Genomic DNA, 57,671 nt, shown 5'->3' on the forward strand with positions numbered 1-57,671 from the left:
AAAAAGAATCTACCTTTTCAAATTGCGTCCCGTCTGGTAAAGTCACAACTTCTCAGATGGCATTCGGGAAAGCAGTCTCATTCCGACTTTTAAGATCAGCGAAATCTGTTGTAAAAAGGGGAACTTCTGAATCCTTCTTCTCTTTTGATATGATTTTTATAAGCGTATACTTGTGACTTGATTGATCTGGTCCTGGATCCTTAATTTTTTTTACGCTCACTTCAACTACATATTCGTACCCTCTTTCATGGTTGAAATTTGCAATCTGTGTATGCATCATTTTCCATGTGTCACTTCCATTTACTTTTACCCAATATGCAATTCCCTCATTTGTTTTAACTGTTTCAGATGCAATCACCAGTACTTCCTTGAAAGGTTCGTATTCACTATCTGTACAAGACGTGAGGAAAGCATATGCTACACATACACTTAAAAAAATTTCTAATAATAATTTAGTTGTTTTCATCGTTCAATGGTTTTAATTCATAACTTGGTTTCATTATGTGTTTAAAATACCAAAAAACTCAAATATACCTTATCAATCCCAATGAATATTGCATAACCTATGAAATGTGCCATAATTTCTTATCCCTTTTATAAGAAACTTCATGCTCCCGCATGACTACATCATAAATGTATTTACAAAGCAATATCAACAGGAATTATGACAAGAATGAATCCCTCTACTTCATGTGCTACCAAATTCCCGCTATACAGCATTTCCGTCAACCTACGGGCATGCTTTTCTTTATCAAAAACTTGCTGGGGGTTATGATAATCCGGGAAAATTTCCTCCATGGTATAAACGCGAATATCTTTCCCATTATACCGGCAGTTGTGCCACCCGCAGGGAAATCCGTGGTTTTCTTTGAGCGTGACCCTTAATTCTTCCACTGAATCTCCGGTAATAAGCGGGATTTTGTATTTAACGACATAACCGTATTCGCTTTTTCGCCCATCATTCATGCGAAATCTGAACAAATGACCTACCTGGTAATCTAATTTATATTCCACGGGGATACCCCTTTCATTCGTAAAGGATATGATCTCCATCGGGCAGGTCGTCAAAAAGTCTTCCTCGTTCAATTTCCGCGAAAAATAGTCAACCTTGTCAAAACAGGAGATATTCCCGTCCTTATCGAAATATAAAATATTCCCCTGTTTATCAACATATTGAATTTCTATTTCTTTTGAATAGGCATACACGCCTTCATTCTTGTCGCATCCGGACAGGAAAGGGAGCAGTCCGGCCAAAAATAAAATATGAATCCGTTTCATTGTCTCATTCTTTTAAGTTATCGGGATAGCACGGCATATTGCTTTTTATACCTATAATTATACGGTTCGGTTCCCGGGTCATCGTCGATCGGGTCTAAGAATGCGGGAGGCGCTTGCGTGTTAAAACTGCCGCTCACAAAGTATCCGTCGCATTTGCCGCCCCATCCCCAGTTGCAATGCACGTAGTCCGTCGACCCTATTATTCTTATTCCATCAATGATCCAGGCATGCCCGTCTTTGTACGTATATATCATACCTAAGAATTTATTCGTTCTATTGCCATTACCTCTTGCCCAGACAAGAGAGTTTGGATTATGTTGGAGTGCGACGCGAACGCCATCAGCATTATAGTCTCTTAAAGAGGTTGAAGATGAAAGGCCGCACCAATTTTTTAAATGTTTTATGGCATCACCTGAATCTGCGCTTGTGCTAGGGCCTTCTTTCTTATTCCCCTTGTTGTAAGTAGCTTTAAGGGTTACACCCAGATAGCGCATCAGGTGAGAAACCTGGTCTGCTGATTGAGCATGTTCTAGAGCTGTACGATGAAGCCTTCCATACCCTCCGAGATAATCCTCGCTGTCGGCAATAATTTGACTCCAATTCAATGGACTTGCACCGTATGTGTTCTGATATTGCCATTGGACATGCCCTATTGTTTGAAAATAGCTTAACGCCTGTGCCGCGGCTGTTATTACACACCCGGTAACACCATTAGGAGCAAATTTATTATAAGGTGCGCCCTGGCTCCATTTTGTTTGTAATCGCGGCGACACATCACCCGGAGTAGCCCTGGTCTCCGGAGAAACGGGTAAAGGACGGGCTCCTGTCTGCGAGTCATATTCGGCTATTTCATTCAATTGCATCACCACAACTTGATCCAAAAACATCAGAAATCCCGGATTATCAACTCTCGAAAGAGTATCCAAAGACAATCCTCCTTCATCGATAATAGCAAGGACAGGCGTGGTCCGTTTATCTCCGGACACAATCCCGAATCCCTGGTTATCATTGAAATTAATCAGGTAGAACAGTGTCTCCAGATCTTCAGGCAATTCATAGCCATCATCGGATGAAGCCCTTGTCATTGGATTGACATTGAAAGCCTGGATATCCTTGATTGTCCTTTGGGATGTGCTCCGAGCCCCGCCTGAAGAACTTGTATCAAACCTGTCCAAAAAAGACATTAACGTTTCCCTGGCTTCGTTTTCCGAAACTTTGAACGTGTTTACGACAGTGCCATCTTCTGTGAAGACACTCATTTCATCAACTGCATCATGGCTACACGCAATAAAGTGAGCAATAAAAAGGAGGATGCATAGCTTGTTGAATAGATTTTTCATACGTATCTTTTTTAAAGCGTTTACTATATAGATGCAATGAATGCCGCTTCCGTTGCATCAATACGCTTTAAATAACGTCAATTTATTATAAATACTGTAAATCATCGGTTACCTGACAACCACCCAGACCTCCTCGGGATAGGTCACTTCGTGAAGGAACAACGCATGTCCGGGAGCAGAATCACCGGCAACCTGACGGTTCCTGGCTTCTATAATCCGTCGAAACCCACGCTCGTCCAGTTTTCCCCGGCCGGCTTCGAGCAATGTTCCCACGATGGCGCGGACCATATTGCGCAGGAATCGGTCGGCGGTGATGGTAAAAGTAAAACGGGTGGTATCTTCCTGTTCCCAGTAAGCTTCGCTTATACGGCAGTTGTTGGTTTTCACATCGCTATGCAGCCGGCTGAAGCTGGTAAAGTCTTCGTATCCTTTCAACACCTCACACAAGGCATTCATGGTGTCTATATCGGGTTGGAAAAACACCCGGTAAGTAAGATCGTACAGAAACGGGTTCTTTTCCGTCGTGAGGTAATATTTATACGTCCGGGATATGGCTGAAAAGCGGGCATGTGCGTCGGGGCTCACTTCCCGGATTTCGCGAATGGATATATCGTGGGGCAGAAAGCTGTTGAGGTTTTTCACCAACCTCATTGAATCGAAACGCTCATCCGAAAAATCAACATGCGCCACCATCTTCCGGGCATGCACACCCGCATCGGTTCTGCCCGCTCCCACCACTTCCACCGGTTCACGTAAAACGGTAGAAAGGGCATCCTGTAGCACCTGCTGCACACTGACTCCGTTGGGTTGTATTTGCCAGCCCACATATTTTTTCCCGTTATACGAAAGTGTAATGAAAAAGCGCTTCATCATTTATCTGTTAATATGAGGTCTCTTCTACAATCTCCCCTCCCGTCAAAGCTGCCACACCCACCACCAACACGATGGCTGTTGTCCAGCCCAACACCTGTCCGGTAGTATTTGTCTCTGAAAAATAATAGATATCGCCCCGTTGTTTTGCATAGCTCATCAAAAAATTGTTGGCAGAATTTACTTTATAGGCGCGCGATATGAAAAACAGGTCTTCAAAAACGGTTTCCGATTGGTCATTACCATCAACAACAGTTAGATAGGTGCGAAACATAAGTGGTGAATTTTCGGGCGAGAAGACAATGCCTTTGACGGTACTTCCCCCGATACTGACTTTTTCATAGTGTTGCTTTGGCAGGCGCATATCGTACAGATCGTAAAGTAAAACCGGCGAAAAGCTTGTTCGTGAATGAGGGGGAACAAACAACTTTGTATCGGACTGATTGGCACTATCAGACGAACCGGCATCAGAAGCCCTTTTCCCGTGCTGAACAGCAAAATCCTCGGCAACAAGGGTTGATTTGCTTAAATCGATAAACAATTGATTATCTGACGTGTTATACACCTCATAATTTACAGTCCCTCCATATTCGTTGAACGAATAAGTAACCACGATACCGTTTTTCTCCGTTGTAAAATAACCGTTTTCGGTTGCAGGAATACGGTTGTGATACGACTCCACCGTTGAAAAATAATAGGTAGAACAACCAGATGTCAACAACCCGGCACCTATCAGTAGAAATAAAAATGGATTCTTCATAACCAAATTAATAACAGATTACGAATAAAATTTACTTTTCTTCCCTTGCCGTTATATGGAAACAAGCCTGCTTCCGCTCGTGTTTCACGTAACACCGTTGTTGATTTTTTAAGTCGAAAAGTACCTGCGCCAACACAAGCTTCAACCGTTCCGGCGGGACCTGGCGAATGGAATCTGGCATCACCGGGTCGAAACGTTTCCACGATATGTCGAAGGTAGTTCCGTAACGATGTGTGGAGTTTTCACTGGCGTTGATATTCCTTTTTGTCAATATTGAAAGGTCTTCATCGGTGCGGAGGATACTGGTCAGGTAAAGCCGGTAAAGAGGTAGATCTTTGCTGTAAAGCGAATCCCTGAAATTCCGCGTAATATCAACAAACAACTGCGCTGCTGAAGGAACCAGAAACGGAATAGAATGGGTTAAATCGTACATTTTGTAAAGTTCCAGTTCATCCGGCAATCGGACAAGCTCATCTTTCAGCTTCAACGTATCGTTGCGTAAAGCCATCGGTGAAATACCCAAGGCAGTAGCAGCCGACAAGTGAGCATCCTGTAAATCGTTGAACTCCATGTTGTAATTCCCCGAAAACCGTTGTTTCCGCTCCAACGGAATTCCACGTGCCGTCTTGACGGTTTCGGCAGTTTCGGTGGTCTCCGCTTTACCTTTTCCACAACACAAGATCAGAAAAGGAAGTGAAACCAAGAGCATCCATCGGAAATAAATCATAACAGCCGTTTTAACCGTTCATTTCCCGAAGCCTTATTTTCGTAAGCACCTGCTTGGTGTTTAATGGAAAGTCGCCATCCATCATCCACGAGTAATAACTGGGCTCGTTGCGTAAGACCTGTGCCACCGGCTTACCCTTGTGTTTACCGAAATTAAATACCTCAACTCCTTTATCATCGAAAATAATCCGTCCGGCAAAATCCACGTTATTGTTAAAGCTGGAATACTCTTTGGATAAGAATGCAACATCGTTTTCCAAGTCGGGATAACGGTCGAGTTGTGATTTCAATACCTCGTAAGTAGCAATGGTGTCTGCCTCTGCGGAGTGTGCGTTTTGCAACTCTTTGTCGCAATAAAATTTATAAGCTGCCTCCAGCGTTCGTTGTTCCTTTTTGTGGAAGATAATCTGAACATCCACAAACTTCCGTTTGCTCATGTCGAAATCCACTCCTGCCCGAAGAAATTCTTCAGAAAGCATCGGGACGTCGAAGCGGCTGGAATTGAAGCCCGCTAAATCGCAACCTTCCAACATATCGGCCAACGATTTTGCCACTTGTTTAAAGGTCGGACTATCTTTCACATCATCATCGGTGATACCGTGAATGGCTGTCGACTGGGCAGGAATAGGCATCTCGGGGTTGATAAGCCGGGATTTTATTTCTTCTTTCCCGTTCGGATGGACTTTCAGTAACGATATTTCTACAATCCTGTCTTTTGTAATATTTATCCCCGTGGTTTCCAAGTCAAAGAAAACCAGCGGGTTTTTGAGGTTTAGTTTCATTTATCAATCATTTAACATCATCGGCATCAGCAGTGTGAGCATGTCTTCGTTTTCTTCGTTTTCGGCAGGAAGAATAATTCCGGCACGCGAAGGATCAGAAAGTTCGAGCTTCACATCGGTGGATGGAATATTGTTCAGTATATCAATCAGGAAAACAGCTTTAAAACCAATATTCATTACGTTTCCGTTATACTGGCAAGGAATCATTTCTTCTGCTGAAGTCAGAAAATCAATATCCTGCGCCGAAACAACAATTTTGTCTTCCGACAGTTGCAGCTTTACCAGACTGCTTGCCGGATTTGAAAATACGCTCACGCGTTTTAAAGCATTCAGCAACGCAAGCCTGTCGAGCGTAACGTTGTTGGGATTATTTTGTGGAATTACCGAATTGTAATTGGGATAGCGTCCTTCCACGAAACGACAGATCATCACAAAGTTCGACATCGTTATGTACGCATTGTTTTCGTCAAATTTCACATCCACCGTTCCGTTTTCCTTCGGAAGGAGCGACCTCAGCAAGTTAGCCGGTTTTTTCGGCAGAATAAACGACGATCTTCCATCCCCTTTCACGTCTTTATGAATTACACGCACAAGCTTGTGTCCGTCTGAAGCAACGAAAGTCAGGTCATCTGTAGTGATATCGAAATAGATACCGTTCATCACCGGGCGCAATTCATCGTCAGCCGTAGCGAAAACAGTTCTGTTGATGCCGTTGAAAAGTGTTTCGGCAGGAATATTGAGTCCTATTGCCGATTCTTTCAACTCTTTGGGTCTTGGATATTCATCGCCTTTTAAACCTACAAAATTGTACTTCCCGTTGTGGTAGTATATGTAAATTTCAAGCGTTTCGTCGTTTACATCGAAAGTGAGCGGCTGGTCGGGAAGCTCTCTCAACGGGTCCAACAGGTTTTTGGAATTAATGGCCAAGCTGCCTGTTCCTTCCGAGCTGTTCACTTCGACTTTGGTTTCCAATCGGGTTTCGTTGTCGGCGGCTGTAATGGTCAACACATTTCCGTCCAGTTCCAAGAGAAAACAATCCAAAATAGGTAACGAATTTTTTGAATTGATAACTCTGCTGATCGCTTGCAGATGGCTCAACAATGTGGCGCTTGATACTACAAATTTCATAGGGAGTGAATTTATTTAATGTTTGATGTTTTGATATAATTTAGCAAATATACAAAATTATCCGTTTTGAAAAGATTTGTCTGTCCAATTTTTCCAAGATTTGTCGATAAGAGCATTTGGTCATTTCTTATTCCGGGGATGATGTTCAATAATCTCTTGCCTCAGAAAACTTCGGTCCATGTGAGTATATATTTCGGTAGTTGTGATTTTTTCATGCCCCAGCATTTCCTGAATTACACGGATGTTCGCTCCTCTTTCCAACAGGTGTGTAGCAAATGAATGACGAAAAACATGTGGACTGATCTCCTTGCTGATTCCAGCTGCCTCAGCGTATTGCCTGATATAATAAAAAACCGTGACACGCGAGATAGCTGTTCCTCTTGAACTTAAAAAAACAACATCTTCACTTCCTTTTTTCACCCTTTGTTGATTGCGGTGCAAGAGATAATTTTTTATTTTTTGGATAGCTGTTTCCGATATGGGAACCAGCCGTTGCTTGCTACCCTTCCCCTGTACGCGTATAAACCCTTCATCGAAGAACAAATCGGAGAACCTGAGGTTAGTCAGTTCAGACACACGCAGTCCACAACTGTATAGTGTTTCGATAATCGCATAGTTTCGGGCACCTTCGGCAGTGGAGACATCTATTCTGTCTAACAAGCAATCGATTTCCTCAACAGACAGCACTACCGGCAGCTTCAACCCAATTTTGGGAGCTTCCAACAACAGGCCGGGGTTTTCCTCGATAAATCCGTCAAGGACAAGATAATGAAAAAAAGACTTAATCCCCGATATTATCCGTGCCACCGAACGAGCTTTTATACCGTTGTCGTGCAATTCAGCAAGAAACTCCTCCAAGTGTTGAAGCTTCATTTCAGTGAAGGAAAGGTTCCGGGTCTCTGCAAAATCAATCAGTTTTTGCAGATCGGTCATATAAGCGTCAATGGTGTTTGACGATAGCCCTCTTTCCAAGAGCAGGTAGCGTTTGTATTTTTCGACAGGTGAGTTTCGTTGCATCGGTTAGCGTTTGTCCATTTCCGATATCCGATTTTTTGCTTCGTCAATATACCGGCATATTGCTTCGATTATCTTACTCTTCTCATCTTCCCGAACGTTTTTTTCATGGTCTAATTTCAGCAAAACATCCGATAATTCCTCGTCTCCCATCATCTTGAAAAGCGGCAATATTTTGTGCGCAACCTGTGCGGCGTTTTCCATGTCGTTTTTCTCAAAACAGGTCTTGAGGTCATTGTTGTTCTTCCCGGTATCGAGCACGAACGCCCTCAGTATTTCCAACGAACTTTCCCGGTCGTCTTTAACAACGTCAATCAATGCAGAAACTCCTTTACTGTTTTCAACCGCTCCCATCTCCTCAGCCAATGTGATCCTCACGTATTTATTAATCATCGTGAAAAGTTGTGCGGAAGTGAAAGGCTTGTTTAGAAAATCAGTAAAACCCAACTGTTTGAAATCAGCAGAAGACAAATCCGATTTCGCCGACAAGGCAATAACCGGCGTTGATTTCGATTGAAAGATGTCAGAGTCTAACATGCTTTTTACAAGTGTGAAACCATTTGTCCTTGGCATTTGAATATCCAGAAATATTAAATCGAAAATCTTGTTTTTTAAAATATTCAACACATTATCAGGATCGACTTCGGTAACAACATTTATCTTTTTCAATTTGAGCATTTCAGCCAGCATTGTCAGCTGAATCGGATCATCATCTACAGCTAGCACCGAAATATTTTCACAATCAAAATCGGGACAACCTTCACCTGAACTCCATGTTTCTGTCAACCGCGATGTTTCAAGCGGAAGATCAACAAAAAACTCGGAACCTTTGCCTCTCTCGGATCGCAGGTGAATTTTCCCACCCAACTCATCTACCAACCCTTTTGTTATAGCCAGTCCGAGACCGCTTCCTTCTTCCTGCTGCCCTATTTTGTCGGGTTTTATCTGGGTAAACTCCTGAAAAATATATTCCTGATATTCTTCACTGATTCCTAATCCGGTGTCTCTTACCGAGAATTTCAAAATCGTTTTACCTATATCATTTACCGGCTCAACAAAAACCTCAACCGTCCCTTGTAACGTGTACTTTATCGCGTTTGAAATCAAGTTGGAATAAATCTCCCGGATCATAAACGGATCCCCAAAAACAAGTAAATCTCCGGGGACTTTATTGACCACATTGTATTCCAGTTGTTTTTTTTCAGCAAGGGGTTTAAAGCTGTTCACTGTATTTTCGACCAGTTCATGCAAATTAAAATTCATCTCCTTGCGCAACCACGTACCTGATTCTATTTTCTGATAATCGAGAAGGTTTGTGACCAGTTGCAACACATGATTTCCCGATTTTTTCATGTTTTTCAAGTATGTTTTCCGGGTGTTTTCATCGGCTCCCGACTCCATCAATTCCACATATCCCAGAATTGAACTCATCGGCGCCTTTATATCGTGTGAAATGGATAACATCAGCTTTTCGCGTGACCGCAGCAATTGGTTGATGCGGACGTTGGATTCTTCCAATCTTCTTCGATACTTCTGGCTTCGGTTGATATCCATCAAAAACAACAATCCAAAAACAAGCGCTATCAATATGGCCAGAGAAGTGACACCCAACACCGTTTTTGAAGACCGGTTGAGTGTGGCCTCTTTTTCTTCAATAAGCCGGATTGACTTGTTGATTTCCTCCTGTTCGATAGATTTTAATAAATCATCGATTCGTGCGGTCAGCAAATGATTAGTGTTAGTCATTGAGGATTGTCTTAGAAGTAACGCGGCCTGAAATTTTCGCTGACTATCCAGATTCAACCTTTCGGAATACCTCACCATATTGACCACCGTGTCGATTGCCAGCCTGATGTTATCGCGGGAAATATCAGCAGCAGAAGGACGGTTTTGAATGATCAGGGTTGAGTCCTGCTTACCCCTTATGGCATCCCCGATTCTTTTAAAAAGTCCTTTTTGCTCACTTTTCACAACCGTGGTATCGCTCTCTTCGACCGATTTGCGGACAACGTTTTTCCGCTCAATGTATTGCTTAATTTGATCATTAAGGTTTCTGGGAACAAATGTACTGACTGTCTCACGGATTATCCCCGGAGTTTTGTTGATGGAGTCCAACAAGACAGCTATGGCACGAAGGTTTTCTTCTTTTTCATCCAGCAACACTTCAATACTGTCGAGTTTAATTACCCGCAACGTATCTTTTGAAAGTTGTTTCAACGAGTTAATCTTAGCATTAATTTCTGGCCTTAGTGAATGGTATCGGGCAAAGTAATCTGCCGCACTTTCGGGAGTGTACAGGTTTTGTGTGCTTTCAATTTCGTATAATTGATTGATAACATTACCTACAATAATCAGTTCAGACATATCTTCGTTCCGGACCCTTGTCTCTGAAAATCTGACAAGATTCTGGTAAACGGCCAACAACCCCACAATCATGATTGCTACGACCAGGACATACCCGATAATTACCTCATATTTTATGGAAGAACGTGATCCGGATGATTCCATTCAATTGATTCAGGTGATTAATTTAATTCTACGTTGTAAAGTTTTATCTTGTTGTACAAGGTTTTTCTGTCAATATTAAGTATTGATGCCGCCACGGTTTTATTTCCTTTGGCAATTCCAAGTGCTTCGATTATTTTTTCCTTTTCGTAATTTTCTTTCTTCAATCCTTCAATGACTTGCTTCTGCGGCTGAACAGACTCCGTTCCTTCCCCTGCAAGGTTTTTAAAAAGAACAGGCAGAATCGTTTCGGGAACTGTATTTCCTTCTGTCAACAGGCAAGCTTTAAAAATTAAGTTTTTCAGCTCTTTAATGTTCTCCTCCCAAGAGTGCTTAAAAAACGCTTCAAGAACTTCGGGGGCAATATTTTTCACCTTCCTGTCCAACTGTCTGTTTGCCACACCCAAAAAATGTTCAGCGTAAAACAAAATGGCCTCCTCGTTTCCCCGCAAAGTGGGGAGTTCAATGTATGACCTCAGGAGTGAGTCGACTAGTTTCGGGAGCAATACCGAAGTTAGCTGTTCCTTTTTTTCTCCAGTCGTTATGATAATTTGGACAAAATTATCATCTTTCTTCTGAGAGGAGAGGGCTTTCAACAACAATGTCTGAAAATTGATACCGGTCTTCTGAAGATTTTTAACAAGCAGTAAGCCCCCTTTTGCTTTATCAAGCGCCTGCAAAAACAACTCTTCATAATCTCTCCGCTCACCGTTCCTGTTCAGTACTTGCGAATCCAGATCGAAAGTTACAAACGGACCCGAATCTATTCTGCTCCTGCTGTAAATATAGTGCGCAACGGAAGTTTTTCCGGTTCCCTTATCCCCGATAACCAACAGGTGGGAATCGTCGTGTACAACTTCACTCAGCTTATCGAAAACCCTCGTGTAAATCTCCCCTCCCGGCCGAATCAATGGATCCCGAAACTGTTCCGTAATTTTTTGATTCTCCTGGTATTTTAGGGCATCGTCAATCTTTTTGTACAAGACTTCCGCTTCAATGGGCTTTGCGATATAATCCACCGCTCCCAGTTTCATAGACTCTACTGCCGTTTCAATATCAGCATAGCCGGTCATCATAATTACCAAAATATCTGAGTCGAACTTTTTAATCCATGACAGGAAAGAAAAGCCATCAGCTTCGGGCATCCTGATATCTGAAAGGATCAAATCGTAAGCTTCATTTTTTACTTTTTGTTGGGCCTCCTGAACACTTATGGCCGTATCTGCCTGGTAGTGCTGCTTCACCAACCAGGATTTCAGCATCAGGCAAATAGTCAAATTATCGTCTAGGATTAGGATTCTTTTCATGTTATAAGCTGAAGGTTATTCATTTCCTCCCATTGATCTCTCTTTATGAAGTTCCCTGGAAATCATGACTCCCGAATAAAGCAAGAAAACGGCCCCGATCATCATCGACAACGCCCACAAATTGTTCTTCCTAAACATCAGGTAGGTGCCAACAATCATCAACACACACGCAATCACCTGAAAATTGAATAATCGCTTTCCTCGAACACTCTTACCCGGATAAGGTGAAAGAGCCGTAACCCCACTGAATATCAGTACTGAAACTGCCATAATCCACGGGGCAACCAATGGGGCAAAAAGATACAATACAGCAGATATTAAGATGACAATGCCGGAAATCTGATAAATGGTTTCTTTTGATTTATGCATTAATTTTCACTTTAAACTTCAGAACAATGATCTCTAATGTATTTAACATAAAATGTCCAATTCAACGGTACTACAAATTTAATAAAATAAACTTATCAGGTACTTCCTTTTCAGAAAACTTTCGCCACCTCCAGGGTTTACTATTCAATCACGAAGATCTCTTCGTTTTCTTTCTTCATCAAATAGTTTTCCCGGGCATATTTTTCGAGATTCTCCAGACTTGACTGGAGTTCATTTAACTTGGCCTTATCTGTTTCTGTTTGTTTGCGGTAGTATTCGATTTGTGTTTTCAGGTCACGGATTTCATTCTCGTATTTGATTCGCTTCAGCAGGCTACTATCACTGAAAAAGAACAACATAGCTATAAGAGCTACCAAAATTATCAATTGATAGACCGATAAGCTTAATACCCTTTTTTTCATAATTTTTCTGAAATCCATAAAGTTCAGCTAATCTTGAGAAACTGTTTGAATTTTATACTACAAAATTAAACGAAATTTCATACTAATTCAAACGATTTCGTGGAATTAAGTGAAATATAACAGAGACAGCGCGGGTTTTTACCGGTTTTTGAAGTATCTTTACGCTTTGTAAACTTTAAAATTCACTATAAAATATGAAAAGATTCTTCTCCATCACCGTTGTTTTTTTCTTTGCAGTATATGCAACTTATCCCTGCACAAATCTACTCGTAGGCAAAAAAGCATCGGTTGACGGTTCAACCCTTATTTCCTATTCTGCCGATTCTTACAATCTTTACGGTGAACTTTATCATTGGGAAGCTGCACAATACAATCCCGGTACGATGCTGAAAGTATATGAATGGGATACGGGAAAATACCTGGGTGAAATACCGCAGGCACTCAAGACCTACAACGTTATCGGCAACATGAACGAACATCAGGTAGCCATCGGGGAAACCACCTTTGGCGGACGTCCCGAGTTAAGCGACTCCACCGGAATCATGGATTACGGAAGCTTGATTTATATTACCCTGCAACGGGCAAAAACTGCACGTGAAGCCATAAAAGTCATGACCGGCCTGGTAGCTGAACACGGGTATTACAGTTCCGGCGAATCTTTCTCCATTGCTGATCCAAACGAAGTTTGGGTAATGGAAATGATTAGCAAAGGCGTTGGCAACAAAGGGGCTGTATGGGTGGCTGTCCGCATTCCCGATGATTGTGTATCGGCACATGCCAACCAGGCACGTATCCAGCAGTTTCCTTTAAACGATCCCGAAAACTGCCTCTACTCTCCCGATGTTATTTCTTTTGCCAGACAACAAGGATATTTCTCGGGCAAAGATGCCGATTTTAGTTTTGCTCAGGCTTATGCACCCCTCGATTTTGGAGCGCTACGTTTTTGTGAGGCGCGTGTATGGTCGTTTTTTAATCGCGTAAATAAAGATATGGGAAAATATGTAACGTATGCACAGGGTAAAACTATCGATCCGATGCCGTTATATATCAAGCCGGATAAAAAACTCAGTGTCCACGATATCCAGGGTATGATGCGCGACCATTATGAAGGAACCGAACTCGACTGGCGTTTTGATGTCGGTGCCGGCCCGTTCAACTCTCCCTATCGCTGGTCTCCACTCACCTTCCAAGTAGATTCAGTTGAGTACTGCAACGAGCGTCCAATTGCTACTCAACAGACCGGATTCTCTTTTGTCGCTCAAATGCGTTCCTGGCTGCCTGAAACGATTGGAGGTATTCTGTGGTTCGGTGTTGACGACGCTGCTCAAACAGTTTATTATCCGGTTTACTGCGGACATACCCATGTACCGGAAGAGATGGCGGTTGGCAACGGCGATTTACTCACCTACTCCGAAACATCGGCTTTCTGGACGCACAATTGGGTGTCGAACATGGTTTACACACGATACAGCGATATGAACATAGACATGCAAAAAGTGCAGCAGAAACTGGAAAACAATTTCAGGGAAACACAGCCCGAAATTGAAAAGAAAGCATTAAATTTGTACAGGAAATCCCCGCCAGAAGCTGTTCGTTTTCTCACCAACCACACCAATTCTTTGATTAGAGATGGTCTACAGGAGTGGAAGAAGCTCGGACAATACTTAATGGTGAAATATGTGGATGGTGTGGTAAAGAAAGAAGAAAACGGGAAATTCAAAAGAAACCCGCACGGACAACCCGCGTCACCGGAACGTCCTGGTTATTCAAATGAATTTTATAAAAAGGTTATCGACCAAACCGGAGAAAAATATAAGGTTCAAAAAGTAGAACCAACGGTGGATTAATTATATATTTTGTTATTCTATGGACAACGAAACATTATTAGCTCAAGTAACCGATAAGGCTCAATTATGGCTTAGCGGCAACTACGACGAAGAAACAAAAAAAGAAGTAAGGCAGATGCTGCAAAACGAAGACAAGCGTCAACTGATTGATGCGTTCTACAGAGATCTAGAGTTTGGCACAGGAGGTCTTCGTGGCATTATGGGGGCAGGCAGCAACCGAATGAATATTTACACCGTTGGTGCGGCTACGCAAGGATTATCCAACTACTTGTTACAGGAGTTTGCCGAGTTGGAACAGATCAAAGTAGTCATCGGGCACGATTGCCGGAACAACAGTCGTAAATTTGCCGAGATATCTGCCGATATTTTCACCGCAAACGGAATTAAAGTGTTTCTTTTCGAAGACTTACGTCCGACACCGGAAGTTTCATACGCCATTAGAAAACTCGGTTGTCAGAGTGGAATTATGCTTACAGCATCACACAATCCCAAGGAATACAACGGATATAAGGCCTATTGGGAGGATGGAGCACAAGTACTTGGGCCGCACGACAAAAACATCATTGCTGAAGTAAACAGAATCTCATCGATAGAAGAAATTAAGTTCAACGGCAACAAGGAATTGATCGAGATTATCGGGAAAGACATGGACAAGGCCTTTATCGACAAGGTTAAAAGTTTTGTTCTTTCTCCCCAAGCTATTGAAAATCAAAAAGAATTAAAGATTGTTTATACACCCATCCATGGAACCGGCATCAAGCTTATCCCCGATGCGCTGAAAGCCATTGGATTCACGAATGTTATCAACGTACCCGAGCAGGACGTAATAAGTGGAGATTTTCCGACAGTCATCTCTCCCAATCCCGAGGAGCCGGCAGCATTGGACTTAGCTATAAAAAGAGGTATCGAAACAGAAGCTGATGTTGTTTTAGCCACTGATCCCGATGCCGACAGAATCGGAGCAGCCATCCGTGACGACGAAGGCAGTTTTAGGCTGGTCAATGGTAACCAGATCATGCTTATCCTTATTTATTACCTGATGACACGCCGCAAAGAGTATGGGCTGCTAAAGGGTAAGGAATTTATCGTAAAAACGATTGTCACCTCCGAGTTGGTGAAAAAAATCGCAGACAAGATGGGCATCGAAATGTTCGACTGTTACACCGGATTCAAATGGATTGCCGACGTTATCCGCAAGAACGAAGGGGTAAAAAAATACATCGGTGGAGGAGAAGAAAGCTACGGATTCCTCGCCGACGATTTTGTGCGCGACAAAGATTCGGTATCAGCCTGCACGCTGTTTGCAGAAGTTGCAGCCTGGGCAAAAGATAATGGAAAGACGCTTTACCAACTGCTTCAAGATATCTATGTAGAATATGGGTATTCCAAAGAGGTAGGTATTTCATTGGTGCGCAAAGGGAAAGAGGGTGCCGACGAAATTGAAGCCATGATGAAAAACTTCAGGGCGAACCCCATGAAAGAATTAGCAGGCTCACCCGTTATTTTATCGAAGGATTTTGTGAAACTGGAAAGTGTGGATTATGTCAAAGAAGAGGTGACCACACTCGAGATGCCCACAACATCTAACGTGTTACAATACTTTACAGAAGATGGCACAAAAGTATCTATTCGCCCTTCCGGAACTGAACCCAAGATAAAATTCTATATCGAGGTGCAAGGCTCTCCCATATCTTCGCGCGAAGAAATTCTACAAGCGGAGGCTCAGGCAGATGAAAAAATTAATGCTGTCAAAGAGTTCTTCGGAATTTAACTATCGAATAACTATTAAAATGAGAAAAAAACTGACCATTGCCTTGGTGGCCCACGATCATCGAAAAGCCGACATGGTCGACTGGGTTATCTTTAATTCCGATTTCCTATCCCACCATCATCTGGTCTGCACGGGCACAACCGGCGGACTGGTTCGTGATGCACTGAACGAAGAAGGAGTATTTCCCGAAATTACCTGCATGAATTCCGGCCCTATGGGTGGGGATGCTGAGATCGCAGCCATGGTGGTACGCAAAGAAATCGATCTCGCCGTGTTCCTGATCGACGACCTGAACGCACAGCCGCACGAGGCAGACATCATGATGCTGCTGCGCCAGTGCCGTATACATAACGTACCTATAGCCTGTAACCGTTACAGCGCCGACCTGATGATTACCAGCAGTCTGTGGGACGACCTGTCTTATGTCCCCATGCCGCCGCGATACGAAAAATTTGAACGAAATTAATGAGACGGGAAACAAGAGACTGTCTCAAAATAAAAAACAACCCTACTGATACAATGAATATTCGGATTTGTTCCCGGACAGGTGAATAAAAAGAAGAAAGAGGGTGAAATCACACATTGAGATTCACCCTCTTTCTTGTATGTTTTTTAATAACAAAGATTATTTTACAATCTTTAGCTCACTGACGATATGGGGTGCGTTCATGATTTTATCGATTGTGTAAAGCACGTAACGGACATCCACACTGATCGTACGTTGCATCTCGGGTTCAAAGACAATGTCTCCGCTCAACGCCTCCCAGTTTCCGTCGAACGCCAATCCGATAAGTTCCGCTTTCCCGTTAAAAACAGGGCTTCCCGAATTACCTCCGGTAATGTCGTTATCGGAAAGGAAATTTACCCGCATAGTCCCATCCTTAGCTGCATATCTTCCAAAATCTCTTTTTTGGAGAGCATCAACGATGTAAGGTTGTAAATGAAATTCCGGATCGTTTTCCTTATATTTTTCCAACACTCCTTTTTCGGTCGTATAATAATCATACCAGACCCCGTCGCGCGGCTTATATCCTTTCACCGATCCATAACTCATTCTTTGGGTAAACGTTGCATCGGGATAAAAATTCTTTCGCGAGTCCATCTCCATCAATGCAGCCATCAGTTCTCGCTCACCCCTCATCATGTTTTCATATGCCGACATCATTTGCCCCGAGAGTTCGTATCCCATATCTTTAGTCGATAATGCCAGCTCCATAGCCGGGTCTTTGGTCAGCATTTCCGTATTCGCATCTTTCAACAAATTCATCAAATCAGTCAGGTTGGTAAATTGAGAATTGGCAAACAACCAATCGGCATACTTGTCGTAATCCCCATCAAATTCGGTTTTGATTTTTTTGTAAATATCGGGAAGGTACTTTTCCGGAACTCGCTGTTCGTATAGCCGCATTAATACAGGAAGGACTTTCCGGTCAAGTGTTGGTTCATAATTTTTATACGACTCAATGATCCTGTCGTTGATAAATTCAGCCTTGTCTTCTTCCGTCCCATCCATATCAAACTGAAGGATGGTATTGGCAAAACGGATCAATTCGATTCCGTTGTTAAACGTTTCGAGAAAATAGGTCGTGTAACGAGCCATATCAGTAGAACCGGCATACGCTTCTTCCAGTGTTTTTAGCAGATGACCGTATTTTGCCTTGTTTCTTTCGCTATTGTTGATCCAGCTTGTCAATCGGCTTTCCAGCAGGCGCTTTTCCGCCAATACGTCAAGCTTAACAAGGGCTTCGTTCATACCCATGGAGTTTTTCCAGTAGTTTGAGCTTCCGGCATACTTGTTGGCATATTTCAACCGGATAGTATCGTTTTTAGTCATGGCATCCCACCAGATATCCTGTTTGGCTCCACGCACCTCAACACGCGGTTTGTTCTCCGATTCCATTTGCTGTGCAATTCCAAACGACGAAAGATAGCGTTGTGTGCTTCCCGGATAACCGATGGTCATGGCATAGTCGCCGTCTCTCACTCCTCCCAAGGAAACCGGAACCACATATTTAGGCTTGTACGGCACATTATCGGCGTTGTGTTTAGCCGGTTTGTTGTTCCTGTCCGCATACACGCGGAAAACCGAAAAATCACCCGTGTGGCGGGGCCACATCCAGTTATCCGTATCGCCTCCGTATTTTCCTATCGACGATGGTGGGGTTACCACCAAACGGATATCACGAAAAACATCATAAACTACTTTGTAGTATTTGTTCCCTGAATAAAAAGGAATAATCCGTACCGAGGTAAAGGGATCGTCGTCGTATTGCTTGAGCAGTTCATCCGAGATAGAGTCGATGGCCAATTCGCGTTGTACTTCGCTTAACACGGAAGGCACCTTAGGCAAAATCTGCTGGGTAACTTCCTCCATACTGCGGAGAAAAGAAATAGTCAACCCATCAGCATATAATTCCTGTTGCAAATTATCGGCTTTGAAGCCATTTTTCAGGTAATCCGCTTCAACCGAACTTAGTTTTTGAATAGCACCGTACCCGCAATGGTGGTTGGTAAAAATCAACCCTTTGTCGGATACGGCAACACCGGAACAACCGCCGCCGAAAATGACCACTGCATCTTTCAGCGAAGCGTTTTTCTCATCGTATAGTTTGTTTACCGGAAAGGTGAATCCCAGTTCTTTCATTCGCTCCACACTCTCCCGATTAAGTTCTTTCAAAAGCCACATTCCTTCGTCGGCTTTGGTTGCAAGTGCCACAAGCAATATGGCAGTAATCAATAGTATCTTTCTCATTTATTTCAAATTAAGTACTCATGTTTCGCACTTCCCTCAAACCATTGACAAAGAAATAGAAGGGAAATGCATTATTATCTATATCTCTGTACTATAACATTTTATATTTTACAATTTCTCAATCGTCCTTAACCATCACCGAACAACACAGTGCAATGATCATGGATTCTGCTTTTGGATTGGCCAACATTTTTTCAAGTAAATCATCGGCATCCATCTCCAATACCTCGCATACTGAGCAGACTAACTCGATGAACAGCCCCCATAGCCGTCTGTCGAGTGTTTCCCTGAGCACATCGGCGTTCATTGACCGATAAAGTGCCCCTTTCGACTCGTAGTTATCGTACCGGAAACGCAGTGTCAATAACAGATAGGCTATCATGCTGATGGTCGTTTCTGCTACCTGGGCGTCAAAGTTACTGGATTGACATCTTCCCAGGTTCAACAATTGCTTCGATTCTCGATTGAACACCTCCACAACCCATCTTACCTGGTAATGCCCGATCAATCCCTTGAACGTCAGTTTCGTGTCCGTCGTCAACAAAACCTTCCATTTGTCATTTTTGCCCCGACGACTAAAGAAAAGGCAGATCTCAACACCTTGGTACAGCACCCTGGCCTGTTTGTACTGGTAACCCAGGGAACGGCAGCGCCTGGGTTTGCCCAGCATGTTATTGATCTGGGCGTGAGTCAGGCTCTTACCCTGATACTCAAACTTAGTCTTTGCAAACTTGTACATCCCGATCAGGTGAACTTCCTTGTCCTTCACACTCCGGATAGCCTGTATCAACGCATCGCAAGTAAACCAGCTGTCCACCAGGACGTAATCAACACGAAGCCCGCGATAGATGGCCGTGAAAAACATCCGCAGGACCATCTGAATCTTGTTCGTGTCCAGTTCTTCCACACGTTTAGCGGTGTACGAGTCCTTGATACGCTTGCAACTGTATTGCTTGCGGATCTGCTTTTTGGTCATCCCAAACGGGCGTTCCTGCTTTTTCCCTTTTTCCCGGTGAAGACTGAAATCCAGTGGTATGGAGGACTTACCGTCCCAGTACATCATCACCAACAGCTTGAATCCAAGCACGTAGCTGTTGGTTACATGATCCCATACCTTCCCGATCTTCTCTATACGCTTCCCGGTTTTAGACAGGGTGGTGTCATCGAAGATCAGGTAACGGGATGAGGTATCATCTACATCACTATCTTTGGACGTCACCGTCAGAAAACGATGCACAAGATGCCACATAAGCATCCGCCAGCATATGATGGAACTGTTCTTCAAGCGATAGAACACATCCTTGCCCATGGTGGAACCTTCACCTGTGGGGCTGTTCAGATAGGAGTTGACCGTCTTGTCTGAACTGACCACCATGGAGACCAGCAGGGCCAGGACCATTTTAAAATCATATCCCCGGGTCTTGAACCATTTGAACTCAGAAAGACCTTCGCTTAGCTTCAACGCCTTGAAGCGGCTAAAAATATCTTCAGCGGAAACCCTGCCGGGGGTAAAGTCCGCTTTCAACTCTTGAATCTTTTTAATATCTTTGTCCTGCAGCATATTTTAATGGTTTGGTTTCCATCGCTAAGATAATCATTTTCAATGATATATTAGCTAAAATATGCTGCTTTTTTTATCTCTTATCCTCTGATTATCAACTTCATTTTTAACTGCGAAACATCAGTTAAGTATATTATTTCCTGAAATATTTATTTATAATGGGTATCTGCTGCAAAGGTAAGTCCTTTTTTAAAACTATAAGCAGGTAAATTCCTATTAAAACAGTGTTTACAAGTAACCTTAATCCGGCATGGCCAATATTTCCGTGAGTAAACATTATTCCCGCAAACAGGAACGAGGCTATGACAACATAAAATCCTGCCGATTTTAAATCGTATTGAATGGGATAGTTTTTCTGACCGAGAAAATAAGAAACCACCATCATGACAAGGTTAGCAAAAAATGCTGTCCAGGCACAAGCCATGTAACCGTATTCCGGGACAAATAAGATATTTCCCAACACCGTTACAACGAGTCCGATTAAGGATAAATAAGCGCCCCACCGGGTCTGATCGGTCAGTTTATACCACAACGACAGATTGAAGTAGATACCAAAAAACAACTCTGCTGCCATCACGATTGGAACTATAGCAAGCCCCTCCTGATAGTTAACCTCCAGCAAATATTTTACGATATCGAGATACCCCATGACAGCCAGGAAAATAAACAGCCCAAAAATGATGAAATACTTGGTTGCCTGGGAATAGGCCAACTTATTGTCACCTGATTCTTTATTTTTAGCAAAGATAAACGGTTCGAAAGCGTATCGGAAAGCTTGAGTGAACATGACCATAATCACCGCAACCTTAAACGAAGCCGTGTAAATGCCCAACTGCCCCATCTTATCTACTTCGGTAGAAAGGTGCGGATAAAGCATTTTATCCAGGTTCTGATTCATTATTCCGGCAACACCCAGCACAAGCAACGGCAGGGAATAGACCAACATTTTCTTCAGCAAAACTCCGTCGAAAGTATATTTCACCCTCAATTGCGGTGAAAGCAGCAGTAACCGGATAAACGACGCCATCAGGTTGGATATCAAAATATAGTCGACTCCCTTGCCTATATCGAACCAGAAAAAAGCTCCGGGGAATTTTACGGCAAGCCAAGGACAGGCCAGGAAGAAAAAAAGATTGAACGCGATGGTTATCAAAACATTCAGGACCTGTATGGTTGCAAACCGGATGGGACGTTTTTGATACCTCAAAAAAGCGAAGGGAATTGCACTGAGCGTATCTAATCCGAGTATGATAATCAGCAGCAGAACATAGTGTGGTTTTATAGCCTCACTTCCAAAAATGGTTGTTATAGGATTTAAAAATAAGATTGCTAGGAGAATGAACAAAAACGTCGTAAAAGCAATACTGATAAGCGTTGTTGTATAAACCTTGAGTGGATCTTCATCGCTTTTATTCGCAAACCGGAACAATCCGGTTTCCATCCCATACGTAAGAATTACAACGGTGAGTGCAGTCCAGCTGTACAGATTGCCCACCACTCCCATTTGGGCAGTATTCATCAAAACATAAGTCCAAAAGGGGGTAAGCAACCAGTTTAGAAATCTGCCCAAAATACTGCTTACTCCATAAATTGCTGTTTCCTTTGCAAGGGTTTTCATTCCTCCTGCCATACATCCAAATCTTTGAAATTAACGGCAAAAGTACATAAAATAGGCTTTTGTTTGCCAATTTGAGGCATAATTATACATCTTTTAAATAGCGTTAGGATGGAACTTTCGAAAAAAACCGTTTACTTTGTAGCTTTATTGAGGAATCGTGATTTATGGCACAAGAAGACGTTTTTAAAAAGATTGTATCGCACTGTAAAGAGTACGGATTTGTTTTTCCATCGAGCGAGATTTACGATGGGTTAGGCGCCGTTTACGACTACGGGCAAATGGGTGTTGAACTGAAAAACAACATCAAAAAATATTGGTGGGACAGCATGACCTTACTGCACGAGAACGTGGTGGGGATTGATTCTGCCATTTTTATGCATCCAACTATATGGAAAGCTTCGGGGCACGTGGATGCTTTTAACGATCCGCTGATAGACAATAAAGACAGCAAAAAACGTTATCGGGCCGATGTATTGATTGAAGAATACCTGGCAAAGATTGACGAGAAAATAGAGAAGGAAGTTGAAAAGGCAGCCAAACGGTTCGGGGACAGCTTTGATGAAAAGATGTATCGCGAAACCAATCCGCGCGTATTGGAGAATCAACAAAAACGCGACGAGGTCCATGCCCGGTTTGCAAAAGCATTGAATGACAGTAATCTTGATGACCTGCGTCAACTCATTGTTGATTGTGAAATAGCCTGTCCGGTAAGCGGATCCAGGAACTGGACAGAAGTACGCCAGTTCAACCTGATGTTTGCCACGGAAATGGGCTCTACTGCTGAGGGTGCCATGAAGGTATACCTCCGGCCAGAAACGGCGCAGGGCATTTTCGTCAACTTCCTTAATGTGCAAAAAACCGGTCGGATGAAAGTTCCTTTCGGCATCGCACAGATTGGCAAGGCTTTTCGAAACGAAATCGTTGCCCGTCAGTTTATTTTCCGCATGCGCGAGTTCGAACAGATGGAGATGCAGTTTTTTGTAGCGCCGGGCACAGAACTCGACTGGTTTGAATATTGGAAAAAGGAGCGATTAAAATGGCATCAGGCTCTCGGTTTCGGCAATGAAAATTATCAATTTCACGACCACGACAAGTTGGCCCATTACGCCAATGCCGCTACAGACATTGAGTTTCGCATGCCTTTCGGCTTTAAGGAAGTGGAAGGAATTCACTCCCGCACCGATTTTGATTTGTCCCAACACGAAAAATACTCGGGCAAGAAGATGCAGTATTTCGATCCGGAACTCAACAGTTCCTACGTTCCTTACGTAGTGGAAACTTCTATCGGGGTAGATCGGATGTTTCTTTCAGTCCTCACCAGCTCCTATTGCGAAGAGAAACTGGAAGGCGGGGAAATTCGCGTAGTGCTGAAAATTCCTGCAGCCATAGCTCCCGTGAAACTAGCTGTCCTTCCCTTGGTAAAAAAAGACGGATTGCCCGAAAAAGCAACTGAAATAATGGATGCATTAAAATTCAGTTTTGCTTGTCAGTACGACGAAAAAGACAGCATTGGCAGGCGCTATCGCCGCCAGGATGCTATTGGCACGCCTTACTGCGTCACCGTTGACCACCAGACATTAAAAGACAACACCGTGACGGTTCGTGACCGGGACACGATGGAGCAAAAACGGGTTACCATCAACGAAATTGAGAAAGAAATTTCATTCAACACCGACATAAAACAGTTGCTTAAAAAACTTAATAAATAAAAAGACATCAGAAGTCAGAACACAATCTTTGCAATTGGGTCCTGGTTCTAAAAATCTTTAAAGAATATGAAAACAACATTATACTCCTTCGTCGTTGCCTGCTTGTCCCTGTTTCTTGTTTCCTGCGAGAAGACAGTCAGTTTTGATGATGAGTTCAAGATGGATAACGAGAAGCAATTTGCGAAAATTACTGCAAGCTCAGAATACACAAAAATTGAATCCCAATCGGGAAACGGACACATCATGTACAAAGAGATCACCGACGGTGATACCGGGGAAACGCCTTATTTTACGGATCAAGTCAGTGTGTTGTACACCGGTTGGTTCAAAAGGTATTGGACCAAGGAGGATACATTTACCGGCGATGACGGGAATCTTTTTAAGAACAAAGTGATTTTTGACTCAACCGCCGACAGGAATAATGTTCCCAGTAAATTTACCGTGGGCAGCGAATCAATTGACGGATTCAGCACTGCCTTACAACACATGGAGGTAGGAGATAGATGGGAGGTATGGATTCCCTGGCAATTGGGTTATGGAGCCACAGGTAGAGGTGATATAAAAGGCTACTCCACCCTGGTTTTCGAAATTGAGTTGTTGGAAATTGTGAAATAAAAACCTCCATAGTACTACAACGTCGATAAAAATTTCTCAATGGCACTCCTCACTTGTGAGCGGGTGCCATTGAATTTATTAATCATCACCGTGAAGGCATATTGCTTGTTTCCATCAATAAGATAGCCTGAATAGCACTGCACTCCGCCAATACTTCCGCTTTTTGCTGATATTTTGCCCTCGTATTTCGTGTTGCGCATAAAACTGCGTAATGTACCGTCTTTTCCGGCTTTGGGTAGCGAATCGAAAAAAACTTTCGAATTTTTGCTTTTCGTGTACATATATGCCAGAATTTCGGTCAGGAATGCCGGGCTGAACGCATTCTGAGGTGCAAGTCCGGACCCGTCATGCAACGTAAGCGACGAGGTAGAAATCCCTTGTTGTTCCCAAAATTTCTTTACATAATCGATCCCTGCCTGAAGCGCATCGCTGTATATATCGGTATTTTGTGTTCTTCCGATTATCCTGAGCAAATGCTCTGCGTAATGGTTATTGCTCTTTACATTCACCTCCTGCACGATATCTTTCATCGGCCGTGAAGTTTGCGTGTGAACGATCTTTCCCGGTTTATACTGTACCTGTTTTTTTGCCAGATAATCTGTCCTTGCAGTTTCTACTTGACTTATTTTTATCCCCGAACGGACAAGATAATCAGCCAGCGTTTCACCTAAAAAAAGACCCGGATCAGGGATATCGCCCTTGATGCTGAACTCGGCCTTTCCAGCAGGAATATTCCCTTTCACTGTTCTCTCGTATGAAAACGGAATACCATAGATGTAACCATTATCACTTCCCGTCGTATTTAGTGTAAGAAAATTGGTGAACCGGATCTTTTTCATATCCGGCTCCGTCCGAAGAATCCGGGGCGGGGCGATCTTGGCAGAAGTATTAAAAAAAAGTTTATATGTATTATCAAAAATACTTATCCCGTAACTTCCCGAGGCGTAGTAATTTCCGATATCAATCCAAGTCCATTCGGGCGAAATACCGTCGTATCCGAACAGGTTATCGACTACGTAAATGCTGTATTCTCGATCCGGCTGCAATTCTTTCTTGAGCGCATCGGTGATATTGATGAAAAATGCGGTCGTGTTGTCGCCAAAGACATCACTGCCAAGCGTGGGATCACCCGAGCCAAGCACCAGGATCCTTGTAGGATCACTCTCATCCAAAGTCACCTGTGTAACGTATCTATACTCGCTACCCAACAGCTCCAGGGCCGTTGCGGAAGTAATAACCTTTGTTATCGATGCCGGCGTAAGCGATTTTTGCGGATCGTGCGAAACAATTGTTTTCCCGGTATTCAGGTCCGTGACCTGAATACCTACCGAGGCATGCTTCAAGGCGGCATTATTGAGGAGTTGTTGCAGCCCAACCTGCGAATAGGATAACCAAACGGAACACAGTGAAAGATATAAAAGAAGAAATCGTTTCATTCGTTTTTTTTAGTACGGACAAAAATAAGAAAAAAAAGACAAACTGGTTTATCTCTACAACAATTCATCCTTAATCGTCAAAAATAATTAATTGTCGTGCACAGCGCAAAAAAGACACCGCCTTACTGAAAGCGGTGTCTTTGTAATCACTATTTAAACAGGTCTTCTTAAAATTTGAAACCTACTGCAAGGTGCGCATTTTGACTTTTTACGTTAACTTCTTTATTTCTAGAAATATTGAGCAAGCCCATATCCCATCCCAAATCGACAAGGAAAGAACCGAATTCGGCACCAACACCTATACCGACACCAGCGTCGAAAGGCTTATACCCCATTCTCTTATCAAAAGTATTAACACTGTTTGTAGAAGCATTTATCTGTTTAAGGGCAGCGTCGACTGCTGCTTTTTGATCTGCCGGCACATTGCCTGAAACTTTTACAGTTGACTTACCGCTTATTTTGCCTCCAACTCCATAGGCCGCATAGGGACCGGCATGCAACACAACACGCGCCCCGGGGGTTACATCTATTTTATAGGCAAGGTGCAGAGGGATCTGCAAATACATGGCATTGGCTGTTTTATCCACCGTACCCGAAAGCTTAATGTCTCCTACTTTCTGGTCTATTTTTGTGGAAGATAGTTTTGCTCCTTTCGTAATAAAATAAAATCCGGACTGAATAGCCACATTGGATTCAAATTCATAATCAGCTGCTATACCCACGTTAAAACCTAATTTCATCTTGGTGTCTTTTACCTCTTTTCCGTAAAAATTCGACATGTTTACTCCGCCTTTAATTCCTAGAGACAATCCCTGAGCGCTCACAGCTCCAACCATGGCCACCATGGCCAATGCCAATACAATCTTTTTCATAACTTTTTTAAATTAATAGTTAGTTTGTTTAAAAATTCAACGAAGTGATGTTGTTTCTCACTTCCGATAATAAGACGCAGGGAAACAAAAAACCCTCACTATTCGGTTGAAAAAATTCACAAAAGATTACTGCTTACAATAAAAAAACACCGCCCAAAAAGCGGTGTTTCCAACGTTTATAATTCTGAAAAATTAGAATTTGTAACCTACGGAGAGGTAGGCGTTTTGATTTTTTACGTTTCCACTACTTGAATTGGATATATTAACCAGACCCATATCCCATCCGACATCAACCAGAAAGCGACTGAATTCTGCACCAACGCCAAGTCCTAAACCGGCATCAAACGGTTTAAGCATTTTGTTTTCTCCAAAAACATTAACGCCCTCACTTTCTGTTGAACTACTACCGGACGATACTTTAAGTTTCGATTTTCCCCCAACCCCGTATGCGACATAAGGACCTGCGTGAAATACAATACGGGTACCCGGAGTCACCTCCTGTTTATAAGCGAAGTGAACGGGGAGTTGTAAGTACATCGGATTTACAGTAATGTCTCCTGAAACGGTTCCCAGAGAGCCACTGTATTTAGCCCCTTTCGTCGTGAAAAATAATCCGGTTTGAATAGCCATGCTCGGGGCAAAGTCATAATCTGCAGCTAGACCGACATGAAAACCAATTTTCATATTTTTGTCGGTCAATTCATCACCGTAAAAATTCGACATATTAACGCCGCCTTTAATCCCCAGATTCAATTGTGCACTTGCTGCCGTTACTATAGCCAGCATGGCAACCACTAACGATAATCTTAATTTTTTCATAATTTAATTGTTTAATTAATAAATATAGCCTGTTCAAAAACAATGTTCATTACACTTCTGATACGCTTAATAAACAACCGTTTTGTTTTTTTTGTTCGGTTTTGAATTTTTCAACGGATGCTTAACAAAAAGCATGCATCAAATGTAATCCAGATTAAAACAGCCACAAAATGAGAATGGGAACTGTGTGGAATTTCTCAACAGGTTTTTAACAAAAATTCTGCCTATTGATGCTTTTTTGATGTTTGTTAGGGATAAAGACTACTTAAATCACACGTATTTCAACTGATACAGTTGTTCCGGGAAGAACAATTTCTCTGCCAATTCCTGCAGTTGCACTGCACTTATGGCATCTATTTGGGAAAAAACCTCTTCCAAAGGAAGGTAATGATTAAAATGAAGATAGCTTTTAGCCATTCTCAGGGAGATACTTTCATTGTTTTCAGAAGCGATGCCCAGCTGTCCTTTATATTGTCTTTTTGCAGTTGCCAGTTGACCTGAGGACAAAGGAATCTCTATAATCCTTCTTAACTCTTTATTGATAAGCTTTAAACACCGTTCCACTTGTCTTTTATCGCAGGCAAAATAGACGGAAAACAGCCCCGTATCGGTGTACAACGTTACGTTCGATTCCACGTTATAGACCAATCCGTTTTTTTCACGCAACGAATTGTTAAGCCGGCTGTTGGTAGCTCCCCCGGCAACAATATGATTCAACAAATAAAGAGCGTACCTGTCCGGTTGAAACATATCAAAAGTGCGGGCTCCGAGGATAACATGCGTTTGGGCGGTACCTTTTCCAATCCGGCTCTTTTTTGCTGTTTCGCTCAGGGGACGTTCGCGCTTTTTGGATAATAAATACCGGGTATCGGGGAAACCGAAGTATTGTTCAGTCAAGCGTACCACTTTGGAAAAAGGAGTTTTTCCGAATGAAAACAAAACCATATTCGCAGGGGAGTACTGCCTGTTTACAAAATCGTCCACTTTTTTCTTATCCAAAGCAAGTAACGACTCAGATGTTCCCAGTATGTAATGCCCTATCTCGTGATTAGGAAACAAGAGATTTTCAAAATCATCAAATATCAACTCAGACGGTGAGTCGGCATAACTATTCATTTCATCTAAAATAACGTCTCTTTCTTTTTCTATCTGATGTTCGGGAAAAGTGGAATGAAAAACCATATCGCTTAACAACTCCACTGCTCTCTCAAAATATTCGGATAAAAACGTAGCGTAAATAAACGTTTCTTCCTTTGTGGTATAAGCGTTAAGTTCGCCGCCCACGTTCTCCATGCGGTTAATGACATGATGTGCCTGGCGCTTTTCAGTTCCTTTAAACAACATATGCTCCACAAAATGTGCCATCCCCTGTTCGTCCGGAAATTCGTCACGGGAACCCGTATTAATGGCTATTCCACAGTAGGATATTTCCGAGGGGAAAGGGTGATGAATAATGCGTAAGCCGTTGGTTAAGTGATGGGTTTGAAACATGTTCGATAATGGGTGCTAATTCTGGACTTCTTTCATCATGTACTTTTTTTTCTGCTCCGGCGTTAACTTCTCGATGGCGTATCGCAGCATTGTCCGGGGCATTTCCGTATAATGTGCGTCCAGAAAACAGGTTAATGTTTTTTCATCGCGTTTACCGGCTTCACGCAACATCCAGCCACAGGCTTTGTGCATTAAATCGTGACGATGGGTAAGAAACTTTTCAGCAAGTTTCAACGTATCTGTAAAATCTTTTTTTCGGATAAAGGCCAATGTGGAAATAATGGCTATCCGTTGTTCCCAGAGGTTTTCACTGCTGGCCAGTTGATACAGGACCGACCTGTCTTTGTCCAGAAGCCACTCCCCTACAATATGGTAAGCCGACACGTCCACCAGGTCCCAATTATTGATACCGTGAGTATGGGCAAGGTAAAATTCAAAAATTTCTTTACGCCCCGTGTCGCAGGCTTTTTCAAATTGCTCAGACAGAATGACCAAAGCACAAAAACGACATTCGTGATACTCGTCATTCAACAGTTTCCCGAGTTCGTCAAACGAAAGGTTTTTGTTAGCTTTAGCCACCTTTCTCGTTTCGGGGACAGTACTTCCTATAAACCGGTCGCCTTCACCGTACTGACCTTTTCCGGTCTTGAAAAAATACTTGGAATGTTCTGCTTTTTGGGGATTTCCAAAAGAGAACACCTGTTGTTTTACACTTTCTGCTGTCATGCTAATTAGAATTTAGCGTAGGGTATTGTGTTCAAAACTCTACGTCCATCAATTTACCCGGGACACCTCGTATTTGCCTTCGTAAAAACCAATAATATTATGTACCATTTCCTCCGCCATCCGATGACGGTCTTCAATGGTTCTGGTTCCGGCATGAGGCGAAAGTACCACATTATCCAACACCAGTAACTCGGAAGAGATTTTTGGTTCATTTTCATATACATCAAGCCCGGCAGCCCATATTTTTTTTTCTTTCAGCGCTTGAGCCAATGCTTTTTCATCGACCATATTTCCTCGGGCTGTATTAATAAATACCGCTGTAGGTTTCATTACGGAAAACTCTTTTTCTCCGATCAACTTTAAGGTTTGAGAAGTGGAAGGTGCATTCAGTGAAATAAAATCTGCCATTCGCAGTAACTCATCAAAAGAGACGTATGAAGCACCATAACGTTCTTCAATTTCCGGACTTAACCGGTTCCGGTTATGATAGATTATATTCATCCCTGAAGCTACTGCACGTCGCGCCAGGGCTTGTCCGATTCTTCCCATTCCGATTATACCCAAGGTTTTTCCAAAAATAGGCAATCCGGCATCTCCGTACACACCCCAGTCAACCGCCCGGTGTTCGCGTAGCTTCCGGTCATAATACCCAATTCGCCTTCCTGCGGCAAGCAACAAGGCAAATGCCAATTCAGCCGTAGGTTCGCACGTCGTTTTGGGAATGTTGGTTACCACAATTCCTTTCTGGGTTGCGTATTCCACATCAATATTATTGTAACCGACACCGTAGTTAGCAATCACCTCCAACCTCACTCCCCTGTCCATTATTTCCTTATCGGTAAAAAAACTGAAGTTAGGTATTACAACCTCATAATCAGAAATCATTTCCAGTACCTGGTCGCGTTTCATGTCTTTATCCTGTGGCATAAAAACTTCAAACTTCTCAAAAAGTTCTGCTAAAGATTCTCTGTGCAGGGCAGTTGTTATAAGAATTTTCTTCATGATCGGATTGTTTTTCATTAAACGAGCGTTGCGCAAAATTGTTTACGAGGGACATTCTGAAAATATCATACACACTAAAAGAAAAAGGAGTGAGCATTACTACCCACTCTCTTTTCGCTCTTCAGGCTGGACTTGAACCAGCGACCCTCTGATTAACAGTCAGATGCTCTAACCGACTGAGCTACTGAAGAATTTCACTTCTCTTTTTCTAACGTTATTTTTCGCTCTTCAGGCTGGACTTGAACCAGCGACCCTCTGATTAACAGTCAGATGCTCTAACCGACTGAGCTACTGAAGAATTTTATATTTCTTTTCAGAAAAGTGATGCAAAAGTACTACAAATTTTCAAATATTCCAACAGCTTTGTCATAAAATTATCGGAGATGTTTTCAACACAAGTTTTTGTAGATAAATCATCTTTTATTTAAAAAAGTTTTTATTACCTTTGAAATCAAATAAACGAGTATTAAAACGCTTTTTTATGATTTTCAGATTCGCAATTATATCGGATGAAGTAGAAAACTTCAAAAGAGAAATAAAAATAGATGCCGACAATACTTTCTTGGATTTATTCAAAGCGATTGTCGACTGCACCGGTTTCAATGAAAGCGAGATGGCTTCTTTCTTTCTTTGTGACGACAACTGGCGTAAAGAGCAGGAAATCACTCTTGTGGAAATGGACACTTATTCCGATGAAGACCCTTATACGATGGCTGAATGCGTGCTGAACGACTACTTGGAAGATGAAAAACAAAAATTGCTTTTCGTATTTGACTACCTTACCGAGAGAGCATTGTTTATTGAGCTCTCGGAGATTATTACCGGTAAAAGCTTGAAAAAACCGATATGTACACTCTCCGTAGGAGAAGCGCCTAAACAATTCCTTAATTTCGATGAGATCGCAAGCACCTCGGCATCGCTGGACGTAGATGAGTCCTTTTTCGGAGATGAAAGTTTCGATTTGAACGAACTCGACAAAGAGGGCTTCGACGGGTTAGACGATATTGAGATATCAGCAGAAGAAAGCGACCTCTATTGACTTCACTTGTTTTGACGAAATAATCATCTTCCTGAACCGCAACAAACTACCTGTTTTATGAACACTTTGCTCGTGCTTCTGGGACCTACAGGCGTGGGCAAAACTGAAGTAAGCCTTCAGATAGCTGAACGGTTGAATAGCCCCGTAATATCCTCAGATTCCAGGCAAATATACAAACAAATGGTCATCGGTACGGCGGCGCCTACCAACGATCAACTAGGACGTATTCCCCACTACTTTGTAGGAACTCTTGAACCTGAAGATTATTACAGTGCCAGCCAGTTTGAGGAAGATGCTGTTCCGCTTATCGAAAACCTTCTGCAAACCCATTCGTTTGTGGTGATGTCTGGTGGCTCAATGATGTACATCGATGCTGTTTGTCAAGGGATTGACGAAATCCCGACCATCGACGAAAAATTACGAAAAGAAATTCATGACCTTTACCTGAAAGAAGGGTTGGATGCTATTCGTTCCCGCCTGAAAATCTTGGATCCGGTTTTTTACAACCAGGTCGACTTGAAAAATCCCAAGCGGGTAATTCATGCGCTCGAAGTATGCCTTATGGCAGGAAGGCCATATTCATCACTGCGAACGAATCCGAGAAAAGAAAGGAATTTTAACATTGTAAAAATCGGATTTATGCGCCCGCGGGAAGAATTATATGAACGTATCAACCGTCGCGTTGACCAAATGATTGAGGACGGCTTAGTGAAAGAAGCCTGTGAACTTTATCCGAAACGACACCTGAATTCTTTAAATACCGTGGGGTACAAAGAACTTTTCGATTATTTCGACGGGAATTGCACCCTTGATTTTGCCATCGGGAAAATAAAACAACATTCTCGAAACTATGCCCGCAAACAAATGACGTGGTTCAAAAGGGACAAGGAGATTAACTGGATCGACCTTTCCAATAATAAATTGGATGCAGTAGAAAAAAGCATTCACCTGATTTCCCAATGCAATCGGATGGGGAAAAAAACCGACGGTTAACTTCCCTGTTTCTTTTTGGTCTGCGGTACAATTTTCTCGGCTTTCAGCCTCATAACCCCCATGGAAGTATCTACCTTACCCTCCATTTCATTGCCTTTGACCTTCGAAACTACAGTAACATACTCCGATTCAACATAAACACCCAATTTTAATGTGTCGGATTTGAGAAAAACATCGGATAACTTCACCTTAAGACCTGAATCGAAAACGAGATTGCCCGATAATGACTTATCCTTTTCTTCAAGGAAAATCACCCCTTTTTCGTATCCGAAAGGTGCTTCCGGCACACTGTACTTCCACTCTCCCAGTACGATTTTATTACTTTGTGCATTTACAATAAAAAAGACTCCTGTTGTCAAAAACAACCCCAAAACGACAAATAATCTTCTCATAACTATTGATTTTTGAAAGAAAGATTTTTGAATTTATATGACCAAAGATATAAATTTTTCGCACAAGAAAACTCTTAAAATAAAAATATATAAAGCATACATAAAGAACTGAATGAACTCAAACCCATATTGCACTGTTTAATCCATGAAAGGAGAATAAAGAAATGAAACTGTCTGCATACACCCCCATTGATCCCGATTTTTTTGATCTGTTTCAACAAGAAATCAAAAAAGGTTCGGTCAAGGTGATCTATTTTGACGCGAATCAGTTTCCGCATCTGAAAGAATCGAACGGAAAAGTAACAGCAATCGTTAGTAAACAAGAATCGGGACAATTTATGGTTTTCGAAAACGGTGATGAGGTGAGGACCGACCGGATCATTGTTTACAACGGTAAACCCGGCCCGGCCTATGATGAGTACGACGCTTACGCACTCGCTCCGCTTACCTGTAAAGCAGGATATGACGATGACGATTGTTAGTTCTACGCTTGGCAGGCCGATTCCTCTCAACGGTATTGACAAAAAAATAGTTAAGTTGAATAACAAAAAAGGTTATTTAGCTATCTTTGTTTTCTCAAAATAGGATTAGAAGTCATTTATGGCACTTAGGCAACAACAGGAACTCAAACAAACTCAAAAGTTATCGCCTCTACAGATGCAGGTGATAAAACTGGTTGAATTGAATTCTGTAGAGCTGGAAGACAAAATAAAGCAGGAGCTGGAAGATAATCCTGCGTTGGAAGAAGGAAATGAAGAGCTTAATCCGGAAAGTTCCGATGAGTTTCCGGAAAGTGAAGATAACTTGTCGGAAGAGGATATTGTGTTGGGTGATTATTTTTCCGAAGAAGATATCCCGGATTACCAGTTAAACAAATCCCACAGAAAAAGCGAACCCGATTTTATCGAAGCAACTTACTCGGATGATAAAAGCCTCAATGAAATTCTGCTGGAACAGATTGGTTTACGCCAACTGAATGCCCGGGATCAGAAAATTGCCGAGTACATTATCGGTAACCTTGATGAGAACGGGTATCTGCAACGAAGCCTGCAAGCCATATCCGATGACCTGTTGTTTCAACAAAACCTGGATGTTCCGGAAACGAATTTACAATCCATCCTGGAAATAATCCAGGATCTCGACCCCGCAGGTGTTGGAGCAAGTGATTTGCAGGAATGCCTCAGGCTTCAGTTGCAACGGAACGAGCCTACAAAGGGAAATAGGTTGGCGCTGGAAATTATTTCCAATTATTTCGAAGAGTTTTCGCGTAAACACTACGAGAAAATCATGCGTCAACTAAATATTTCACAAGACGACTTACGCGATGCCATCCATGAGATAGTTTCACTCAACCCCAAGCCCGGCAGTGCTTTGGGTGATTCAATAGAAGTGGCCATGAGCAACATTACCCCTGACTTTATCGTGGAGTCTTACAACGGTGAAATCAGCATGTACCTGAACAACAAAAATATCCCGGAGTTAAAAATAAACCGCGACTTTTCCGAAATGCTGCAAGGATACGCTCAAAACAAAGAGAGTATGAGCAACGATGCCAAGCAAGCCGTTTTGTTTATGAAACAAAAGGTAGATTCGGCAAAATGGTTTATCGATGCAGTCCGACAACGGCAAAACACGCTGCAGAGAACCATGGAGGCCATTGTAAATTTTCAATACGATTTTTTCGTCACAGAAGACGAGACAATGCTCAAACCCATGATCCTTAAAGACATTGCCCAAAAGACAGGGTTCGACATATCCACCATATCCCGGGTAAGCAACAGTAAATACGTACAAACCAATAACGGCGTTTATCCACTGAAGTTTTTCTTTTCCGAAGCGATGCAAAACGAAGCAGGAGAAGATATATCGTCTCGCGAAGTAAAATCTCTCCTGAAGGAGTGCATTGAAAACGAGAATCCCTCCAAACCGCTTACCGACGAGCAGCTGACCGCACTGTTGAACAATAAAGGGTACATCATTGCCCGTCGAACAGTCGCAAAATATCGCGAACAGTTGAATATTCCTGTGGCACGTTTAAGAAAAAAAATTTAACTTTGCCGTTTCAAAAGCATAACCCAGCAATGAATCAATTTGCCCGAATTATATCGTCAGTTTTCCAGCCGTTATTAATGCCTGTATACAGTATTTTACTGCTTTTTGTTTACACGCATTTCAAATTATTGTTTGCCAATCAGTTTTGGACAATAATGGCACCTGTGATTCTTTTTTCATTTGCGGTTCCCGGTATCCTTATCTACGCGGTATACAAATTGAAATTAATTTCCGACCTGTCACTCAAGATCCGAAAGGAACGTTTTATCCCCTATTCCATTGTGTTGGTTTCTTACCTCGTTATGATATTTTACTATTACCGGATTGGAATGCCTGGATGGTTTCTTATGCTTGTTGCTTCTTCCATTGCGGTTATCCTCATCGCTATATTCATTACCATTTGGTGGAAAATTAGCGCTCATATGTTCGGTATCGGCGGTTTGCTGGGGGGGGTAATGTCGGTAAGTTATTTCATTGAAAAATCCAATCCCTTTTACCTGTTCATGGCACTTTTCGCAGTAGCCGGATTGGTTGGCGTATCGAGATTAATATTACGAAGACATACTTTCGGACAGGTTGTCGGAGGGTTTTTCCTCGGATTTATCATTTCTTTTCTCTTTGTATGGATCGGGACATGAAAGATTTTGCAGTAAAGAAAATATATAGTATTTTTACCCTACAATTAAAACCACTCACATTAAAAAAATAACTTCTATGAATTTTCCTGAAAATTTAAAGTATTCAAGCGACCATGAATGGGTGAAAGTTGACGGAAACGAGGCTTACATCGGCATTTCCGATTTCGCACAAAGCGAACTGGGAGAAATTGTTTTTGTTGATATCACAACAGAAGGAGAAAAGGTTGACAAAGGAGCCGTTTTTGGCAGTATTGAGGCAGTAAAGACCGTTTCTGATCTTTTGATGCCCATAACCGGCGAGGTACTTGAAGTCAATCCCAAGCTGGATGACCAACCTGAACTGGTAAACCAAGATCCCTACGGAGAAGGATGGATCGTAAAAGTAACTATCGAAGAGGAAGCCGATCTCAATGAGCTTCTCTCAAGTGATGCGTACAAAGCCCTCATAGGACAGTAAACAGATGGATCCAATAATAAGTATAATAATGGGCAGTACTTCCGACTTACCCGTCATGGAAAAGGCTGCCTGTTTTTTTGACGAAATGGAAGTTCCGTTCGAAATAAACGCACTTTCTGCACATCGCACACCCGAAGCTGTTGAGCAATTTGCCAGGAATGCCGAAAAACGGGGAATAAAGGTTATAATAGCAGCAGCTGGGATGGCGGCCCATTTGCCGGGTGTAATTGCGTCAATGACCACACTTCCCGTTATCGGCGTCCCTATAAAAGCTTCACTGGACGGTATGGACGCACTGCTTGCCATCGTGCAAATGCCTCCGGGAATCCCGGTTGCCACTGTTGGCATTAACGGATCACTTAACGCCGCTATTCTTGCGTTGCAGATGATCGCAACTGGAGATGAATCACTCCGGCAAAAATTGGCAACCTACAAAGAGGACCTGAAGAGTAAAATCACTCAAGCTAACGAAGAACTGGCAGGCATCAAATTTAAATTCAAAACAAATTAAATAAACTGTCAGCAGAAAACTATTCCAACAACCTCACGATTTGTTGGTATTTTTTATTCTTTCGCCTGAATTCTTAAAACAAAGAAGTGGAAATTGATTTTGTAATAACCTGGGTAGATATGAATGACCCGAGATGGCAAAAAGATTTTGCCATCTATTCGGGGAAAATAGACAACACGGTAAATGAGTTGTCAGAAGCTAGATTCAGAGACTATGGGCTACTAAAATACTGGTTCAGGGGAATAGAAAAATTTACCCCTTGGGTACGAAAAATTCATTTTGTCACCTGCGGACAAAAACCAGAATGGCTAAATGAGAATCATTCAAAACTGCATATAGTTAATCACGAAGATTTTATTCCTGAACAATATCTACCTGTATTCAATTCAAATTTGATAGAAATTTATTTGCATAAAATCCCCGATTTAGCGGAACAATTTGTCTATTTTAACGATGATTTTTTTGTAACAGACCATACCCCTGCAACTCGTTTCTTCGAAAATGGACTTCCTAAAGACATTGCCACTTTTCGCACTAACTTTGGACGTTCTCAGTTTGGTAAGATGCTGAAGAATAACATCAGACTGATCAATAAGTTTTTTGATAAAAAAGAGGTTTTAAAAAGGGATTACGATAAATGGTTTCATGAATCGTACGGCAAAAGGAGAAGGTTAGCATATCTGCTAAAACCATACAATAAGTTTGTGACACTGCGAACCCCGCACAATGCGCAGCCTTTTCTAAAATCTACGTTTCATGAAGTTTGGGATAATTGTGGAAAGGAATTGACCGAAATGTCGAAAAACAGGTTCAGAAGTTCTTCCGACCTTACACCTGAATTATTCAAGACCTGGCAAATTTGCACTTCAAAATTCCTACCCTACAACACCTATCAAGACACAAAGATGTTCCCTCTTATTTTGAAATCTAAAAAAGCAATCCGTGCTGTCCGCGAACAAAAATACAAACTTGTCTGCTTAAATGACAACATACATATTCGGAACTACGATAAAAAGCTCAAAGAATTAAAAGCATCTTTTGAAAGTATTCTCCCAGAAAAGTCGAGCTTTGAATTGTAATATTGTCTCTATCCTACAGTTCATAACCCGATTTTTCAGGAAAGAGAGCTTCTAAAAAGGGCTTCACCCTCTCACGATCTTTATCTGTTGCCCGATGAGTATCGTTCAGACAGAAAAGCACTGGATTATACGACATGATATAATCCATAAAATCAGGTTTTTGCAGCCGGATACGACAAGATTCTTTTCGGCTCACGTAACGGAGCACTCCCCTTTTTTTTACCAAGGCATAGTATAAGTAAACGATCCGTTGGATGTCGTGTTCGCTTCTCAGGTGATTGATCAGGGTCGATAAAATCTCATTCCTGAAATCTTTTTCTACCACGTTTCTGTAATCTGTTTTCAGATACGAATCTATATTATGGTGCGGAGTTCCGGAATAATATTTCCCAAATTTCTCTTTGATTAATCCGGCTGCTCTGTCAATGGTCTTTCGATAGATATTGGTAGGAATATTGAATAACCCCCTAATTCGACTCATCCACTTTCCTAAAAATGCACGTTGCAACCGCACAATCGGCATTCCTTCGGAATTAAAAAAGAATTCAGGACCTATTTCAGCATTGAAAAACATATCGTCGTTAGCGTAAAGAAAATGCTCCGATAAGCCGGGAATTTTATATAAAAAATGTTCAATGATAACCGAGTTGTAACATGGCAAGGCTTCGGGCGGAATAAGCGCACGGATATCTATGATTTCCACCTTTTCGTTTTTCAGATTAAGCCATTTGGGCTTTTGCTCATCGGTAACGATAAAAACTTTCCGGATCCAGGGAGCATATTTCTCTGCAGAACGCAGTGAATATCTTAATTCATCATTGTCGGCGATACGCGCCTTTGAAGTGGCTTCGATATTCAAGCCGGTTTTATTCTCTAAATATTCTCTTTTTTTGGCCAACCATTCCGGGTCACTACCATCGACCCACAGATAAACCAGATCTATTTCATATGGACTCATATAGCTTTTCATACTCTTCGAAATGGTTGTTAGTCGAAAATGATTCCGCATATTGTTTTTCTTTCCGCATCCATTCTTTGTCGTTATAAAATCCCTCCAAGTTACTATCTATTAGAGATTTCATGGAGTATGCATCAAAATGGTCCCAGAAATAAGCAAACTGTCCACCAATTTCTTTCAGGCTTGTTTCCGCTGAAGAGAACACCGGTTTTCCAAACTGCATGGCTTCAATTACCGGCAACCCAAAGCCTTCAAACAACGAAGGAAAAAGAAAAGCCTCGCAGTTCTTATACATCCATATTTTTTCCTTATGCAGAATTCCACCAAGCAAGGTAACGTTCGTTATTTTCTCATTTTTGATGCGTTCTTTCATCATCAGGGCATACGCATTCTTTTTCTTTTTTTTGGCTTCAGTACCCGCGACATAAAGATGTTTTTCAGGATATAACTTCATTAAATCAAGCAAGACGTGGAAGTTTTTCTTTTTCCGCAAAGCACCAATAGAGAAGAAAAAAGGCGTTTTGATATCGATACTGGGTTTAGAAGCCAGACTTTCATTAAAAGGCTCTACATAATTGTAAATCACGCTGCATTTCTTTCCGTTAAGGTTCAGGTTTCTCTCTACTTCTTCTTTGGTAAAGTGAGAGATACAAACCAGTTGATTTGCCCGGTCTATTTTCCCCTGGATTTGACGGTGTTTTCTGTATCGGCTAAATCCTTTTCTTTCGTACAGATAGTTCAGATCATGGAATGTCAGTATCTGTTTTGTGCCGGAATAGAAAGGCCTGAACTTGCTTAACTGATGTGTCGAGTGCCAAACATCAAACTTTGGAAATAAAAACGGAAACCGTCTTTTGAGTCGTTTGGATGATGAAAGGTAGTTGACCTCGTTGCCAAACTTGCCCATCATATCGTCAGGAACCAGCAATGTAAGAGAATAACGAGCAGTTCCTTTTTTATAATTATTGTCAAAATATTTGCCGTAAGTCAACGCTATCTGTCCAAACCCACTGTATATATTATTCAGGGCTGATAAATCAACCAATACCTTTCTCATTAGCTTTTTTTAAAATTTATATCCGCCCCCCACAACCGATTAAAAGGATGTATATGCAACGCAACAACCCTATCCTGTCAGGCAGAAAGGCAAGATGCATCTATTTAATACCATCCACTTGAAAATATTGATCCAAAGATAATAAAAAAAGTAGCGATAATACCGGCCATTGTCCGATAACTATAAAATGTGCAACACTATTTTTTTATTAAAATAAAAAAAGAAAAAATTGATATTGTCCACAATTAATCTTGCAAGAATTTTACTATTTTTGTCAGATACTACAAAACATGTATGCTATGAAAGAAAATGACGGAAAACAAAAAATTTCGCGAAGAACAGCTTTGAAATACATGGGATTGGGTGCTGCGGTTATTCCGGCAAGCCTATATTTGGGCGGCTGCACAAAAAAAACCGACAAGAGCCAACCCGTTCCGGATTTGACCAATATTCCTACCGACAAAATGACATATACAGCCTTGTCTAAAACGGGTGACAAGATTTCGCTTCTCGGTTTTGGTACGATGCGTTATCCTACCGTGGAACGAGAAACACCCGAAGGGATAAGAAAATTCATCGATGAAGAAAAAGCAGGACAATTGGTGGATTACGCCATAGCACATGGCATAAACTATTTTGACACCGCATGGATGTATCATCAGGGAGAATCGGAAATTGTTACCGGTAAACTCCTGAAAAAATACCCCCGTAACAGCTTTTACCTGGCAACAAAATTGCCGGGCAGTGTGAAATCGAGAGAGGATGCCATTGCCACGTATCACAAACAATTGGAGAAACTTCAGGTAGATTATTTTGATTACTATCACCTGCACAGCTTAAGCAGCGATGTCATGTACGAACGTATTTACAAAGAATGGGGGATGCTGGACTTTCTGCTGAATGAAAAGAAAGAAGGACGCATCCGGAATCTGGGATGGTCTTTTCACGGTGATCAGCCTCTTTTTGACAAGGTGCTTGCAGAGCCTGTGGACTGGGATTTCGTGATGATCCAGATGAATTACTTCGACTGGAAATACGGCCGTGTTCCTGCGGAATACATGTACAACAGGCTGGTGGAACGAAATATTCCTGTTATGATCATGGAGCCGTTACTGGGAAGCCGTTTGGCAAAAGTAAGCCGTGCCGTATCGGAAATGATGCAGGAAGAACGTTCTGGCGACACACCTGCGCAGTGGGCTTTCCGGTTTGTGGGTTCACATCCACAGGTAATGGTAGTGTTAAGCGGTATGACGTTAATGGAACATTTACAGGAAAACATAAAAACCTATTCTCCCCTTGTTCCGGTCACCGATAAGCAGAAAGACATGTTGGCAAAAGCAGCGGAAATTATCCGCACCTACAAAATCATACCGTGTACGGATTGCAAATATTGCGTTCCTTGTCCGTATGGGGTTGATATTCCCGGAATCTTGCTTTATTACAACAAGGCGACCTGGGACAGTAACCTTCCTGATCTCGAAGGGCAACGTGATGCTGAATTCGAACGTGCTTCCAGGGCATTCCTGGTAGATTACAACCGCACTATTCCCGAACTGGAACAGGCAAACCATTGTATCAATTGCGGTGAATGTGAACCTACTTGTCCACAGAACATAAAAATCCCCACCGATTTATTGAAAATCGATAATCTTGTTCAACAATTAAAAACCACCTGATACCATGTTAAAGAAAATGAGAATTGCTTTGGCAATAGCCTGTTTTATTGTTATTTCTCTGCTGTTTCTCGATATCTCGGGCGTATTGCACAAGAATTTTGCTTTTTTAGCCGAATTTCAATTTATCCCGGCCCTGTTAGCACTCAATGTAGTTGTACTGGTCGTGCTTGCTGTGCTCACTCTGGTTTTCGGACGTATTTACTGCTCGGTTATTTGTCCTACAGGAGTATATCAGGATATTGTTTCTTACTTCGCCAGAAGAATAAAGTCGAAAAAAACACGCCGCTACAGTTTTTCCGCTGCAAAAACGGTGCTGAGAATAGTAGTTCTCGCCGTTTTTATTGTAGGGGTTGTTGCCGGAATCGGTATTGTTTCGGCTATTCTGGATCCTTACGGAGCATACGGCCGGATGGTTACCGAATTAGTTAGTCCGGTTTACGGAGCTGTTAACAATCTTTTTGCAAAGGTGTTGGGAGTTCAGCATTATACATTTGCCCCTACCGAAATCTGGATAAAGAGCATTTTCTCGTTGGTGCTGGCCTCACTCACGCTATTGATCATCGGATTTCTGGCATGGAGAAGCGGACGAACTTACTGCAATACCTTCTGTCCGGTAGGTACTATTCTCGGTTACCTCAGTAAGTTCTCCATCCTGAAACTCCGCATCGATAAAACCTCCTGCACCATGTGCGGCAGGTGCTCCAGAGATTGCAAAGCATCGTGCATCGACTTTAAAAATCACACCATCGATTACACGCGTTGTGTTACTTGCTTCAACTGTATTGAATCGTGCAAAGACGGCAGCATGACCTATTCAATAAAAAAGGCGGCTAAAAAACAGCCGTTGGAGATTGTCGGTGTCTCTTCGGAGAACAATTCCCGCAGACAGTTTTTCATAACTTCACTTCTGATGGTCGCTAGCGCAACCGGGCTAAAGGCTCAAGAAAAAAAGAGAAGCATGATTAAATTTCCTGCCGTTCGTAAAGACCGGTATAAACGCTCCATACCTGTTTCTCCTCCCGGGTCGTTAAGTCACGACAACCTCAACGATAAATGTACGGCTTGTCTGCTGTGCGTCAATCAATGTCCCGATAAGATTATCCGTCCATCGGTTAATGAATATGGATGGACGGCGGTTATGCAGCCTACTCTCTCTTTTGAACGCGGTTATTGCCGTACCGACTGCACTGTTTGTTCAGATGTTTGCCCTACCGACGCCATCACAAAACTTTCAAAAGGAGATAAGACCAAAGTGGCAATGGGACACGCCGTTTATGTACGCGAGAACTGCATCGTGGTGAAGGATGATGTAAACTGCGACGGGTGCTGGCGTATCTGCCCTACCGATGCCATTACCCGTGAGTACCGCGATAGCGGCGCAAGCTATCTTTCGCCGGCCGGTCAGCCGGACGCAAATACGGTTGATTTGCGGCTTGTACCCGTAGTGAACAAAGACAAGTGCATCGGATGCGGTGCCTGCGAATATATTTGCCCGGCAAGGCCGCTATCTGCTATATTTGTGGAAGGGTATAAAAAACATTTGGCGTTGAATTGACAAGGCCACAGCTTTTTAAATCAATGAAAAAAAGACAATTATTCTTATCTCTAACTGTAATTGGCATTATGTCCGCATTTTTTTCCTGTTCCACCCTCCCTAAGGGAGCTGTTGCCGTCAGACCTTTTGACAAAGAGAAATATCTTGGTAAATGGTACGAGATTGCCAGGCTGGATTTTAAATACGAGAAAGACCTGGACAACACCACTGCTGAATATTCTTTGAATGCCGACGGAACCATTAAAGTTGACAATAAAGGGTACCACACAAAAAAAGAAGAATGGAAACAAGCGGTGGGAAAAGCAAAATTTGTAGCAACCGAGGATGTGGCAATGCTGAAGGTGTCGTTCTTTGGCCCATTTTACTCGGGTTACAACGTCATTGCCATTGATCCGGACTATACCTACGCATTGGTCGCCGGAGCTAGTTTAAAGTATCTGTGGATCCTGTCCCGGGAAACAAGCATCCCGGATGATATAAAAAGCAAATACTTAAAGATAGCTCAGGATATCGGGTATAATGTAGCGGACCTTTTGTGGATTGAACACAATAAACGTCCGTGAATCATTTCTACTTGTTGCCATCGTACCCCCATTTCAGGTAGACACTTCCCCAAGAGAAGCCTGCTCCGAACGCGGTGAGGATAATGTTGTCGCCCTTGCGGAGGTTGCGCTCCCATTCCCATAAGCAAAGCGGAATGGTTCCGGCACTGGTATTGCCATAACGTTCGATATTTATCATTACTTTTTCGGGGGCAACTCCGGCGCGAGCCACGGCGGCATCGATAATGCGGATATTGGCCTGGTGAGGCACAAACCAATCCAGATCTTCATGAGTGAGGTTATTACGCTCCATAATGTCGAGCGAGACCTGTGCCATGTTGGATACGGCATACTTAAATACGACTTTTCCTTCCTGATATACGGTATGTTCATTGTTATCCACTGTTTCGTGGGTGGCGGGATACTTACTTCCACCGGCTTTCATTTGTAGCGGGGCGTAACCTGCACCATCGGAACGAAGAATTGTATCGACAATACCCAAGTTTTCTTCCGTTGGTTCAATCATAACGGCTCCGGCAGCATCCCCAAAAAGGGGACAAGTAGCCCTGTCGGTATAGTTTGTTACAGCCGACATTTTATCACCGGCAATCAGGATAACTTTTTTGTATTTCCCGGTCTTGATAAATCCGTTACATACTTCAAGGCCATATACAAACCCCGAGCAAGCCACTTCCATATCGAAACAAAAAGCGTTTTTTATCCCGTTGTTTTCAGCAACGATAGATGCCGCGGATGGGAAGGGATGGTCAGGCGTTGTTGTAGCAAAAATCACACCATCAACCTCTTCGGGTTTGGTGTGGGTTTTCTCAAGCAGTTCCTTTACTGCTTTTGTCCCTAAAACAGATATTCCCTGTTCTTCTCCTTTTAAAATTCTTCTCTCTTTAATTCCCACACGAGTCATGATCCACTCGTCGGAAGTATCTACCATTCTCGATAGCTCCTCATTGGTAAGTATATAATCGGGGACAGCTGCTGCAACTCCTGTAATAACCGCGTTTAAGTTCTTCATTATCCTGATTTTATTGTAAAAAAACCCCGAAAAACAAGGTTATTCAGGGTTTTGCTTATTACGAATGAATGAGTTTATACCGCAACTTCTTTTTCAATTGCCAATTTTCCTCTGTAGTACCCGCACTCACCACAAACAGTGTGATAGATATGCCATGCTCCGCAATTAGGGCAGATGGCCATAGTTGGCATTTTGGCATGGTCGTGCGATCTTCTTTTTCCTTGTCTTGCAGACGACTGTCTTCGTTTTGGATGTGCCATTTTGTATATTTATTTATTAACGTTTATATTTTAAGTTATTCCAAATTCAATCCTTTTAGGCCTTCCCATCTTGGATCGATGTTTTCTGTTATTTCTTCTTCATCGGCAAACTCAGTTTCTTCGTCCGGAATATCACCACCGTCATCTTCGTCATCTCTGCTTACTGCCCGGTGTTTACGAAGTTTGGTGGACATGGTCTTGTTGCATTTACCCGGTTCGTGAACATGCTTTATCGGAATATTCAACGCCACAAACTCATACAGAAACCACGCTATATTGATCTCCCCTTCATCTTCAGGAATAATAACCACCTCATCACTCTCTTCCGAATATTCTTTCCCGAGTTTCACCACTAAGCGGTTTTGAGAATCAATCTCCTGGTCCAGGTCATCCAGACAACGGTTACAAGGCACTTGAACAATACCTTTTAAATCGAAATTAAACTCATACGTGGATGAAGTTTTTTTCACAGTCAACACCACATTGACATTGCCTTTTTTTACCTCATCACCGTCAATCGCCTCAAAAAACTTTCTATCTAACTCATACTCATAAGTATGTTTTCCCTGAGAAAGATTCTTTAAAGGAATATTGTATAAGCTGAACTTTGCCACTTTTTTTACCTAAAAATAAAGCGGTGCAAAGATAGTGATTTTTTCTTCACACTGCTCTTTTTTTTCATTATTTATTTTCCCGTATAAACCGTGCTGTTTTTTATCTATATTTTTCCGCCGTACTTAACACAATCTCCTGCATCATATCGAAATTCTGTTCAAGGCTCTGTAAAAACTTAAACTGAGCTTTTGAACGCACCAGGTTGTGGTTTCCGTAAGCAATTTTGTAATAAGTATCGCCATCGATATAGTCGGTCAGAAAACGTACAGTTTGCATATAGGTCAGTAACTTGGCGCCGAAAGCAAGGTTTTCTATTTCCACCTCAGTAAGGAAAGAAGCAGCATTCTCCAGATAACCTTTAGTATATCCTTCAAAGATGGCCAGATCAAGCGAAACATTGTCTAAATCCTGATCATCTTCAGCACCTTTATTTGCCCCTGTACGGATAAAATCTCCAAAATCGGACAATACATAGCCCGGCATAACCGTATCTAAATCCACCACACACAACACCTGGTCGTTCTTATCGAAAAGGATATTGTTCACTTTGGTATCACAATGGTTGGTACGCTTGATCAATTTCCCTTCCCGGTGCATTCTTTCTGCTTTGCACATTTCATCGGCACGGGCCTCCAGTTCACTAACAAGATCCTGTACCTCGACCAAACGGCCCACTTTATTTGCTCTAACCGAATCCCTGAACGTTTCCAGTCTCGATTCAATGTTGTGAAAATTCGGAATGGTTTCAAACAATGGATCACCCGGCAGGTCAGCCAGCATTTTCTGAAATTCGCCAAAAGCGAGTCCGGCCCTGTAAGCCAATTCAGGATTTATCTCATCGTAACTTTTGCTATCCCGGATAAAATCCATCATCCGCCAGTAAGAACCCTCTGCATCTTGGTAAAAAAGTTTTCCGCCGGGTGTGGGAACGAGAGTCAACACCTTACGGTCGATATCGTTCACCCCGGCATCCATCAGTTTCTGGCGGATATGCATCGTTACGCGCAGAATATTGCTTTGCAGTTTCGGTACGTTCTTAAAAATAGAATGATTAATACGCTGTAGCACATACTCTTTCTCGCCGGCTTTCACCTTGTATGAATCGTTAATGTGACCTGCTCCTAACGGTTTTACGTCGATCTCTTCACTGTCGCCGACAAACTGGGCTACGATCTCTTTCAATTTACTAATTTCCTGCATATGTATTTAACTATATTTGTGTTATCTGTACGAGTTTCGGCTCACTCCATTTCCAACAGTCCAAAGAACTGTGGAGCGTGAAAATCGGGTGAAGGCAAATCGATGGGGCTCCAACTGATGAAATGTGTTTCGGGGGTCTTATCACCGCACTTATAGAAATTTGCCCGGATCTTTTTTCCCGATAAACTCTCATCGGCATGGAAACCCATTGCCTGTCGGGGAATTATCAGGAACATCGTCCAGTCGCTGACCTGTACATCATTTTCATACCTGTGTCTGATCGTAGAAAAACGGGAGATCGAGGACATATGCTCCGTCAGTTTTTCCGCTATTTGCCGGGTTTCGTGCTTTGCTGCAAGTAACGCTCCCAATATATTACACTCAAAATTCCTATAAACGGCTTCGCCTTCCCGCTGCATAAAAAACTCTACACAACTGTCTTCCCAGACCGAACCGAAATCCTCTGTATTCACTGCACGTATTTTTTCTCCTACCACTTCAAAACAGAGGTAAATTTTTTCTCCATCGTGAGCAACACGCACCGTAACAGGAAGTGACTTGGGAAATTCTTTTTTCCAGTTCACCTGGTCAATTTTAGCGACTACGCCGGCTTCGCGCAATAAATTTATACAATCAAAAATAGTTTCGCATTGCGAAATGTGTTGTTTGGGTACTTTGAGAGTTTTCATCAGCAATTATTATTTTTTTCAAAAGTACCGGTTTTCCCCGGATTTAACAAAAATGCCGCCCACTTTTTTACCGGAGAAGCTCTTCCGCCTCCTCCATCGTGAGTTGCGGGCGAACAAGCGCATCGGAAAGGGCGGACTTATATTGTTGTAAACGGCGGATTTTTTCTTCCACCGTGCCCAGTGTTATATACCGGTAAAGCGTCACCTTCCGTTCCTGCCCGATACGGTGGGCACGGCTGACGGCCTGCATCTCGGCTGCCGGGTTCCACCAGGGGTCGAGAATAAATACGTAATCGGCGGCGGTGAGGTTCAGTCCCGTTCCCCCGGCTTTAAGCGAAATAAAAAAAGCACGCACTTCCGGATTGGAGTTGAACTCCGTTATTTCGATCTCACGCCGGATAGTCTGTCCCGTGAGCCAGGCGTATTTCCACCGGCGGGCATCGAAATAATCGGCAAACAGTTGCAAATGTTTCACAAACGATGAGAACACCAACACCTTATGCCCTTCTTGAAAAAGGGTCTCAACCGTGTCGATGACCTGTTCGAACTTGCCCGATTGTCCCGAAAAACCGCAGTCGACAAGCGCCGGGTGATTGGCAAGTTGCCGCAGGCGCATCAGGCCTGCCAGCGTAGAAAGGCCTATTCTCCGGCTCCCCTCCGAGAATTGTTTGACGAGGGTATTCCGGATTCTGTTTTTCTCCCGGTTATACCGTTCGGTCTGTTCTTCACTCATCTCACAGTAGCGGATTTCTTCGGTCAGCGACGGCAATTCCGGCGCGACCTGCTCCTTGGTACGTCGCAGGATAAAAGGCGAAATAATTTTCAGGAGCGACCGGACTGCCTCTCCATTCTCTTCCGGTGCCGGGATGAGGAAACGTTTCCGGAACTCGCCGAGCGGACCCAAAATCCCCGGATTCAAAAAATCCATTTGCGTCCAAAGGTCGGTAGGCGAATTTTCAACCGGAGTGCCCGTGAGTGTAAGCCTGTGGCGGGAACGAAGCCGTTTCACCGATAAAAAGGTTTGTGAGGCGGGATTTTTGATGTTCTGACTCTCATCGAGCACCACGTAATGAAAATCGAAATGTTGAAGGAAATCGATGTCCTGCCGCACCGTTCCGTATGTAGTGAGAACGATCGGGAAACGGCTCGACTGCCGTGCGAAAGCCTCGTCCCGAAAACGACTCGCCCCCGCATGCACATAAGCGGACAGCTCCGGTGCGAACTTCCTCAACTCATTCGACCAATTGTGGAGAAGCGAAGTAGGCATCACGACAAGCGACGGGGGAAACTCGGCGCTTGCTGCCCGGCCAAGGGCAACGGGCGCCTCGAAAAGCGAGAGCTGAACGGGCGCCCTGCTTCCCGGCGATGCCTCACCGCCGGTGTAATTGCACAAAAACATCGCAATGACCTGCAACGTTTTACCCAACCCCATATCATCCGCCAGGCATCCGCCGAAACGGTTTTGTTGCAATTGCATCAACCATCGGAAGCCGTACCGTTGATACGGACGCAGCACGGCATTTAACCCGCCGGGGATTTCGGCCGTGAGCATCGTGCTCTCCGGTTCCTCATCCGGCAACGCGCCTTTTTCGGCCAACTCTTTCACGCGAAAATGGTAGCCGGCAAGGCGGATATTGTCGCCGACGGCCCGCCCGAAACGAAACAGTTCACCGAACCGCGCAAACCATTCCGCCGGAAGCACGGCAATGCGCCCGTCGGGCAACAGATATTCCGTGATGCGGTTAAGGATGTGCCCCCTGAAGCGGACAAGTGGAATTTCGACATCATCGAAGCGAACCAAGCAATACACATCAAACCAGTCCCTTTTCCCGTTTACGGCAAACTCCAGGTTAATTTCGCCCGTATAGTAAACGTAATTCCCGAGCGACTGATTCAGTTCGAATGACCTCAACAGGGCTCCATTGCGGTTAATCCATTCAACGATGCCGGTTTTACTTTCTTCATTGCCCCAAACGGCAAACTGATTGTTTCGGCCGAGGATCAACCCGTTGTTCAGAAGCAAATCAACACAGTTTTGTTCCCACGGCTCGTCCCTAAAAAACCATCCGATGGAAAACGCGCCGTTTTGTTCCAGCAGTTCAACTTCTTTCTTTCGCGGAAGGTCGATAGCAAAAAGATGTTTCCCGTACCGGAATTTCAGGTTGAGCACCGGCATCAGGTCCAGTCCCGTTTCAAGCGTGAGAACAGCTACCGGCCGATGCGTCTGTTCAAACACGGAAAATCCCTCCGCCACCACATCAAACTCTTTCACACACGGCACAACAAATTTGCGGATATATTCGGGAACGTTTCGCGACGACACCTCAACCTGCTTTTTCACGAAAAAGGGACGCAATTTCTTCTCATCCACATCTTCAAAGTAATGCAGCCGGTTTCCGATAACCGCTTGGGCGGGTTTGGCGCAAAGCGGCGCAAAAAATCTCCCGAAAAGCGCCACCGACTCACCGCCGTTTCGCACACGCGCCGAGTAGGTAAACGTGGCCGCGTTGCGGAAAAGGAAAATCATTTTCGACGGGCAAGCCAGAATCTCGATAGCCCGGTCTTCCGAAAACTCGCGTTCGCGTATTTTTTCACGCAGAAACAGCGGTGTTGAAGTATCGCGCAGGGTAAGCAGCATTTCTTTATGCCGCGCCTCGATGAAAGGGCGTATATAGGTTTGAATGGTTTCGGGAGCGACTTTTTGCAGGAAAGCGGCCTCGTCTTTTTCATGCGAGTAGGTTTTCATCAGCGCCTTGTCGGAAAAACGTCCCGCCGCATTCACAATATTCTTTTCATCCTCCGACAGGTTTTCGTAATTCGAACCGCTGCCATGAGCCGTTTCGGTAATGGCGTACACTCCGGTTCCGGTGTCGAACGACGCAAAAACGGGTTGCAACAGATAACCGAATTTAGGATGAAGGGCAAGGGTTACAATAAGACGGTCGGACATCCAAAAAAAACTTTATTCTCGAATTACAAATTTGCGGATAAAAATTTCCTTATCTTCTCCGTTTCCGTGTTCCGGCGAAGGGCATAATCGTGTAATTGCTCTTCTGAGACAGGGCCGATAACGAAATACTTCGATTGCGGATGAGCAAAAATAAAACCGCTGACCGATGCCGGAGGATTCATCATTCCGTTTTCCGTCAACGATATTCCGATTTCATCGGTTCCCAGCATCTCGTGCAGTACAAAATTCATTGTCTGGTCGGGAATGGACGGATAACCCACCGCCGGACGGATGCTCCGGTATCTGGAAGCCAGCATATCGGCAACAGAGAGGTTTTCGCCCGCCGCAAACCCCCAGTAATCTTTCCGGATCACGAGGTGCAGCCACTCGGTTACCGCCTCGGCCAGCCTCTCGAGCAACGATTTCATCAACATGACCGAGTATTCATCACCTTTGTCCTCATAAACGCGCAGCCGTTCATCGGCCCCATCTCCGGCAGTGACCGCGAAAGCGCCGATATAATCCTTTTTCCCCGATGAGGCCGGCGCTATAAAATCACTCAGGCTCAAGTATTCGTTTTTATCGTTCTTCTTTTGCTGGCGCAGCATGGGAATACGAACCCCTTCGGCCACGATATCATCGCCATCGCTGTAAGCCGCATATATGCCAAACACGGCATTTATATAACCTGCATTATCGCTTACCAGCTTATCGAGCAAACGACGCGCGTCATCGTACAATTTCGCTGCTTCGCCGGCTTTTTCCTGCTCGTCGTCCTTGAATTTTGCCATCCAGGCATTGCGTCCTTCCACTGTGAAATCCGAGTTAGCAACAGAGCCGAACTTGGCAGACAGGTTCCATCCGTGGAAGAAAAACTTCCAATCGATATAGGGAATTATAACCTCTACCGGAACGTTTTTCATCACTTTTCTTCCCATCATCCGGGGTTTTTCGGCAGAAAAATTTTCCCAGTCAATCTTATATGCGTTTTCCCGCGCTTCTTCAAGTGAAACCAGTTCTACTTTTCTGTCCGTACTGTTTTCGCGAAGGGCAGCGTATTCATCACGCACTTGTTGGGAATAATTTCCGTTCGTTTCATGATTTAACAGGTTCGCCACCACTCCCGGGCTTTGTGATGCATCTTTAACATATACCACTGCTCCCCTACTGTATTTCGGCTCTATTTTCAGGGCCGTATGCAACTTCGACGTGGTGGCACCACCGATGAGCAGAGGCATCCGGAATCCGGCTTTTTCCATTTCAGCCGCAACAACAGCCATCTCTTCGAGTGAGGGCGTGATTAGTCCGCTCAATCCCACAATATCGGGTTGTTCACGAATAACGGTTTCGATAATTTTTTCGGGCGGGACCATCACCCCCAAATCCACAATTTCGTAATTGTTGCACGACAACACGATGGAAACGATGTTTTTTCCGATATCGTGCACATCACCCTTCACGGTAGCCAACACGATTTTCCCGGCTTTTTGCGCCGCTCCTGACGATTTTTCAGCTTCGATAACAGGTTGAAGTATGGAAACAGCTTTTTTCATCGTTCGGGCAGCTTTAACCACTTGCGGAAGGAACATCTTCCCGGAGCCGAACAAATCGCCTACCACGTTCATCCCTTTCATCAGCGGCTTATCAATAACATCCACAGCACGTGGATATACCGCAAGCGCTTCAGCGATATCTTCGTCCATAAAATCACCGACCCCCTTCACGAGAGCATAACTCAACCGCTCTTCGAGAGGCAGGGATCGCCACTCGAGCACTTTTTCCTTCGATTCTTCCGGGGTTTTGTTTTTGATGCTCTGTGCATACTCCATCATCCGCTCCGTGGCATCTTCCCTGCGATTGAAAATGATATCTTCCACCAATTCTTTCACTTCGGCGGGTATATCTTCGTACAACACCGATTCTGTGGGATTGACTATTCCCATATCCATTCCGGCCTGAACGGCATGATAGAGGAAAACCGAGTGTATCGCTTCCCGGACATAGTTGTTTCCCCGGAATGAAAAAGAGAGGTTACTCACTCCTCCGCTCACCTTAGCTCCCGGTAAATTGGATTTTATCCATTTCACACTCTCCAGGTAGTCTACGGCGTAATTGCGGTGTTCTTCCATTCCCGTAGCAATCGCTAGCACGTTCGGGTCGAAAATGATGTCTTGAGGAGGAAAACCGTTCCCGACAAGCAACCTGTAGGCTCTCTCACAAATTTCGATGCGCCGGCCGTAGGTATCCGCTTGTCCTTTTTCATCGAAAGCCATTACCACAACTGCCGCACCGTACGACATTACCTTTCCGGCTTCCTCCAGAAATTCCACTTCACCGTTTTTCAAAGAGATGGAGTTGACAATACACTTCCCCTGCATACATTTCAGGCCGGCCTCTATCACCTCCCATTTCGATGAATCTATCATCACGGGAACACGGGAAATATCCGGGTCGGATGCTAGCAGGTTGAGAAAACGGGTCATCTCCTGCACACCATCGAGCAACCCATCATCCATGTTTATGTCGATGACCTGTGCACCGTCTTCTACCTGTTTACGGGCAATCTGCAGGGCTTCTTCGTATTTCTTCTCCTGAATCAGGCGCAAGAACCTGCGTGAGCCCGCTACGTTACACCGTTCCCCGATATTCACAAAATTAATTCCGGGCGTCAGCACAAATTCTTCCAGGCCCGAAAGACGCATCAACCGGGGTTGTTCTACAGGAGCCGGTGGCACAACATCCGCTACGATTTCGACATATTTTGCAATGTGTTCGGGAGTGGTTCCGCAGCAACCGCCAACGATGTTTACCAATCCCTCATCGATAAACTCCCGGATTTGGGAGGCCATCTTTTCGGGTGTCTCATCGTACTCTCCAAGCTGATTGGGTAGCCCTGCGTTGGGATAAGCGCTCAGGTAAAAAGGTGAAACGCGGCGAAGCTGCTTCACATAGGGTTTCATATCCGATGCGCCGAACGAACAGTTCAACCCCACCGAAAGTAAGTTGGCGTGGCTTACCGATGCAAGAAAAGCGTCTATCGTTTGTCCCGACAGTGTCCTTCCCGCCTTATCCGAAAGTGTTACTGAGAGGGAGACAGGTATATTCCTGCCCCTTTTTTTCCCCACTTCGTGAGTCGCAAAAAGAGCAGCTTTGGCGTTGAGTGTATCGAAAATGGTCTCGATCAGCAGGATATCAACCCCATTTTCCACCAAGGCGTCAATTTGTTCGTAATAGACATCGCGCAGATCATCGAAAGTTACGGCACGGTACATCGGGTTTTCCACATCAGGGCTCATCGATGCAGTTTTGTTAGTGGGGCCAATGGAGCCGGCAACAAAACGGGGTTTCCTGGGGTTTTGAGCCGTAAATTCATCGGCGGCTTTTCGCGCGATCTGAGCCGCTGAAGCATTGATTTCCCGTACCAGATGAGCCATTCCGTAATCATCCATCGAAATGGCGTTGGCATTGAACGTGTTGGTTTCGATAATATCGGCTCCAGCAGCCAGATAGCTGCGGTGAATTTCATCGATGATTTTCGGTTGCGTAATGGAAAGCAAATCGTTGTTCCCTTTCTGCAGCTTCGCAGCATCCCTGAACTGTTCGCCGCGATACTCCTCTTCCGTGAGCTTATAACGTTGTATCATTGTTCCCATAGCACCATCAAGAATGAGGATGCGGGATTCTAAAATTTCTTTTATTTTCATGCTTAACAAAATGTCAAATTAAATATTCTTATACGAATACATGGCTTTTCGCTTCATTTTTAAAAAAATCCGCCGAACCCAAACCACCAGCCAGGCTACCACCAACCTTACACCCAATATCCACCAGACCGATACTCCCAGCGCCACGAACAATAAATTATCCTCAATGACGGAATGGGAAACCGCCAGGTGGTAGTTTAATAATTCGGCATCCGACCGCGTTACTTTTCCCTCCTTCATCTGGTCAATCATCAACGCTCCACCGTAAGCCAGCCCAACGATATAACCGATAAGCCAAAGGAATCCGGTGCTCTCCGACAGACCGAAAAAACGTAAAACAGATTCAATAGCTTTCGACAACCTTACTAGCATGTTGTTTTGTTCCAACAACTTATAAATAACGTTCAGAACGGTAACAATGAAGAATATCAGCAATGCCATCTGAACCGAACCCTTCAACCACAGCACCAGCACGTCTGCAACAGAGGTTGGCAGTTCAGCATTTACCTTGACGAACAAGGGCATTCCCATATCAGCCGGAAGGATCAGGTTAAGCAGCACCCCGACCAATATGCTGACAACAATCCGTAAGGAAAACATGGACCAGAACGATGTGCCCGTTTTTGCCTGGATAGCGCTTTCTACGGGTAAATTATGCGCTATCTGGCACATCAATGCCAGAATAGTCAGTTCACGCAACGTCACCGTCATTGACATTATAATTGCCAACGGCGCATAGAGGGGAAGGAAGATACTGGTGATGAATATAATTGCCGTGCTTCCGGGCAAACCGAGATGCAGGAAAACGGGGTCAAGGAACTGTGCAATGAAAGCCAAAGCCCCAAAATAATCAAGAAAACGAACCAGCAACGAGATGGGTAAAATAATTTTGAGCAGCCATATCGTTGTACTTCCTGATTTTCTGAAAGACGGGAAAAGTATCTGTTTGAGAAAATTCATTTTTTAAACATCCTGTCCATTGAGCGTTTGTCTTCCTTCTCTTTCAGCGATTGCCGTTTATCGTATTGCTTTTTTCCCTTTGCCACCGCAATAACCAGCTTTGCCAGCCCTTTTTCATTGATGAACAATCGTATGGGCACAATCGTGAATCCGGTTTCCTTGGTCGCACGGGTAAGCTTTCGCAATTCGTTCCGGTTCAGCAACAGTTTTCGGTCGCGCCGTGCCACGTGGTTGTTGTAGGTTCCGTAAAAATATTCGGCGATATGCATATTCCGCACCCAGAGTTCGCCTTTCTCAAGCAGGCAATAGGTATCCACCAGACTAGCCTTGCCAAGGCGAATCGATTTTATTTCGGTTCCGGTAAGCACAATACCCGCGGTGTAAGTTTCGAGCAGTTCGTAATCAAACGTGGCCCGTTTGTTTTTTATATTTATGGGTGCTTGTTTCATTTCTTTGAGACTATTGGAGATCAAATGTCAGACTTCAGACTGTTTTGTTGAGTGAATAGCTTTCTTAACCGGGCAATAAATTTATCACAAATTCCAATAATATTTTTATTGCCAGAGGTACAACAACAATAAGCAATGATGCAATAACGGTGAAACTCAACTTTTTGTTTGCCGTCATGTGTAAAAAATCACCGGCACCTGCGTAAACGATATACAACGTATAAATCACAGCAAACCACAAAAAAACAGCTCCCGGCAAGAGGGGTATCAGGAAAAACAAGAGGTATAGCACCACCGATGAATAACCCACAAATAATTGTGCGGCATGCAACTTTTTACCTAACCCAAATTTAGGGAAAAGCTCGTTTAATGCATACGATACCAGATAAAATCCGCCAAAAAGCGCCGACACCACGATAACCACCTGTTTTAACGCCCAATGGATTCCACCGTTATCGGCGAGCCACATTCCGCCAATAAAAGATGGAATGGCAATGAACCCAAAAACGGGAAACAGGAAGTTGTTGATAAAATCCTGTTGTCCAGCATCTCTATCAGAAATTCTTCTCCATCCTTTTCGCGGTGAAGCAATTAAACAATAAATCGTTTTAATGATCGTTGCAAACATTACCTTTTGATTTTGAAGTGCAAAGGTAATGATTTCTTGCGAAACTAATTACCGGGAATAGAACATCAGTCAGGCAGGTTATTTTTTTTGTTACCTTTGAAAAAAATCCGCCAACCGGTGTAAGATTTTTTCCGGCTTCCCGTCTATATATGTGTATGAACGCTCAGCAATTTCAACATCAAATCCTGTGCTATTCCGATAAGCTGTATCGCATGGCACGCTCGGTATTAAAAGACGAAAGCCTGTCGCAGGATGCCTATCAGGAATTGATGATGCGGTTGTGGGAAAAGCGCGGGCAGTTGGAAATAATCGAAAACCAGCAGGCCTTTGTGCTGACATCGATGCGAAACTTGTGCATTGATTGGCTGCGAAAACAACAACCCAACGGGGAAATTCCTGCTAACGCGACATACCCTGCACCCGGTCCGCATCAGCTTACGGAGGAGGCCGATACGGTAAACACCATCAGCAGGATGATTGACTTGCTACCCGAGATGCAACGAACCATTGTCCGGATGAAAGACGTGGAGGAGATGGAGGTTAAGGAAATTGCCGAAATCATGTCGATAACGGAGAATGCCGTTACCGTAAACCTGTCGCGAGCCCGAAAAAAACTCCGCGAAATGATTCTAACTCATCAACAACAGGAGAAACTGCTTTATGAACAACATAGATAACATACTGAACAATTATTTTGAAGGCAAGACATTGCCCGAAGAGGAAAGCAGGCTGAAGGAATATTTCCGGAGCAGGACCGTTTTGCCTCAGCACGAAATATATAAACCCCTGTTTATTGCTTTCGATAAAGAAAAACAAATTGCTGCTCCCGTTTTTGAAATTCCGGCAGAAAAGAACCGTAAAAAACCGTTTCCAATCTGGAAATTATGGATCGCTGCAGCAAGTATCGCTGCAGTTACTCTCCTGGTCGTTACTTTGTTTCCGCATAAAAACAAAGTCGGAATACCGTCAGGCGATTACCTGGTTTTCATAAACGGCAATGAAGTAACCAATCCGCAAAAGGCGCAACAATACGCCGATAAAATGTTTATGCAAGCCGATGAAATCATCCGCACCAGCTATAAACCGATTGTAGAAGCAAATGTCATACAAACCGAAATGGATGCCGACAGGATCTTTGACGACTTATCGCAAAAAATCAATTATATAGAATCTGTGAAACAATAATTTATAAACCCTACAAATATGAAAAAAATTCTTTCAATTTTATTTTTGGCAACCGTTTTTGTTGCCGGAGCATCGGCTCAACAACTCGAAAAGTTGTTCGACAAATATATGGAGGATGAGCGTTTCAATTATGTGTATCAGAAAAAAGCGAGCATGATGGATAGGCTGAACGATGCCGGAAACGTAGACGTCTGGGTGTTCGACAAATCGACAACAAGCCTGGGACGTCAAATGCTCACGTTGAATTCGGCCGACAAATCGCTGGACGAAAGTTTTACCCGGGAAGTGGAAAACGCTCTCAAAGCCGATAAATACGAACAGGTTTCGATCGT

54 protein-coding genes, 2 tRNA genes and 1 pseudogene (2 of these 57 only partly in view) are annotated in these 57,671 nt (G+C 43.4%); 19 read left to right on the forward strand and 38 right to left on the reverse strand.

Translation table 11 applies throughout. The annotated features are described in order from the left end of the window. The 14 genes and pseudogenes from AACM02_RS11875 to AACM02_RS11940 form a co-directional block, all read right to left on the reverse strand. Positions 1 to 46, reverse strand: a pseudogene (locus AACM02_RS11875) (M12 family metallopeptidase); it reaches 764 nt to the left of the window's first position. A 6-nt stretch (positions 47 to 52) separates the two neighbouring features. After that, positions 53 to 466 carry a DUF4377 domain-containing protein gene (locus AACM02_RS11880; protein WP_286848701.1) on the reverse strand — a complete coding sequence of 138 codons (414 nt, stop codon included), beginning with the start codon at positions 464 to 466 and terminating at the stop codon, positions 53 to 55. A gap of 173 nt (positions 467 to 639) precedes the next feature. Beyond that, a complete protein-coding gene (locus tag AACM02_RS11885) occupies positions 640 to 1,278 on the reverse strand; it encodes a hypothetical protein (RefSeq protein WP_286848699.1) in 639 nt (212 codons plus the stop codon). 17 nt (positions 1,279 to 1,295) lie between these two features. Next, entirely contained in the window at positions 1,296 to 2,618 is a 1,323-nt protein-coding gene (locus AACM02_RS11890) for a C10 family peptidase (RefSeq protein WP_286848697.1), read from the reverse strand. A 108-nt stretch (positions 2,619 to 2,726) separates the two neighbouring features. After that, on the reverse strand, positions 2,727 to 3,488 hold the full coding sequence (gene truA, locus AACM02_RS11895) for a tRNA pseudouridine(38-40) synthase TruA (protein WP_214063605.1): 762 nt from the start codon (positions 3,486 to 3,488) through the stop codon (positions 2,727 to 2,729). Between the two features lie 10 nt (positions 3,489 to 3,498). Next, complete coding sequence (locus AACM02_RS11900) at positions 3,499 to 4,248, reverse strand: hypothetical protein (protein WP_214063604.1); 750 nt, start codon at positions 4,246 to 4,248, stop codon at positions 3,499 to 3,501. Positions 4,249 to 4,279: 31 nt separating this feature from the next. Further along, complete coding sequence (locus AACM02_RS11905; RefSeq protein ID WP_339117098.1) at positions 4,280 to 4,975, reverse strand: DUF5715 family protein; 696 nt, start codon at positions 4,973 to 4,975, stop codon at positions 4,280 to 4,282. A gap of 10 nt (positions 4,976 to 4,985) precedes the next feature. Further along, a complete protein-coding gene (locus AACM02_RS11910) occupies positions 4,986 to 5,756 on the reverse strand; it encodes a 3'-5' exonuclease (RefSeq protein WP_339117099.1) in 771 nt (256 codons plus the stop codon). A gap of 3 nt (positions 5,757 to 5,759) precedes the next feature. Next, positions 5,760 to 6,884, reverse strand: a complete 1,125-nt coding sequence (gene dnaN, locus AACM02_RS11915; RefSeq protein ID WP_332456052.1) for a DNA polymerase III subunit beta — start codon at positions 6,882 to 6,884, stop codon at positions 5,760 to 5,762. A 120-nt stretch (positions 6,885 to 7,004) separates the two neighbouring features. After that, positions 7,005 to 7,901, reverse strand: a complete 897-nt coding sequence (gene xerD, locus AACM02_RS11920; RefSeq protein ID WP_332456053.1) for a site-specific tyrosine recombinase XerD — start codon at positions 7,899 to 7,901, stop codon at positions 7,005 to 7,007. Between the two features lie 3 nt (positions 7,902 to 7,904). After that, positions 7,905 to 10,406, reverse strand: a complete 2,502-nt coding sequence (locus AACM02_RS11925; protein WP_339117100.1) for an ATP-binding protein — start codon at positions 10,404 to 10,406, stop codon at positions 7,905 to 7,907. A gap of 17 nt (positions 10,407 to 10,423) precedes the next feature. After that, positions 10,424 to 11,710 carry a sigma-54 dependent transcriptional regulator gene (locus tag AACM02_RS11930; RefSeq protein ID WP_339117101.1) on the reverse strand — a complete coding sequence of 429 codons (1,287 nt, stop codon included), beginning with the start codon at positions 11,708 to 11,710 and terminating at the stop codon, positions 10,424 to 10,426. A gap of 15 nt (positions 11,711 to 11,725) precedes the next feature. After that, a complete protein-coding gene (locus tag AACM02_RS11935; protein ID WP_214063709.1) occupies positions 11,726 to 12,079 on the reverse strand; it encodes a hypothetical protein in 354 nt (117 codons plus the stop codon). 140 nt (positions 12,080 to 12,219) lie between these two features. Beyond that, positions 12,220 to 12,501, reverse strand: coding sequence for a septum formation initiator family protein (locus AACM02_RS11940; RefSeq protein WP_332456056.1), 282 nt, complete (start codon positions 12,499 to 12,501; stop codon positions 12,220 to 12,222). A gap of 194 nt (positions 12,502 to 12,695) precedes the next feature. Here AACM02_RS11940 and AACM02_RS11945 point away from each other — a divergent pair, with 194 nt between their 5' ends. Genes AACM02_RS11945 through AACM02_RS11955 form a run of 3 tightly spaced genes read left to right on the forward strand, consistent with a single transcriptional unit; the run spans position 12,696 to position 16,585 of the window. Beyond that, a complete protein-coding gene (locus AACM02_RS11945) occupies positions 12,696 to 14,348 on the forward strand; it encodes a dipeptidase (protein ID WP_339117102.1) in 1,653 nt (550 codons plus the stop codon). 19 nt (positions 14,349 to 14,367) lie between these two features. Next, positions 14,368 to 16,119 (forward strand): phospho-sugar mutase, encoded by a 1,752-nt coding sequence (locus tag AACM02_RS11950; RefSeq protein WP_339117103.1) that lies wholly within the window; start codon positions 14,368 to 14,370, stop codon positions 16,117 to 16,119. A gap of 19 nt (positions 16,120 to 16,138) precedes the next feature. Further along, entirely contained in the window at positions 16,139 to 16,585 is a 447-nt protein-coding gene (locus tag AACM02_RS11955) for a methylglyoxal synthase (protein ID WP_214063705.1), read from the forward strand. Positions 16,586 to 16,744: 159 nt separating this feature from the next. On the opposite strand, the gene AACM02_RS11960 is transcribed toward AACM02_RS11955, so the two are convergent. The 3 genes from AACM02_RS11960 to AACM02_RS11970 all read right to left on the reverse strand — a co-directional run bounded on the left by AACM02_RS11960 (position 16,745) and on the right by AACM02_RS11970 (position 22,062). After that, complete coding sequence (locus AACM02_RS11960; protein WP_332456059.1) at positions 16,745 to 18,871, reverse strand: S46 family peptidase; 2,127 nt, start codon at positions 18,869 to 18,871, stop codon at positions 16,745 to 16,747. 118 nt (positions 18,872 to 18,989) lie between these two features. Next, a complete protein-coding gene (locus AACM02_RS11965) occupies positions 18,990 to 20,432 on the reverse strand; it encodes a transposase (RefSeq protein WP_339115938.1) in 1,443 nt (480 codons plus the stop codon). A 133-nt stretch (positions 20,433 to 20,565) separates the two neighbouring features. Further along, on the reverse strand, positions 20,566 to 22,062 hold the full coding sequence (locus tag AACM02_RS11970; RefSeq protein ID WP_332456060.1) for a lipopolysaccharide biosynthesis protein: 1,497 nt from the start codon (positions 22,060 to 22,062) through the stop codon (positions 20,566 to 20,568). Positions 22,063 to 22,214: 152 nt separating this feature from the next. Here AACM02_RS11970 and AACM02_RS11975 point away from each other — a divergent pair, with 152 nt between their 5' ends. After that, on the forward strand, positions 22,215 to 23,759 hold the full coding sequence (locus AACM02_RS11975; RefSeq protein WP_332456061.1) for a glycine--tRNA ligase: 1,545 nt from the start codon (positions 22,215 to 22,217) through the stop codon (positions 23,757 to 23,759). Between the two features lie 66 nt (positions 23,760 to 23,825). Beyond that, positions 23,826 to 24,374: an FKBP-type peptidyl-prolyl cis-trans isomerase gene (locus AACM02_RS11980; protein ID WP_339117104.1), complete on the forward strand. Its 549-nt coding sequence runs from the start codon at positions 23,826 to 23,828 to the stop codon at positions 24,372 to 24,374. 14 nt (positions 24,375 to 24,388) lie between these two features. On the opposite strand, the gene dacB is transcribed toward AACM02_RS11980, so the two are convergent. From dacB to AACM02_RS12020, 8 genes are all read right to left on the reverse strand, one after another. Continuing rightward, the gene (dacB, locus tag AACM02_RS11985; RefSeq protein WP_339117105.1) at positions 24,389 to 25,810 is read right to left on the reverse strand and encodes a D-alanyl-D-alanine carboxypeptidase/D-alanyl-D-alanine-endopeptidase; all 1,422 of its coding nucleotides are present in this window, start codon (positions 25,808 to 25,810) and stop codon (positions 24,389 to 24,391) included. A gap of 167 nt (positions 25,811 to 25,977) precedes the next feature. Further along, a complete protein-coding gene (locus AACM02_RS11990; RefSeq protein WP_339117106.1) occupies positions 25,978 to 26,682 on the reverse strand; it encodes a porin family protein in 705 nt (234 codons plus the stop codon). Between the two features lie 192 nt (positions 26,683 to 26,874). Next, a complete protein-coding gene (locus AACM02_RS11995) occupies positions 26,875 to 27,501 on the reverse strand; it encodes a porin family protein (RefSeq protein WP_332456064.1) in 627 nt (208 codons plus the stop codon). Between the two features lie 270 nt (positions 27,502 to 27,771). After that, positions 27,772 to 28,992 (reverse strand): pitrilysin family protein, encoded by a 1,221-nt coding sequence (locus AACM02_RS12000; RefSeq protein WP_332456065.1) that lies wholly within the window; start codon positions 28,990 to 28,992, stop codon positions 27,772 to 27,774. Between the two features lie 15 nt (positions 28,993 to 29,007). Next, positions 29,008 to 29,718, reverse strand: a complete 711-nt coding sequence (locus AACM02_RS12005) for a DNA alkylation repair protein (RefSeq protein WP_332456066.1) — start codon at positions 29,716 to 29,718, stop codon at positions 29,008 to 29,010. 48 nt (positions 29,719 to 29,766) lie between these two features. Beyond that, entirely contained in the window at positions 29,767 to 30,720 is a 954-nt protein-coding gene (locus AACM02_RS12010) for an NAD(P)-dependent oxidoreductase (RefSeq protein WP_332456067.1), read from the reverse strand. Between the two features lie 117 nt (positions 30,721 to 30,837). After that, positions 30,838 to 30,911, reverse strand: a tRNA-Asn gene (locus AACM02_RS12015). Between the two features lie 33 nt (positions 30,912 to 30,944). Continuing rightward, positions 30,945 to 31,018: transfer RNA gene (locus AACM02_RS12020), tRNA-Asn, on the reverse strand. A 183-nt stretch (positions 31,019 to 31,201) separates the two neighbouring features. On the opposite strand from AACM02_RS12020, the gene AACM02_RS12025 reads away from it, so the two are divergent. Further along, positions 31,202 to 31,759 carry an IS1096 element passenger TnpR family protein gene (locus tag AACM02_RS12025; protein ID WP_321716229.1) on the forward strand — a complete coding sequence of 186 codons (558 nt, stop codon included), beginning with the start codon at positions 31,202 to 31,204 and terminating at the stop codon, positions 31,757 to 31,759. Between the two features lie 57 nt (positions 31,760 to 31,816). After that, entirely contained in the window at positions 31,817 to 32,752 is a 936-nt protein-coding gene (miaA, locus tag AACM02_RS12030; RefSeq protein ID WP_339117107.1) for a tRNA (adenosine(37)-N6)-dimethylallyltransferase MiaA, read from the forward strand. Here the strand turns inward: miaA and AACM02_RS12035 are convergent. Next, positions 32,749 to 33,144 carry a hypothetical protein gene (locus AACM02_RS12035; protein ID WP_339117108.1) on the reverse strand — a complete coding sequence of 132 codons (396 nt, stop codon included), beginning with the start codon at positions 33,142 to 33,144 and terminating at the stop codon, positions 32,749 to 32,751. The two genes, miaA and AACM02_RS12035, sit on opposite strands and share 4 nt — an antisense overlap. A 164-nt stretch (positions 33,145 to 33,308) precedes the next feature. Between AACM02_RS12035 and AACM02_RS12040 the strand changes: the two genes are divergently transcribed. The 6 genes from AACM02_RS12040 (at position 33,309) to AACM02_RS12065 (ending at position 37,881) form a co-directional block, all read left to right on the forward strand. Beyond that, positions 33,309 to 33,626, forward strand: a complete 318-nt coding sequence (locus tag AACM02_RS12040) for a hypothetical protein (protein WP_321716230.1) — start codon at positions 33,309 to 33,311, stop codon at positions 33,624 to 33,626. 118 nt (positions 33,627 to 33,744) lie between these two features. After that, on the forward strand, positions 33,745 to 35,196 hold the full coding sequence (gene rpoN / locus AACM02_RS12045) for an RNA polymerase factor sigma-54 (RefSeq protein ID WP_332456070.1): 1,452 nt from the start codon (positions 33,745 to 33,747) through the stop codon (positions 35,194 to 35,196). A 29-nt stretch (positions 35,197 to 35,225) separates the two neighbouring features. Next, positions 35,226 to 35,834, forward strand: a complete 609-nt coding sequence (locus AACM02_RS12050; RefSeq protein ID WP_339117109.1) for a hypothetical protein — start codon at positions 35,226 to 35,228, stop codon at positions 35,832 to 35,834. A gap of 76 nt (positions 35,835 to 35,910) precedes the next feature. Further along, entirely contained in the window at positions 35,911 to 36,291 is a 381-nt protein-coding gene (gene gcvH / locus AACM02_RS12055; RefSeq protein ID WP_332456072.1) for a glycine cleavage system protein GcvH, read from the forward strand. Between the two features lie 4 nt (positions 36,292 to 36,295). Beyond that, positions 36,296 to 36,802 carry a 5-(carboxyamino)imidazole ribonucleotide mutase gene (purE, locus tag AACM02_RS12060; RefSeq protein ID WP_214063636.1) on the forward strand — a complete coding sequence of 169 codons (507 nt, stop codon included), beginning with the start codon at positions 36,296 to 36,298 and terminating at the stop codon, positions 36,800 to 36,802. Positions 36,803 to 36,888: 86 nt separating this feature from the next. Beyond that, positions 36,889 to 37,881 carry a Stealth CR1 domain-containing protein gene (locus tag AACM02_RS12065; protein WP_339117110.1) on the forward strand — a complete coding sequence of 331 codons (993 nt, stop codon included), beginning with the start codon at positions 36,889 to 36,891 and terminating at the stop codon, positions 37,879 to 37,881. Between the two features lie 13 nt (positions 37,882 to 37,894). Here AACM02_RS12065 and AACM02_RS12070 read toward each other — a convergent pair whose 3' ends face one another. Both AACM02_RS12070 and AACM02_RS12075 read right to left on the reverse strand, forming a co-directional pair. After that, positions 37,895 to 38,839 (reverse strand): Stealth CR1 domain-containing protein, encoded by a 945-nt coding sequence (locus tag AACM02_RS12070; protein WP_214063638.1) that lies wholly within the window; start codon positions 38,837 to 38,839, stop codon positions 37,895 to 37,897. Further along, positions 38,826 to 39,896: a glycosyltransferase family 1 protein gene (locus tag AACM02_RS12075; RefSeq protein ID WP_339117111.1), complete on the reverse strand. Its 1,071-nt coding sequence runs from the start codon at positions 39,894 to 39,896 to the stop codon at positions 38,826 to 38,828. The genes AACM02_RS12070 and AACM02_RS12075 overlap by 14 nt, the downstream gene beginning before the upstream one ends. A gap of 290 nt (positions 39,897 to 40,186) precedes the next feature. Here AACM02_RS12075 and AACM02_RS12080 point away from each other — a divergent pair, with 290 nt between their 5' ends. From AACM02_RS12080 to AACM02_RS12090, 3 genes are all read left to right on the forward strand, one after another. Continuing rightward, a complete protein-coding gene (locus tag AACM02_RS12080; protein WP_339117112.1) occupies positions 40,187 to 41,572 on the forward strand; it encodes an aldo/keto reductase in 1,386 nt (461 codons plus the stop codon). A gap of 4 nt (positions 41,573 to 41,576) precedes the next feature. Next, positions 41,577 to 43,127, forward strand: coding sequence for a 4Fe-4S binding protein (locus tag AACM02_RS12085; protein ID WP_339117113.1), 1,551 nt, complete (start codon positions 41,577 to 41,579; stop codon positions 43,125 to 43,127). Positions 43,128 to 43,195: 68 nt separating this feature from the next. Then, positions 43,196 to 43,690 (forward strand): lipocalin family protein, encoded by a 495-nt coding sequence (locus AACM02_RS12090; RefSeq protein WP_332456076.1) that lies wholly within the window; start codon positions 43,196 to 43,198, stop codon positions 43,688 to 43,690. 7 nt (positions 43,691 to 43,697) lie between these two features. On the opposite strand, the gene AACM02_RS12095 is transcribed toward AACM02_RS12090, so the two are convergent. From AACM02_RS12095 to AACM02_RS12140, 10 genes are all read right to left on the reverse strand, one after another. Next, entirely contained in the window at positions 43,698 to 44,699 is a 1,002-nt protein-coding gene (locus AACM02_RS12095; protein ID WP_214063642.1) for a beta-ketoacyl-ACP synthase III, read from the reverse strand. A 74-nt stretch (positions 44,700 to 44,773) separates the two neighbouring features. Then, positions 44,774 to 44,959: a 50S ribosomal protein L32 gene (gene rpmF / locus AACM02_RS12100; protein ID WP_083373212.1), complete on the reverse strand. Its 186-nt coding sequence runs from the start codon at positions 44,957 to 44,959 to the stop codon at positions 44,774 to 44,776. Positions 44,960 to 44,994: 35 nt separating this feature from the next. Next, positions 44,995 to 45,573 carry a DUF177 domain-containing protein gene (locus AACM02_RS12105; RefSeq protein ID WP_214063643.1) on the reverse strand — a complete coding sequence of 193 codons (579 nt, stop codon included), beginning with the start codon at positions 45,571 to 45,573 and terminating at the stop codon, positions 44,995 to 44,997. 100 nt (positions 45,574 to 45,673) lie between these two features. Continuing rightward, positions 45,674 to 46,765, reverse strand: coding sequence for an aminoglycoside phosphotransferase family protein (locus AACM02_RS12110; protein ID WP_339117457.1), 1,092 nt, complete (start codon positions 46,763 to 46,765; stop codon positions 45,674 to 45,676). Between the two features lie 50 nt (positions 46,766 to 46,815). Next, on the reverse strand, positions 46,816 to 47,463 hold the full coding sequence (locus tag AACM02_RS12115) for a carbohydrate-binding family 9-like protein (protein WP_214063645.1): 648 nt from the start codon (positions 47,461 to 47,463) through the stop codon (positions 46,816 to 46,818). Positions 47,464 to 47,530: 67 nt separating this feature from the next. After that, a complete protein-coding gene (locus tag AACM02_RS12120; RefSeq protein WP_339117114.1) occupies positions 47,531 to 50,413 on the reverse strand; it encodes a DEAD/DEAH box helicase in 2,883 nt (960 codons plus the stop codon). 23 nt (positions 50,414 to 50,436) lie between these two features. Continuing rightward, entirely contained in the window at positions 50,437 to 54,117 is a 3,681-nt protein-coding gene (gene metH / locus AACM02_RS12125) for a methionine synthase (RefSeq protein ID WP_339117115.1), read from the reverse strand. Between the two features lie 18 nt (positions 54,118 to 54,135). Further along, positions 54,136 to 55,077, reverse strand: coding sequence for a nucleoside recognition domain-containing protein (locus AACM02_RS12130; protein WP_339117116.1), 942 nt, complete (start codon positions 55,075 to 55,077; stop codon positions 54,136 to 54,138). After that, complete coding sequence (gene smpB / locus AACM02_RS12135) at positions 55,074 to 55,526, reverse strand: SsrA-binding protein (protein ID WP_214062021.1); 453 nt, start codon at positions 55,524 to 55,526, stop codon at positions 55,074 to 55,076. The genes AACM02_RS12130 and smpB overlap by 4 nt, the downstream gene beginning before the upstream one ends. Before the next feature lie 64 nt (positions 55,527 to 55,590). After that, positions 55,591 to 56,154, reverse strand: coding sequence for a YIP1 family protein (locus tag AACM02_RS12140; RefSeq protein WP_339117117.1), 564 nt, complete (start codon positions 56,152 to 56,154; stop codon positions 55,591 to 55,593). A gap of 155 nt (positions 56,155 to 56,309) precedes the next feature. Here AACM02_RS12140 and AACM02_RS12145 point away from each other — a divergent pair, with 155 nt between their 5' ends. The 3 genes in view from AACM02_RS12145 to AACM02_RS12155 are tightly spaced (at most 18 nt apart) and all read left to right on the forward strand, a layout consistent with a single transcriptional unit that may run on beyond the window. After that, positions 56,310 to 56,831 (forward strand): RNA polymerase sigma factor, encoded by a 522-nt coding sequence (locus AACM02_RS12145; protein ID WP_332456086.1) that lies wholly within the window; start codon positions 56,310 to 56,312, stop codon positions 56,829 to 56,831. Next, positions 56,815 to 57,339: a hypothetical protein gene (locus AACM02_RS12150; protein ID WP_339117118.1), complete on the forward strand. Its 525-nt coding sequence runs from the start codon at positions 56,815 to 56,817 to the stop codon at positions 57,337 to 57,339. The genes AACM02_RS12145 and AACM02_RS12150 overlap by 17 nt, the downstream gene beginning before the upstream one ends. Before the next feature lie 18 nt (positions 57,340 to 57,357). Next, a protein-coding gene (locus tag AACM02_RS12155; protein WP_321716249.1) for a hypothetical protein crosses the window boundary here: on the forward strand, positions 57,358 to 57,671 show its 5' portion. 127 nt of this gene lie beyond the right edge of the window; only the first 314 of its 441 coding nucleotides appear in the window; it begins with the start codon at positions 57,358 to 57,360; its stop codon lies off the right edge, out of view.

This window comes from Petrimonas sp. (assembly GCF_963921705.1).
GTDB classification, from domain to species: domain Bacteria; phylum Bacteroidota; class Bacteroidia; order Bacteroidales; family Dysgonomonadaceae; genus Petrimonas; species Petrimonas sulfuriphila.

What these genes read in the sequence shown, in the direction of transcription:
- smpB (WP_214062021.1), bottom strand. Translation starts at nt 55,526, where the DNA reads ATGAAACAAGCACCCATAAATATAAAAAACAAACGGGCCACGTTTGAT.
- truA (WP_214063605.1), bottom strand. Translation starts at nt 3,488, where the DNA reads ATGAAGCGCTTTTTCATTACACTTTCGTATAACGGGAAAAAATATGTG.
- AACM02_RS11980 (WP_339117104.1), top strand. Translation starts at nt 23,826, where the DNA reads ATGAAAACAACATTATACTCCTTCGTCGTTGCCTGCTTGTCCCTGTTT.
- AACM02_RS12075 (WP_339117111.1), bottom strand. Translation starts at nt 39,896, where the DNA reads ATGAGAAAGGTATTGGTTGATTTATCAGCCCTGAATAATATATACAGT.
- AACM02_RS12120 (WP_339117114.1), bottom strand. Translation starts at nt 50,413, where the DNA reads ATGTCCGACCGTCTTATTGTAACCCTTGCCCTTCATCCTAAATTCGGT.
- AACM02_RS12130 (WP_339117116.1), bottom strand. Translation starts at nt 55,077, where the DNA reads ATGAATTTTCTCAAACAGATACTTTTCCCGTCTTTCAGAAAATCAGGA.
- dnaN (WP_332456052.1), bottom strand. Translation starts at nt 6,884, where the DNA reads ATGAAATTTGTAGTATCAAGCGCCACATTGTTGAGCCATCTGCAAGCG.
- AACM02_RS12080 (WP_339117112.1), top strand. Translation starts at nt 40,187, where the DNA reads ATGTATGCTATGAAAGAAAATGACGGAAAACAAAAAATTTCGCGAAGA.
- AACM02_RS11955 (WP_214063705.1), top strand. Translation starts at nt 16,139, where the DNA reads ATGAGAAAAAAACTGACCATTGCCTTGGTGGCCCACGATCATCGAAAA.
- AACM02_RS11990 (WP_339117106.1), bottom strand. Translation starts at nt 26,682, where the DNA reads ATGAAAAAGATTGTATTGGCATTGGCCATGGTGGCCATGGTTGGAGCT.
- gcvH (WP_332456072.1), top strand. Translation starts at nt 35,911, where the DNA reads ATGAATTTTCCTGAAAATTTAAAGTATTCAAGCGACCATGAATGGGTG.
- AACM02_RS11890 (WP_286848697.1), bottom strand. Translation starts at nt 2,618, where the DNA reads ATGAAAAATCTATTCAACAAGCTATGCATCCTCCTTTTTATTGCTCAC.
- AACM02_RS12005 (WP_332456066.1), bottom strand. Translation starts at nt 29,718, where the DNA reads ATGACAGCAGAAAGTGTAAAACAACAGGTGTTCTCTTTTGGAAATCCC.
- AACM02_RS12085 (WP_339117113.1), top strand. Translation starts at nt 41,577, where the DNA reads ATGTTAAAGAAAATGAGAATTGCTTTGGCAATAGCCTGTTTTATTGTT.
- AACM02_RS12115 (WP_214063645.1), bottom strand. Translation starts at nt 47,463, where the DNA reads ATGAAAACTCTCAAAGTACCCAAACAACACATTTCGCAATGCGAAACT.
- AACM02_RS11885 (WP_286848699.1), bottom strand. Translation starts at nt 1,278, where the DNA reads ATGAAACGGATTCATATTTTATTTTTGGCCGGACTGCTCCCTTTCCTG.
- AACM02_RS12040 (WP_321716230.1), top strand. Translation starts at nt 33,309, where the DNA reads ATGAAACTGTCTGCATACACCCCCATTGATCCCGATTTTTTTGATCTG.
- rpoN (WP_332456070.1), top strand. Translation starts at nt 33,745, where the DNA reads ATGGCACTTAGGCAACAACAGGAACTCAAACAAACTCAAAAGTTATCG.
- metH (WP_339117115.1), bottom strand. Translation starts at nt 54,117, where the DNA reads ATGAAAATAAAAGAAATTTTAGAATCCCGCATCCTCATTCTTGATGGT.
- AACM02_RS11910 (WP_339117099.1), bottom strand. Translation starts at nt 5,756, where the DNA reads ATGAAACTAAACCTCAAAAACCCGCTGGTTTTCTTTGACTTGGAAACC.
- AACM02_RS11945 (WP_339117102.1), top strand. Translation starts at nt 12,696, where the DNA reads ATGAAAAGATTCTTCTCCATCACCGTTGTTTTTTTCTTTGCAGTATAT.
- AACM02_RS11970 (WP_332456060.1), bottom strand. Translation starts at nt 22,062, where the DNA reads ATGGCAGGAGGAATGAAAACCCTTGCAAAGGAAACAGCAATTTATGGA.
- rpmF (WP_083373212.1), bottom strand. Translation starts at nt 44,959, where the DNA reads ATGGCACATCCAAAACGAAGACAGTCGTCTGCAAGACAAGGAAAAAGA.
- AACM02_RS12145 (WP_332456086.1), top strand. Translation starts at nt 56,310, where the DNA reads ATGAACGCTCAGCAATTTCAACATCAAATCCTGTGCTATTCCGATAAG.
- AACM02_RS11900 (WP_214063604.1), bottom strand. Translation starts at nt 4,248, where the DNA reads ATGAAGAATCCATTTTTATTTCTACTGATAGGTGCCGGGTTGTTGACA.
- AACM02_RS12000 (WP_332456065.1), bottom strand. Translation starts at nt 28,992, where the DNA reads ATGTTTCAAACCCATCACTTAACCAACGGCTTACGCATTATTCATCAC.
- AACM02_RS11965 (WP_339115938.1), bottom strand. Translation starts at nt 20,432, where the DNA reads ATGCTGCAGGACAAAGATATTAAAAAGATTCAAGAGTTGAAAGCGGAC.
- AACM02_RS11880 (WP_286848701.1), bottom strand. Translation starts at nt 466, where the DNA reads ATGAAAACAACTAAATTATTATTAGAAATTTTTTTAAGTGTATGTGTA.
- AACM02_RS11930 (WP_339117101.1), bottom strand. Translation starts at nt 11,710, where the DNA reads ATGAAAAGAATCCTAATCCTAGACGATAATTTGACTATTTGCCTGATG.
- purE (WP_214063636.1), top strand. Translation starts at nt 36,296, where the DNA reads ATGGATCCAATAATAAGTATAATAATGGGCAGTACTTCCGACTTACCC.
- AACM02_RS12150 (WP_339117118.1), top strand. Translation starts at nt 56,815, where the DNA reads ATGAACAACATAGATAACATACTGAACAATTATTTTGAAGGCAAGACA.
- AACM02_RS12035 (WP_339117108.1), bottom strand. Translation starts at nt 33,144, where the DNA reads ATGAGAAGATTATTTGTCGTTTTGGGGTTGTTTTTGACAACAGGAGTC.
- dacB (WP_339117105.1), bottom strand. Translation starts at nt 25,810, where the DNA reads ATGAAACGATTTCTTCTTTTATATCTTTCACTGTGTTCCGTTTGGTTA.
- AACM02_RS12090 (WP_332456076.1), top strand. Translation starts at nt 43,196, where the DNA reads ATGTCCGCATTTTTTTCCTGTTCCACCCTCCCTAAGGGAGCTGTTGCC.
- AACM02_RS12025 (WP_321716229.1), top strand. Translation starts at nt 31,202, where the DNA reads ATGATTTTCAGATTCGCAATTATATCGGATGAAGTAGAAAACTTCAAA.
- AACM02_RS11940 (WP_332456056.1), bottom strand. Translation starts at nt 12,501, where the DNA reads ATGAAAAAAAGGGTATTAAGCTTATCGGTCTATCAATTGATAATTTTG.
- AACM02_RS12050 (WP_339117109.1), top strand. Translation starts at nt 35,226, where the DNA reads ATGAATCAATTTGCCCGAATTATATCGTCAGTTTTCCAGCCGTTATTA.
- AACM02_RS11905 (WP_339117098.1), bottom strand. Translation starts at nt 4,975, where the DNA reads ATGATTTATTTCCGATGGATGCTCTTGGTTTCACTTCCTTTTCTGATC.
- AACM02_RS11950 (WP_339117103.1), top strand. Translation starts at nt 14,368, where the DNA reads ATGGACAACGAAACATTATTAGCTCAAGTAACCGATAAGGCTCAATTA.
- miaA (WP_339117107.1), top strand. Translation starts at nt 31,817, where the DNA reads ATGAACACTTTGCTCGTGCTTCTGGGACCTACAGGCGTGGGCAAAACT.
- AACM02_RS11995 (WP_332456064.1), bottom strand. Translation starts at nt 27,501, where the DNA reads ATGAAAAAATTAAGATTATCGTTAGTGGTTGCCATGCTGGCTATAGTA.
- xerD (WP_332456053.1), bottom strand. Translation starts at nt 7,901, where the DNA reads ATGCAACGAAACTCACCTGTCGAAAAATACAAACGCTACCTGCTCTTG.
- AACM02_RS12095 (WP_214063642.1), bottom strand. Translation starts at nt 44,699, where the DNA reads ATGAAGAACTTAAACGCGGTTATTACAGGAGTTGCAGCAGCTGTCCCC.
- AACM02_RS12070 (WP_214063638.1), bottom strand. Translation starts at nt 38,839, where the DNA reads ATGAGTCCATATGAAATAGATCTGGTTTATCTGTGGGTCGATGGTAGT.
- AACM02_RS12140 (WP_339117117.1), bottom strand. Translation starts at nt 56,154, where the DNA reads ATGTTTGCAACGATCATTAAAACGATTTATTGTTTAATTGCTTCACCG.
- AACM02_RS11960 (WP_332456059.1), bottom strand. Translation starts at nt 18,871, where the DNA reads ATGAGAAAGATACTATTGATTACTGCCATATTGCTTGTGGCACTTGCA.
- AACM02_RS11925 (WP_339117100.1), bottom strand. Translation starts at nt 10,406, where the DNA reads ATGGAATCATCCGGATCACGTTCTTCCATAAAATATGAGGTAATTATC.
- AACM02_RS11935 (WP_214063709.1), bottom strand. Translation starts at nt 12,079, where the DNA reads ATGCATAAATCAAAAGAAACCATTTATCAGATTTCCGGCATTGTCATC.
- AACM02_RS12010 (WP_332456067.1), bottom strand. Translation starts at nt 30,720, where the DNA reads ATGAAGAAAATTCTTATAACAACTGCCCTGCACAGAGAATCTTTAGCA.
- AACM02_RS11975 (WP_332456061.1), top strand. Translation starts at nt 22,215, where the DNA reads ATGGCACAAGAAGACGTTTTTAAAAAGATTGTATCGCACTGTAAAGAG.